Annotated in this window: 55 protein-coding genes and 1 other RNA gene (2 of these 56 only partly in view); 27 read left to right on the forward strand and 29 right to left on the reverse strand. The window is 53.6% G+C overall.

The genetic code is table 11. The features are described from left to right. The 4 genes in view from MUA00_RS07815 to MUA00_RS07830 are tightly spaced (at most 19 nt apart) and all read left to right on the forward strand, a layout consistent with a single transcriptional unit that may run on beyond the window. On the forward strand, positions 1–113 hold the final stretch of the coding sequence (locus tag MUA00_RS07815; protein WP_271122534.1) for an isopenicillin N synthase family dioxygenase. Its footprint begins 925 nt before the window's first position; the window shows 113 of its 1,038 coding nt (coding positions 926–1,038); its start codon lies beyond the left edge, outside the window; it ends in the stop codon at positions 111–113. 19 nt (positions 114–132) lie between these two features. Then, positions 133–942: a MetQ/NlpA family ABC transporter substrate-binding protein gene (locus MUA00_RS07820; RefSeq protein ID WP_271122535.1), complete on the forward strand. Its 810-nt coding sequence runs from the start codon at positions 133–135 to the stop codon at positions 940–942. Next, complete coding sequence (locus MUA00_RS07825) at positions 939–1,730, forward strand: methionine ABC transporter ATP-binding protein (RefSeq protein ID WP_271122536.1); 792 nt, start codon at positions 939–941, stop codon at positions 1,728–1,730. The genes MUA00_RS07820 and MUA00_RS07825 overlap by 4 nt, the downstream gene beginning before the upstream one ends. After that, positions 1,715–2,386 (forward strand): methionine ABC transporter permease, encoded by a 672-nt coding sequence (locus MUA00_RS07830; protein ID WP_271122537.1) that lies wholly within the window; start codon positions 1,715–1,717, stop codon positions 2,384–2,386. Before MUA00_RS07825 ends, MUA00_RS07830 begins: the two co-directional genes overlap by 16 nt. A gap of 1 nt (position 2,387) precedes the next feature. Here the strand turns inward: MUA00_RS07830 and MUA00_RS07835 are convergent, their stop codons facing one another. Continuing rightward, positions 2,388–3,308, reverse strand: coding sequence for an aminoimidazole riboside kinase (locus MUA00_RS07835; RefSeq protein ID WP_271122538.1), 921 nt, complete (start codon positions 3,306–3,308; stop codon positions 2,388–2,390). A gap of 198 nt (positions 3,309–3,506) precedes the next feature. Here MUA00_RS07835 and MUA00_RS07840 point away from each other — a divergent pair, with 198 nt between their 5' ends. Beyond that, entirely contained in the window at positions 3,507–4,757 is a 1,251-nt protein-coding gene (locus tag MUA00_RS07840; RefSeq protein ID WP_271122539.1) for an MFS transporter, read from the forward strand. Between the two features lie 5 nt (positions 4,758–4,762). Beyond that, complete coding sequence (locus MUA00_RS07845) at positions 4,763–6,202, forward strand: glycoside hydrolase family 32 protein (protein ID WP_271122540.1); 1,440 nt, start codon at positions 4,763–4,765, stop codon at positions 6,200–6,202. Position 6,203: 1 nt separating this feature from the next. Here the strand turns inward: MUA00_RS07845 and MUA00_RS07850 are convergent, their stop codons facing one another. The 3 genes from MUA00_RS07850 to MUA00_RS07860 form a co-directional block, all read right to left on the reverse strand. Then, positions 6,204–7,199, reverse strand: a complete 996-nt coding sequence (locus MUA00_RS07850; protein WP_271122541.1) for a LacI family DNA-binding transcriptional regulator — start codon at positions 7,197–7,199, stop codon at positions 6,204–6,206. 72 nt (positions 7,200–7,271) lie between these two features. Then, positions 7,272–8,642, reverse strand: coding sequence for a PTS transporter subunit EIIC (locus MUA00_RS07855; RefSeq protein WP_271122542.1), 1,371 nt, complete (start codon positions 8,640–8,642; stop codon positions 7,272–7,274). Then, a complete protein-coding gene (locus MUA00_RS07860) occupies positions 8,629–8,814 on the reverse strand; it encodes a hypothetical protein (protein WP_271122543.1) in 186 nt (61 codons plus the stop codon). The genes MUA00_RS07855 and MUA00_RS07860 overlap by 14 nt, the downstream gene beginning before the upstream one ends. Before the next feature lie 133 nt (positions 8,815–8,947). Here MUA00_RS07860 and MUA00_RS07865 point away from each other — a divergent pair, with 133 nt between their 5' ends. Further along, positions 8,948–10,147, forward strand: coding sequence for an enolase C-terminal domain-like protein (locus MUA00_RS07865; RefSeq protein WP_271122544.1), 1,200 nt, complete (start codon positions 8,948–8,950; stop codon positions 10,145–10,147). Here MUA00_RS07865 and MUA00_RS07870 read toward each other — a convergent pair. Then, complete coding sequence (locus tag MUA00_RS07870) at positions 10,135–10,857, reverse strand: GntR family transcriptional regulator (protein WP_271122545.1); 723 nt, start codon at positions 10,855–10,857, stop codon at positions 10,135–10,137. The two genes, MUA00_RS07865 and MUA00_RS07870, sit on opposite strands and share 13 nt — an antisense overlap. 133 nt (positions 10,858–10,990) lie before the next feature. On the opposite strand from MUA00_RS07870, the gene MUA00_RS07875 reads away from it, so the two are divergent. Next, positions 10,991–12,550 carry an EAL domain-containing protein gene (locus MUA00_RS07875; RefSeq protein WP_271122546.1) on the forward strand — a complete coding sequence of 520 codons (1,560 nt, stop codon included), beginning with the start codon at positions 10,991–10,993 and terminating at the stop codon, positions 12,548–12,550. Here the strand turns inward: MUA00_RS07875 and MUA00_RS07880 are convergent, their stop codons facing one another. Beyond that, positions 12,551–13,024: a 2TM domain-containing protein gene (locus tag MUA00_RS07880; protein ID WP_271122547.1), complete on the reverse strand. Its 474-nt coding sequence runs from the start codon at positions 13,022–13,024 to the stop codon at positions 12,551–12,553. 175 nt (positions 13,025–13,199) lie between these two features. Between MUA00_RS07880 and MUA00_RS07885 the strand changes: the two genes are divergently transcribed. Beyond that, positions 13,200–13,748: a flavin reductase family protein gene (locus tag MUA00_RS07885; RefSeq protein WP_271122548.1), complete on the forward strand. Its 549-nt coding sequence runs from the start codon at positions 13,200–13,202 to the stop codon at positions 13,746–13,748. Positions 13,749–13,752: 4 nt separating this feature from the next. Here the strand turns inward: MUA00_RS07885 and norR are convergent, their stop codons facing one another. Beyond that, a complete protein-coding gene (gene norR, locus MUA00_RS07890; RefSeq protein WP_271122549.1) occupies positions 13,753–15,267 on the reverse strand; it encodes a nitric oxide reductase transcriptional regulator NorR in 1,515 nt (504 codons plus the stop codon). A gap of 221 nt (positions 15,268–15,488) precedes the next feature. Between norR and norV the strand changes: the two genes are divergently transcribed. Together norV and norW are read left to right on the forward strand one after the other, a co-directional pair. Next, complete coding sequence (gene norV / locus MUA00_RS07895; protein WP_271122550.1) at positions 15,489–16,934, forward strand: anaerobic nitric oxide reductase flavorubredoxin; 1,446 nt, start codon at positions 15,489–15,491, stop codon at positions 16,932–16,934. Continuing rightward, positions 16,931–18,064, forward strand: coding sequence for an NADH:flavorubredoxin reductase NorW (gene norW / locus MUA00_RS07900; RefSeq protein ID WP_271122551.1), 1,134 nt, complete (start codon positions 16,931–16,933; stop codon positions 18,062–18,064). The genes norV and norW overlap by 4 nt, the downstream gene beginning before the upstream one ends. 132 nt (positions 18,065–18,196) lie before the next feature. Here norW and MUA00_RS07905 read toward each other — a convergent pair whose 3' ends face one another. From MUA00_RS07905 to yczE, 3 genes are all read right to left on the reverse strand, one after another. Next, positions 18,197–18,550 carry a DUF1428 domain-containing protein gene (locus tag MUA00_RS07905; RefSeq protein ID WP_271122552.1) on the reverse strand — a complete coding sequence of 118 codons (354 nt, stop codon included), beginning with the start codon at positions 18,548–18,550 and terminating at the stop codon, positions 18,197–18,199. A gap of 95 nt (positions 18,551–18,645) precedes the next feature. Continuing rightward, positions 18,646–19,467 carry a GNAT family N-acetyltransferase gene (locus MUA00_RS07910; RefSeq protein ID WP_271122553.1) on the reverse strand — a complete coding sequence of 274 codons (822 nt, stop codon included), beginning with the start codon at positions 19,465–19,467 and terminating at the stop codon, positions 18,646–18,648. Positions 19,468–19,539: 72 nt separating this feature from the next. Further along, positions 19,540–20,154 (reverse strand): membrane protein YczE, encoded by a 615-nt coding sequence (gene yczE / locus MUA00_RS07915; RefSeq protein ID WP_271122554.1) that lies wholly within the window; start codon positions 20,152–20,154, stop codon positions 19,540–19,542. 88 nt (positions 20,155–20,242) lie between these two features. On the opposite strand from yczE, the gene yczR reads away from it, so the two are divergent. Continuing rightward, positions 20,243–21,673, forward strand: a complete 1,431-nt coding sequence (gene yczR, locus MUA00_RS07920) for a MocR-like transcription factor YczR (protein ID WP_271122555.1) — start codon at positions 20,243–20,245, stop codon at positions 21,671–21,673. A 55-nt stretch (positions 21,674–21,728) separates the two neighbouring features. Here yczR and MUA00_RS07925 read toward each other — a convergent pair whose 3' ends face one another. Both MUA00_RS07925 and MUA00_RS07930 read right to left on the reverse strand, forming a co-directional pair. After that, complete coding sequence (locus tag MUA00_RS07925; RefSeq protein WP_271122556.1) at positions 21,729–21,872, reverse strand: hypothetical protein; 144 nt, start codon at positions 21,870–21,872, stop codon at positions 21,729–21,731. Between the two features lie 111 nt (positions 21,873–21,983). Then, positions 21,984–22,127: a hypothetical protein gene (locus MUA00_RS07930; protein ID WP_271122557.1), complete on the reverse strand. Its 144-nt coding sequence runs from the start codon at positions 22,125–22,127 to the stop codon at positions 21,984–21,986. A 65-nt stretch (positions 22,128–22,192) separates the two neighbouring features. Between MUA00_RS07930 and MUA00_RS07935 the strand changes: the two genes are divergently transcribed. From MUA00_RS07935 to MUA00_RS07945, 3 genes are all read left to right on the forward strand, one after another. Continuing rightward, a complete protein-coding gene (locus tag MUA00_RS07935; protein ID WP_271130463.1) occupies positions 22,193–22,429 on the forward strand; it encodes a hypothetical protein in 237 nt (78 codons plus the stop codon). Between the two features lie 431 nt (positions 22,430–22,860). Then, positions 22,861–24,840: an alkyl/aryl-sulfatase gene (locus MUA00_RS07940; RefSeq protein WP_271122558.1), complete on the forward strand. Its 1,980-nt coding sequence runs from the start codon at positions 22,861–22,863 to the stop codon at positions 24,838–24,840. Positions 24,841–24,890: 50 nt separating this feature from the next. Next, positions 24,891–25,682 (forward strand): hypothetical protein, encoded by a 792-nt coding sequence (locus MUA00_RS07945; RefSeq protein WP_271122559.1) that lies wholly within the window; start codon positions 24,891–24,893, stop codon positions 25,680–25,682. Positions 25,683–25,815: 133 nt separating this feature from the next. Here MUA00_RS07945 and ffs read toward each other — a convergent pair. Then, an RNA gene (gene ffs, locus MUA00_RS07950) (signal recognition particle sRNA small type) lies at positions 25,816–25,912 on the reverse strand. Between the two features lie 171 nt (positions 25,913–26,083). On the opposite strand from ffs, the gene MUA00_RS07955 reads away from it, so the two are divergent. Continuing rightward, positions 26,084–26,395: an MGMT family protein gene (locus MUA00_RS07955; protein WP_271122560.1), complete on the forward strand. Its 312-nt coding sequence runs from the start codon at positions 26,084–26,086 to the stop codon at positions 26,393–26,395. Positions 26,396–26,572: 177 nt separating this feature from the next. On the opposite strand, the gene MUA00_RS07960 is transcribed toward MUA00_RS07955, so the two are convergent. After that, positions 26,573–27,142, reverse strand: coding sequence for a YbaY family lipoprotein (locus MUA00_RS07960; protein WP_271122561.1), 570 nt, complete (start codon positions 27,140–27,142; stop codon positions 26,573–26,575). Positions 27,143–27,359: 217 nt separating this feature from the next. On the opposite strand from MUA00_RS07960, the gene tesB reads away from it, so the two are divergent. Further along, complete coding sequence (gene tesB / locus MUA00_RS07965; protein ID WP_271122562.1) at positions 27,360–28,220, forward strand: acyl-CoA thioesterase II; 861 nt, start codon at positions 27,360–27,362, stop codon at positions 28,218–28,220. Positions 28,221–28,303: 83 nt separating this feature from the next. On the opposite strand, the gene amtB is transcribed toward tesB, so the two are convergent. The 5 genes from amtB to MUA00_RS07990 all read right to left on the reverse strand — a co-directional run bounded on the left by amtB (position 28,304) and on the right by MUA00_RS07990 (position 34,309). Beyond that, on the reverse strand, positions 28,304–29,590 hold the full coding sequence (gene amtB / locus MUA00_RS07970) for an ammonium transporter AmtB (RefSeq protein WP_271122563.1): 1,287 nt from the start codon (positions 29,588–29,590) through the stop codon (positions 28,304–28,306). Between the two features lie 30 nt (positions 29,591–29,620). Then, on the reverse strand, positions 29,621–29,959 hold the full coding sequence (glnK, locus tag MUA00_RS07975) for a P-II family nitrogen regulator (protein ID WP_002891893.1): 339 nt from the start codon (positions 29,957–29,959) through the stop codon (positions 29,621–29,623). 266 nt (positions 29,960–30,225) lie between these two features. Continuing rightward, complete coding sequence (locus MUA00_RS07980) at positions 30,226–32,004, reverse strand: SmdB family multidrug efflux ABC transporter permease/ATP-binding protein (RefSeq protein WP_271122564.1); 1,779 nt, start codon at positions 32,002–32,004, stop codon at positions 30,226–30,228. After that, positions 31,997–33,772, reverse strand: coding sequence for a SmdA family multidrug ABC transporter permease/ATP-binding protein (locus MUA00_RS07985; protein ID WP_271122565.1), 1,776 nt, complete (start codon positions 33,770–33,772; stop codon positions 31,997–31,999). Before MUA00_RS07985 ends, MUA00_RS07980 begins: the two co-directional genes overlap by 8 nt. A 75-nt stretch (positions 33,773–33,847) precedes the next feature. After that, entirely contained in the window at positions 33,848–34,309 is a 462-nt protein-coding gene (locus MUA00_RS07990; RefSeq protein ID WP_271122566.1) for an Lrp/AsnC family transcriptional regulator, read from the reverse strand. A gap of 115 nt (positions 34,310–34,424) precedes the next feature. Here MUA00_RS07990 and MUA00_RS07995 point away from each other — a divergent pair, with 115 nt between their 5' ends. Next, positions 34,425–35,471, forward strand: coding sequence for a PLP-dependent cysteine synthase family protein (locus MUA00_RS07995; RefSeq protein WP_271122567.1), 1,047 nt, complete (start codon positions 34,425–34,427; stop codon positions 35,469–35,471). Positions 35,472–35,514: 43 nt separating this feature from the next. Here MUA00_RS07995 and cof read toward each other — a convergent pair whose 3' ends face one another. Continuing rightward, positions 35,515–36,336, reverse strand: a complete 822-nt coding sequence (cof, locus tag MUA00_RS08000) for an HMP-PP phosphatase (protein ID WP_271122568.1) — start codon at positions 36,334–36,336, stop codon at positions 35,515–35,517. Between the two features lie 101 nt (positions 36,337–36,437). Between cof and MUA00_RS08005 the strand changes: the two genes are divergently transcribed. Together MUA00_RS08005 and queC are read left to right on the forward strand one after the other, a co-directional pair. After that, positions 36,438–38,141, forward strand: a complete 1,704-nt coding sequence (locus tag MUA00_RS08005) for an SgrR family transcriptional regulator (RefSeq protein ID WP_271122569.1) — start codon at positions 36,438–36,440, stop codon at positions 38,139–38,141. Positions 38,142–38,214: 73 nt separating this feature from the next. Beyond that, positions 38,215–38,910, forward strand: coding sequence for a 7-cyano-7-deazaguanine synthase QueC (queC, locus tag MUA00_RS08010; RefSeq protein ID WP_271122570.1), 696 nt, complete (start codon positions 38,215–38,217; stop codon positions 38,908–38,910). 38 nt (positions 38,911–38,948) lie between these two features. Here the strand turns inward: queC and MUA00_RS08015 are convergent, their stop codons facing one another. The 9 genes from MUA00_RS08015 to bolA form a co-directional block, all read right to left on the reverse strand. Further along, entirely contained in the window at positions 38,949–39,347 is a 399-nt protein-coding gene (locus tag MUA00_RS08015) for a YbgC/FadM family acyl-CoA thioesterase (RefSeq protein ID WP_271122571.1), read from the reverse strand. 119 nt (positions 39,348–39,466) lie between these two features. Then, complete coding sequence (locus MUA00_RS08020; protein ID WP_271122572.1) at positions 39,467–39,853, reverse strand: ComEA family DNA-binding protein; 387 nt, start codon at positions 39,851–39,853, stop codon at positions 39,467–39,469. 150 nt (positions 39,854–40,003) lie between these two features. Further along, the gene (gene ppiD / locus MUA00_RS08025; RefSeq protein ID WP_271122573.1) at positions 40,004–41,878 is read right to left on the reverse strand and encodes a peptidylprolyl isomerase; all 1,875 of its coding nucleotides are present in this window, start codon (positions 41,876–41,878) and stop codon (positions 40,004–40,006) included. A gap of 355 nt (positions 41,879–42,233) precedes the next feature. After that, positions 42,234–42,506, reverse strand: a complete 273-nt coding sequence (gene hupB / locus MUA00_RS08030) for a nucleoid-associated protein HU-beta (RefSeq protein ID WP_008454620.1) — start codon at positions 42,504–42,506, stop codon at positions 42,234–42,236. 208 nt (positions 42,507–42,714) lie between these two features. Next, positions 42,715–45,069 carry an endopeptidase La gene (gene lon / locus MUA00_RS08035; RefSeq protein ID WP_271122574.1) on the reverse strand — a complete coding sequence of 785 codons (2,355 nt, stop codon included), beginning with the start codon at positions 45,067–45,069 and terminating at the stop codon, positions 42,715–42,717. Positions 45,070–45,311: 242 nt separating this feature from the next. After that, positions 45,312–46,586, reverse strand: coding sequence for an ATP-dependent protease ATP-binding subunit ClpX (clpX, locus tag MUA00_RS08040; RefSeq protein WP_167612151.1), 1,275 nt, complete (start codon positions 46,584–46,586; stop codon positions 45,312–45,314). Between the two features lie 133 nt (positions 46,587–46,719). Further along, positions 46,720–47,343 (reverse strand): ATP-dependent Clp endopeptidase proteolytic subunit ClpP, encoded by a 624-nt coding sequence (gene clpP / locus MUA00_RS08045; RefSeq protein ID WP_271122575.1) that lies wholly within the window; start codon positions 47,341–47,343, stop codon positions 46,720–46,722. Between the two features lie 317 nt (positions 47,344–47,660). Then, on the reverse strand, positions 47,661–48,959 hold the full coding sequence (tig, locus tag MUA00_RS08050) for a trigger factor (RefSeq protein ID WP_271122576.1): 1,299 nt from the start codon (positions 48,957–48,959) through the stop codon (positions 47,661–47,663). A 358-nt stretch (positions 48,960–49,317) separates the two neighbouring features. Next, positions 49,318–49,635: a transcriptional regulator BolA gene (gene bolA, locus MUA00_RS08055; protein ID WP_271122577.1), complete on the reverse strand. Its 318-nt coding sequence runs from the start codon at positions 49,633–49,635 to the stop codon at positions 49,318–49,320. A 304-nt stretch (positions 49,636–49,939) separates the two neighbouring features. Between bolA and MUA00_RS08060 the strand changes: the two genes are divergently transcribed. From MUA00_RS08060 to cyoE, 7 genes are all read left to right on the forward strand, one after another. Next, positions 49,940–50,518, forward strand: coding sequence for a lipoprotein (locus MUA00_RS08060; protein WP_271122578.1), 579 nt, complete (start codon positions 49,940–49,942; stop codon positions 50,516–50,518). Positions 50,519–50,566: 48 nt separating this feature from the next. Further along, complete coding sequence (gene ampG / locus MUA00_RS08065) at positions 50,567–52,042, forward strand: muropeptide MFS transporter AmpG (RefSeq protein ID WP_271122579.1); 1,476 nt, start codon at positions 50,567–50,569, stop codon at positions 52,040–52,042. 477 nt (positions 52,043–52,519) lie between these two features. Further along, the gene (gene cyoA / locus MUA00_RS08070; RefSeq protein ID WP_271122580.1) at positions 52,520–53,467 is read left to right on the forward strand and encodes a cytochrome o ubiquinol oxidase subunit II; all 948 of its coding nucleotides are present in this window, start codon (positions 52,520–52,522) and stop codon (positions 53,465–53,467) included. Between the two features lie 17 nt (positions 53,468–53,484). Next, a complete protein-coding gene (gene cyoB / locus MUA00_RS08075) occupies positions 53,485–55,476 on the forward strand; it encodes a cytochrome o ubiquinol oxidase subunit I (RefSeq protein WP_271122581.1) in 1,992 nt (663 codons plus the stop codon). Continuing rightward, complete coding sequence (locus MUA00_RS08080) at positions 55,466–56,080, forward strand: cytochrome o ubiquinol oxidase subunit III (RefSeq protein ID WP_271122582.1); 615 nt, start codon at positions 55,466–55,468, stop codon at positions 56,078–56,080. Before cyoB ends, MUA00_RS08080 begins: the two co-directional genes overlap by 11 nt. Further along, entirely contained in the window at positions 56,080–56,409 is a 330-nt protein-coding gene (locus MUA00_RS08085) for a cytochrome o ubiquinol oxidase subunit IV (RefSeq protein ID WP_271122583.1), read from the forward strand. Before MUA00_RS08080 ends, MUA00_RS08085 begins: the two co-directional genes overlap by 1 nt. A 10-nt stretch (positions 56,410–56,419) precedes the next feature. Then, positions 56,420–57,077 carry the 5' portion of a heme o synthase gene (gene cyoE, locus MUA00_RS08090; RefSeq protein WP_167612120.1) on the forward strand. 230 nt of this gene lie beyond the right edge of the window, so the window shows 658 of its 888 coding nt (coding positions 1–658); its start codon is at positions 56,420–56,422; its stop codon lies off the right edge, out of view.

The following is a 57,077-nucleotide window of genomic DNA, read 5'->3' on the forward strand; positions in this document are numbered from 1 at the left end:
TGCTGCGCGATGTGGGCTGGAACTACCTGAAAGGCCGCCTGCGCTCCCATCCGGACGTGGCGGAACGTTATTACCCGGACGTGCTGCGTAACAGCGCAGAATTAATCGCTTAATACTAATAAGGAAAAATCCATGAAACATGCCTCTTTTAAACTGGCAGGTATTGCGCTGTCTTTGACTCTGGCTTTCAGCGCACACGCAGCGGAAACATTGCGCATCGCCGCCGATCCGGTGCCGCACGCCGAGATCCTCGCCTTTGTGCAGAAACTCGATCCCAATCTGAAACTAAAAATCGTCGAACTCAGCAACGGCGTTAACGCTAACGAACTGCTGGCGAACGGCGACGTAGACGCCAACTATTTCCAGCACGTGCCTTATTTACGCGATCAGGAAAAAGCGTTGGGTAAAAGCTTCAGCGTCGCCGCGACGGTGCATATCGAACCGCTGGGTATTTACTCTCATAAATATAAAGATCTGAAATCGGTGCCGGAAAACGCCACCATCGCGCTGCCTAATAACGTCACCAATCTTAGCCGCGCGCTTTATCTGTTGCAGGACAAAGGGCTGATTACGCTCAAGCCGGAATTTAAAGACGCCTCGCAAAATCAGGCCACGCCGAAGGACATCGCCAGCAATCCGAAGAATCTGAAGATTATTGAGATTGAAGCGCCACAGTTGCCGCGTTCACTGGACGATGTGGATCTGGCCGTGATTAACGGCAACTACGCGCTGGAAGCCGGATTAACGCCTGCTAAAGATTCCCTGGGGCTGGAAAGCGCTACGCATAACCCTTACGCCAATATCCTCGTTACGAATCCGGATCTTGCTAACGATCCGCGCATCAAAGAGCTGGCGAAAGATTTAGAGTCTCCGCAGGTGGCCGCGTTTATCCGTAAGCAGTTCAACGGTTCGGTGATCCCGGTGGCAGCGCCTCAGTCATGATTACCCTTGAGCGGCTGAGCAAAGTGTATGCCGGAGAAGGCCAACCGGCGCTGGATAACATCTCCCTGAGCGTGCCCGATGGCGCAATCTACGGCATTCTCGGGCGCAGCGGCGCCGGGAAAAGCACCTTGATTCGCTGTCTCAACTTACTGGAGCGGCCAACGGAGGGCCGCATCATCATGGACGGTAAAGAAATCACTACGCTCACCCAGCGCGAACTGCGTCGGCATCGTCAGCGCACCGGGATGGTCTTTCAGCATTTCAACCTCATTCACGCCCGCAACGTGGCGGATAACATCGCCGTGCCGCTGGAAATCGCCGGACAACCCCGCGCGGCACGTGAACGGCGCGTCGCGGAACTGCTGGAACTGGTTGGCTTATCCGACAAAGCCCACGCCTTCCCTTCCCAGCTTTCGGGCGGGCAAAAACAGCGCGTGGGGATTGCCCGCGCGCTTGCCGCACATCCCAGTATTCTGCTTTGCGATGAAGCCACCAGCGCATTAGATCCGGAAACCACCGCCTCGGTGCTGGCGCTGCTGGCGGACATCAACCGCAAGCTCGGTTTAACCATCGTGCTGATTACCCACCAGTTGGAAGTGGTGAAAGCCATTTGCGATCACGCCGCCCTGCTGGAAAAAGGCAGGCTTATTGAAAGCGGCCCGCTGGCAGATTTGCTGGTTAATCCCGGCTCGCGCCTGCGCCGCGCATTGCTGCCGGATCGCGAAGCGGAACAGGCATTTTTACGTCGTCACGGAGTGGAAGGAATGAAATTATGCGAAGTCGCTTAGCCTGGGAAGACCTGTGGCCGCTGCTGCTCGACGGCACGCTCGACACGCTTTATATGGTGGGCCTGGCGGCACTGTTTACCGTGCTTATCGGCCTGCCCCTCGGCGTGCTGCTGTTTGTCACACGCCGCGACGGCGTTCTGCCCGCGCCGCGTACTAATCAGATTCTTGGCAGCATCGTGAACGTTGGCCGCTCGCTGCCGTTTATCGTGCTGCTGATTGCCCTGATCCCTTTCACAAGAATTATTATTGGCACCACGCTTGGCAGCACCGCTGCTGTCGTGCCCATTACCATTGGCGCATTTCCGTTTTTCGCCCGCGTGGTGGAAAGCGCCCTTGATGAAGTGGATAAAGGCCGCATCGAGGCCATTCTTTCAATGGGCGGCAACGCCTGGCATGTAATAGGCAAAGTGTTGCTGCCGGAAGCGCTACCCGCGTTGCTCGCGGGCATCACGCTCACGGTGGTTATGCTGATTGGCTTTTCATCGATGGCGGGCGTCATCGGCGGCGGCGGGCTGGGGGATTTAGCTATCCGCTACGGCTATCAGCGCTTCAATAACCAGGTCATGATCGGCACCGTGGTGATTCTGATTGTCATGGTGCAACTGGTACAAAGCGTGGGCGACAGGCTGGTCAGACGCCTGGCGCACCGACGATAATTCACTGCCTCGCGATAAACGACGCCAGCATCGCTGCATCGGGAGCCGCGGCAACCGCACCTTTATGCGTGGTCGCCAGCGCTCCGCATGCGGAGGCCTGAGTCAGTAAGCTGGCAAGTTCGCGTGGCGTTGAAGGCATGCCCAGCCGGGCAATTCCGGCCAGCAAACCCGCCATAAACGCATCCCCCGCCCCGGTGGTATCAATGCTGTCCACCACAAAACCGGCATAGGCGTAACGTTTATCCTGCCAGATAGCTACGCCGCCCTTTTCTCCCTGCGTCACAAGCTTAAGGGCCGCCGGATAAGCGCGTAACGCCTCCAGCGCTTCGTTAACCGTCGCGGTTTGCGTAAGCCATAGCGCTTCTTCTTCGGAGAGTTTCAGCACGTCGGCCTGCCGGGCAAAAGCGTCCACGGCATCAAACATAACCTGCGGATCGGCCCACTGCTGAGCACGCAGATTCACATCAAAACTCACCAGCCCGTCCGCCTGATGCAGGCGTGTAATCGCCTCGCTGACGGTGTGGCGACATTGTTCCGCCACCAGAGCCAGCGAGCAGTAATGAAGCAAATCCGCGCCAAACTCCGGCAAAGCAGCGGGACTCAGAAACTGATCCGCAGAAGGATTCACCAGAAATGTAAATTCTCGTTCGCCTTTCTCCGCAAGGGTTACCACCACAGTACTGGTGCGATAGCGCTCATCGACTTCCATATGCCGGGTATCAACGCCGAACTGCAGCAAAGTACGGCGCATAAACTTACCAAAGGGGTCGTCTCCCACGCGGCCGATAAAACCGCTTTCAAGCCCCAGGCGCGAAGCCCCCACCGCCACATTGACCGGCGCGCCGCCGGCACAGGCCTCGAACCGCATTCCTTCCAGCGGCAGCAGATCCACCACCGCATCACCCAGCGACCAGATTTTCATTGTCTCTCCTGTCATCAATGCCATTCCGCGTAGCAAACTCTGCTTTTGCCGTTTTTCTAAGTATGCCATTTCGATCACAAACTTTAATTGTTAACGTTAACAAATGGAATTAACATCACATTTTTGCATTTACAGCTCTTTTCATGTCACAAAGTTAACGTTAACAATTTAGCCAGATTCTTCTAAGAGACGGCACACATGGCATTCATCACACGCAAACAACATCATTATCTGGTTCTGAGCGGACTGCTGTTCACGTTCTTCTGGACCTGGTCTTCGGCCTTTTCTCTGATCTCGCTGTGGCTGAACCAAAAAATCGGGCTGAGAGGCGCTGAAACCGGGATTATTTTTTCAATAGTCGCCTTTACCGCCCTTTGCGCGCAGCCGCTGTACGGCTTTTTGCAGGACAAACTCGGGCTGCGTAAAAATCTGCTCTGGCTGATTGGCGGTTTACTCCTCGCCAGCGGGCCGTTCTTCGTTTTCGTGTGCACGCCGTTACTGCGTTTCCATATCCTGCCGGGTGCGGTAAGCGTCGGCCTGTATGTGGGCGCCACGTTCTTTGCTGGCATCGGCGCGCTGGAGTCTTATACCGAACGCGTCAGCCGCATCGTCGGGTTTGAATATGGCAAATCCCGCATGTGGGGTTCGCTGGGCTGGGCGGGCGCGACGTTTATTGCCGGCATGCTGTTTAACCTCGATCCCAATCTGAATTTCTGGATGGGCAGCGTTTCCGCCTGTCTGTTCCTGGGGCTGCTGTGGTGGATGCGCGAAGTGCAGCCCAACGCCCTGAACGAGCTCGAATTCGGCAAAAGCAACGCGCTTACCATTAGCGATGCGTTTGGTTTGTTAAAGCTGCCAAACTTCTGGGCGCTGGTGGTCTTTGTCTGCGGCGTCAGCGTCTATAACGTTTACGACCAGCAGTTCCCGGTCTATTTTGCCTCGCTGTTCCACAACGTGCAGCGCGGCAACGAAATGTTCGGCTTCCTCAACTCTTTCCAGGTCTTTCTGGAGGCGGGCGGTATGTTCCTGGCCCCGCTGCTGGTCAACAAAATCGGCGCCAAACGCGGCCTGCTGCTGAGCGGACTTATCATGGCGTTGCGCATTTTTGGCTCCGGCATGGCAAGCGACACGCTGACCATTTCGTTGATGAAACTGCTTCACGCGGTCGAACTGCCCATCCTGCTTATCGCGATGTTCAAGTACATCACCACCCAGTTCGATCAGCGCCTGTCCGCCACGCTCTATCTGGTCGGTTTCCAGTTCATCACCTCAATCTGCGCCACCGTGCTTTCACCGCTTGCCGGTCGCGGCTATGACCAGATGGGCTTTGCCGACACCTACATGATCATGGCGGCGCTGGTGCTATCGCTGACCCTGATATCAAGCATGTTATTGCGGGGAGATAAACCGCAAAACGACCTGCCTTCTTTAAATCTGACAACCAGGTAATCAACATGACACAACATCTTGCCCGGGCGATGCACGCCCTGGAAGCCAACCAGGCCAGTCGTGGCAGCCACTTTTACCCGCGCTTTCATCTCGCGCCGCCGGCTGGCTGGATGAACGATCCCAACGGCTTGATTTTCCATAACAACCTTTATCACGCTTTCTACCAGCACCATCCGTTTGATGAAAGCTGGGGGCCGATGCACTGGGGCCACGCTACCAGCCCGGACATGGTGCGCTGGCAGCATCAACCCATTGTGCTGGCCCCGGGCGATGAATGGGACCGCGACGGCTGTTTCTCAGGCAGCGCGGTGGATGATAACGGCGTGCTGTCGCTGATTTATACCGGGCATATCTGGCTTAACGGCCAGGGAGACGACAGCGCCATCCGCCAGGTACAGTGTCTCGCCACCAGCCAGGACGGCATCCATTTTGAAAAACAGGGCGTGGTATTAACGCCGCCGGAAGGCTTTATGCATTTCCGCGATCCGAAAGTCTGGCAGGAGGATGGAAGCTGGTGGATGGTCATCGGCGCCCGGGACGACAGCGATCGAGGCCAGGTGCTGCTTTATCGCGGCGCTTCGCTGCGCGACTGGCAACTGGATCGCATTCTTGCGAAAGCCGAACCGGGCATGGGCTACATGTGGGAATGCCCGGACTTTTTCGCAGTCGGCAACGCGCATTACCTCCTCTTTTCTCCCCAGGGGATCCAGGCCTGCGGCTATCACAACCGCAACCTTTTCCAGAGCGGTTATCTGCGCGGATGCTGGCGGCCGGGCCAGGATTTTATTCAGAATGGAGACTTCATCGAGATGGACTGCGGGCACGATTTTTATGCTCCGCAGTCATTTCTTGCGGGCGACGGGCGCAGAATCGTGATGGGCTGGATGGACATGTGGGAATCCCCTATGCCGTCCAAACGCGAAGGCTGGGCGGGTTGCCTGACGCTGCCCAGAGAAATTACGGCGGATGCTCAGGGGCGGTTACGCCAGACGCCGATTCACGAACTGATGTCCCTGCGAGGAACGGAACATCCCGTTCTGCCCTGCATACTGGAAAACCAGCGCCAGAGCCTGCTGGACTGCGCGCAGGCAATGGAGCTTGAGCTAAACTGGGACTGCTGCGAAAGCCACGCGGAACGCTACGGGCTACGCCTGGGAGCCGGGTGCGAACTGTTTGTTGACAGCCAGTCCCGCCGCCTGGTGCTGGCCCGCCGTTATCCCGATGAACAGCTCAACGGCGACCGCAGCGTGCCGCTGCCGGAAAGGGGCGATCTCCGCCTGCGAATTTTTATCGACCGTTCATCCATTGAGGTATTTGTTAACGAAGGAGAATACTGCCTGAGCAGCCGGATTTATCCGCAGCAGGATAGACAGTTACAGTTGTTTGCCGACCACGGCCGCGCGCTTTGTCGCGGCGGCTCGTTGTGGATGCTTAACGACATCTGACCTAAAGCGATACGCGCTTTAACAAAGGACAGGCAAGCTGCTGCACGCCGACGTGCGTGCGGCCCTCAATCAAATGCAACGCCGCCTGACGACCAATCTCGTGATGCGGCAGTTGCACCGTCGTCAACGGCGGCAGGAAGAGTTCCCCTACGCCTACCAGATTATCGTACCCCAGCACCGCCACCTGCTGCGGGATAGAAATGCCTCGCGCCAGCAGCGTTTGATAAGCAACAAACGCAATCCGGTCATTGCCGCAGACCAGCACATCAAAATCCGCCGCGCCCTCGGTACAGTGCCTGTCCAAAAGCGTGACTAAATCCGTGTAATGTTCATCGCCCATCGCCATGTGGTATTGCTGCACCTCATCCAGGGAAAGCCCCGCCTCCTGCCAGGCCTGAATAAAACCAGCACGGCGAGGCTTGCTGGCCAGCGCCATTTCCGGCAGCCAGAAGCAAAGCGGACGGCGGTAGCCTTTAGCAATGAGATGCTGTGTAGCCTGGTACTGTCCGGCAAAATCATCCGGGATGTAGCACGGCAGAGTTTCATCGTCCGTTACGCAGTTGGCCAGCACGACCTGCTTGCCCGCCAGCGCTTCCGGCAGAATAACGTGACGCAAACCCATGGTCGTGAAAATGATGCCGTCAGGGCGCTGCGCCAGTAGGTGACGCACGGCGCGTTCGGCATCTTCAGAGGAAAGAATATTAATAAGAAAGCTGTTCCAGCTCCGCTCGCGCGCCGTCTGTTCTATAGCCAGCAGCATTTCAACCGAGAACGGCGTAGTGGCGGTATCCAGAGCGAGAATAGCAATCGTGGAGGTTTTCGCCCCCTGGCTGCGAATTTTACGCGCCGAATAATCCGGCACGTAGTTAAGCGCTTCGATTGCTTTTTGCACCCGCTCTCGGGTTGTCGGGCTGACATGTTCGGCATGGTTGATAACCCGGGAAACGGTCATCAGGGATACGCCAGCCATGTTTGCTACATCTTTCAAAGAGGCCATGTGGGTGCCGGGAACGTGGGAAAGCCCTGATAATATATGGTTTTCAGCGCTTTTTCCCGCCGGGCATCACATTCAGGCCTTCTCGCGTACCAGCAGCGTAGTCAGCGTGAACGATAAGACTAGCGCCAGCGCCACGCCCATCAGCGCGAACACAAGAAAAGGTCCGATATAAGCTGGCAGACTGAAGATGCTCGACAAAATGTAGCCGTACAGGCGTACGCCAAAGAAAGCGATAAACGCAGATGCGACGGAGCTTGCAATGGTCGCGGCGATAAAAGCTTTTTTGTAGCGAGTCAGCACGCCAAACAGCGCAGGTTCGGTGATGCCGAGCAGCGCGGAAATTGCCCCCGAGAGTACAACCGAGCGATCGGCCCGCGACTTGCTTTGCCGCCAGATAGCAAAAGTGGAGCCGGCAATCGCCATATTGGCCATAAACATCATCGGCATCAGCATGTCGTAGCCGCGGTCGGTGAAGTTTTGCAGCGCGATGGGCGTCATGGCGTGATGCATGCCGGTAAGAATCGCCACCGGACGAATCGCGCCCACCACCAGCCCGGCAAAGCTCGCCGAGACGCCAAACAGTCCTTCGATAAACCACGCCAGTCCTTTACCGAGATAAATCCCCAGCGGGCCGATAACCACCAGCGCGACAAGGGCTGCCAGAAATAGCGTCAGCGTTGGGGTAAAGACCGTTTTCAGCACGTCCGGCATAATGCTGTCGACCCAGCGATGGATATAGCTCAGGGCTAAAACCGAGAAGATGACCGGGATAACGCTTGAAGCGTAGTTAAAAACGGAAACCGGGATCGCGTTGAGAAAATAGAACGCCTCAACGGCATCGGGCGTATGCCCCGCCAGCGCTTTTGCCGCCTCGATAAGCGACGGATACATAAAGCAGGCGGCAACCGCGGCGGCCAGATACTCGTTGGTTTTGAACATGCGCGCCGCCGAGATCGCAAGGAAGAACGGCAGGAAATAGAATACGCCGCTTGCGATTAAATCAATGACGATCACCGTGTCGCTTTTCGCGGAGATGACTTTTAGCGCGATCAAACCCGCCAGCAAACCTTTGATCATCCCCGCGCCGGCAATAGCAGGCACGATTGGCCCAAAGACGCCGGAAACCGTATCCATAAACAAAGAGATAGGGCTCTTACGCTCTTTTTTCTGCTCGCCTGCGGCATTGTGCGCGGCAGACGAACCCAGCGCGGAAGACAATTGTTCATACCAGCGGTTCACCTGCGGGCCGATGATAATCTGAAACTGATCGCTTTGAATTTGCGCCCCTAAAATACCCGGCAGCTTTTTAATTTCTGGCTGATCGATTTTGCTTTCATCAACAACATCAAAACGCAGGCGCGTCATGCAGTGCCAGACTTTATTAATATTATCGGCCCCGCCGACCAGGCGGATAATATTATTGATGGCCTCAACTGTCCCCATTAATGGCTCCGAATAATGTGTTTATAGTTATATGCAGCATGGCCTGAAAGAGTAGAGAAAGGCGAACAACAAAACAAACCAATGAAACTTGATGCGCATCACAATCACCCATTACAAAAGCGCAAAAACCCGCCAGTAATGCAAATTGGTCCGGTTTATTACGGGTATCCATCGTATTTCCTGACCAATAAAAATTATTAAAAAAAGCGGTTTACCTGCGCCTTTAAATAGGGCGATAGTAAATAAAGAAATCCTTTTTATGATGAACAGCCGGCCTTCATTCTTACGGCTTGTGGAGTTATCTCGTGCTACCGACTCTTATTGAAAATATCGAATGCTTTATCACTAAGCCCGATCGCCATAACCTCGTCACCGTTCGCGTGACTACCAATAAAGGCGTTACCGGGCTTGGCTGCGCCACGTTCCAGCAGCGTCCGCTGGCGGTGAAAACCATGGTCGATGAATACCTCAAACCGCTGCTTACCGGGCGGGATGCCAATAATATTGAAGACCTGTGGCAAATGATGACCGTCAACGCCTACTGGCGCAACGGCCCGGTGATAAACAACGCTATCGCCGGCGTGGATATGGCGCTGTGGGATATCAAAGGCCAGTTGGCGGATATGCCGCTGTATCAGCTATTTGGCGGCAAGTCGAAAGACGCGATCGCGGTATACAGCCACGCGGCAAGCGAAACGCTGGAAGGGCTATATCTGGAAGTCGATAAGCTGCTGGAACAGGGCTATCGCTATATTCGTTGCCAGCTCGGCTTTTACGGCGGCACGCCGCAAAGCCTGCACGCCACTAAAAACCCAACGCCCGGCGCGTATTACGATCAGGATGAATACATGGCCAATACCGTCGCCATGTTTAAGGCCCTGCGTGAGAAATACGGCAATCGGTTCCACATTTTGCACGATGTGCATGAGCGTCTCTTTCCGCAGCAGGCCATACAACTGGCAAAGCAGCTTGAACCCTGGCAGCCCTGGTTTCTGGAAGATATTCTCCCGCCGCAGCAAAGCGCATGGCTTGAGCAGGTTCGCGCTCACTCCTCGGTTCCGCTCGCTATGGGCGAGCTGTTTAACAACCCTGCCGAATGGCACGATCTGATTGTGAATCGCCGTATCGATTTCATTCGCTGCCACGTCTCGCAGATAGGCGGGATTACACCCGCGCTGAAGCTGGCGATTCTGTGCCAGGCCTTTGGCGTGCGCCTGGCATGGCACGGGCCGCCGGATATGACGCCCGTCGGCGTGGCGGTGAATACCCATCTGAATATTCATCTGCACAACGCGGCGATTCAGGAATTTATTCCGAACAGGCCGAACACCGAAGCGGTATTTCCTGGCGCTCCGGCGGCAGAACAGGGTTATATGTACCCGTCAGAAAAAGCGGGCATCGGCGTAGGTTTCGATCAGCAGAAAGCCGAAAGCTTCCCGGTGGAATACCGCCCCCATGAATGGACGCAAAGTCGTTTACCCAGCGGCGCGATTCACACGCCCTGATTGCCTTTGCGAAACGCCAGGTTATCGTGGTTAAAGGGGATAACGTAGGTACATGAATAATTGATATCAACGATTTCGCTTATCTCATACACCCGCCCGCCTTCAAGAATGCCCCGGTTGATAATGTGCATCGCCGGGCTTCCTTTTTTACATTCCAGCAGCGCCGCCTGCTCTTTATTGATGCTGACGGCCTGATAGCTGGTCAGCAGATGTGAAATGCGATAGCCCTTGCCCAGCACGTACTGCTGAATGGATTTCTCGATGACGAGCTGGTTGAGGTCGGGAAAATCCTTGACCGGCATTCTTGAAATCTCAATCTGCACCTTTTGATTATCCACATAGCGCAGGCGGCAAAACTGCCAGATAAACTCATCTTCGCCGAGACCAAATACCTGCTGTTCTTCGCGATCGGGCAATTTTTTATGCAGATTAACCATGCGAAAAGCAATCTGATCGAAGCGCTTTTCGGTGATGGAGTTGTACACCAGCGGATTATTGCGCGCCTGCGGTTTAATCCAGATGCCCGAGCCCTGCACAATGTCAACCACGCCAATGCTCACCAGCTTTTCCAGCGCCTGGCGGATAGTAAATCGGGAGACGCCATATTCTTCGGCAAGCTGCCGTTCCGGAGGAAGCTTGCGCAATGCCGATCCGCTGCGCTGGTAGATTTTGCTGAGCAAATCCTGAGTGACGAACTCTTTTTTCTTCATGCCGCATCCAAATTTTTTTGCCGGGCTTTTCGTTTGCGTTGAAACATATCATCCACCGGAGGCCTGAGCTAGAATTGGCTTAAGCACCGAAAATGATTAAAAAAACGAAGGCTTCCTGGGCGAGTTAAAAACGATGGCGAACAGAAAAGTAGTGGGCCTGGTCAACGGCGTGCTGATAGTCGCGGTGTTAATCCCGATCCTGCTGAGTATTTACCTCGCGCACCGCAAGGCTGAACAGGCTTTTCATGATGAGCTTTCGCAGTTTGCCTCACGGGCAATCATACGTTCCGATCGGGTGATAGAACATGCCACCCGCGCCATCGATGAAATAAATCAGTTAAGCGACGGTTCTTGCTCCTATGCTCATCGGCAGGCAATGCGGCGTGTCGGTCTGAATCATCGTTACGTGCAGGAAATATTATTCCAGCGTGACGGACATATTCTTTGCTCCTCGCTTGAAGAATTCAGCCGTGGGGTAAACATAGGCCGCCCTGACCGCACAGGTAAAGAAGGCTACAGCGCCTGGTACTCGTTTACCACGGAGCTGGGTTTTAAACGCTCAATGATCTATATCGGTAAAGCGTCCCACATTGCGGCTATCGATCCTTTATCCTTTATTGATGTGATCCCGGTAAGCGGCCACCCTATTAATATCGCCATGATCGGTCTGAATAGCGGATTAACGATTGCTACAAACAGCCCGCAGAATGGTGATGCCTGGAAAGATCCCTTAGCAAACGGGGTGAATGAATTTCAGTATCAGGATTCCGCATACGTCATTCGTCGGGAAAACAATTTAGGGCTTGCGATGATTGCCTGGGCGCCGCTGGCGCCGCTCAATAAAGTCTGGTATCAGCAATTGCTTATCTGGCTGCCTATTGGCATCGGCGCCAGCCTCGCCGCCGGGTTTTATATCACGCGTTTATTACGGCGTTTACAGTCGCCCCGCTCGCGCCTTGCTGACGCCATTAAAAACGATGACTTTACCGTTATGTACCAGCCAATCGTGGATTTACAAAGCGGCAAAAGCGTCGGCGCGGAAATCCTGCTGCGCTGGGCGCAGCCGGACGGCACCTACTTAAGTCCGGATATTTTTGTGCCGCTGGCCGAAGAAACCGGGCTTATCACGCCAATTACCGAACAGGTGATCGGCAAGCTTTTTACCGAACTTGGCGACTGGCTGCACAAGCATCCTGACCAACATATTTCCATTAATCTGGCCCCTCGCGACGTGCGCAACCTTCATATTCTCAACGTTATTCGCCCCTGGCTGGTGCGCTATTTCATCAAGCCCGAACAGATAGCCTTTGAAATTACCGAGCGGGGATTCGCCGATCCGAAAATCACCGCGCCGGTTATCGAACGGTTTCGCAAGGCGGGGCATCCTGTTTATATCGATGATTTCGGCACCGGCTATTCCAGCCTCAGCTATCTGCACAATCTGCACGTTGACGTGTTGAAAATCGACAAATCCTTTGTCGAAGCGCTGGAGTACAAAAAAGTCACGCCATACATTATTAAAATGGCGAAAACGCTGAATATCGCGATGGTGGCGGAAGGCGTTGAGACGGCAGGCCAGGCTGCATGGCTACGCAAGCATGGCGTGCAGTACGGGCAAGGCTGGCTTTACAGCAAGGCGCTGCCGAAACAGGAACTTATCGAATGGATTGCCCGTAACAATGCGCAGCGCTAATTACTTACGTAATAACTTCTGCAGCCGCTGCTGCTGCCGGCGCTCCAGCCAGCCGTGCAAAACAAACAGCTTAATGCCGCGCACCGCCAGCAGGGCCCCCCAAATCGCCGTCGGCCAGATAAACCAGTATTGCTCATGGGCGGTAAAGAGATTTATTGCCGCCAGCCCGGCGCAAATAACGGCCCAGGTCATTACGGCGCGATAAAAACCGTACTCCTTATCCAGGCGTTTTTTCGCCTGTTCAATCTTCTGGTTTAACGCCTCGTCCTGAGTAGCTTCTGGCGCCATTTCCGCATTCAAATCGGCGACGTTTAAATCGAACGCCGCCGCAATTGCGCTCAGGGTTTCAAGGCTTGCCTGGCCGCCGTTTTCAATACGCTGAACGGTACGCACGCTTAAAGACGAAAGCTCGGCCAGTTGCTCCTGGGACCAGGCTCTTGATAAGCGCAGCGCTTTAATAGTTGAGTGTTTCATAGCTGGTTTCTCCGCATTTATAAACCGGCCTTCACTTTGCGCCGGGCGTATTTAGCGCGCCACGACAGCAACACGACACCGACCTGACAGCAGCACGACAGCGGTTGTCAGGCTACGCTAATCCGTTTTTTCATCTACGCTCAACAACACAGTAAGTCGTTAAACGGAGGAAACCATGACCAAAAAGTACGCCTTTCCTGTTGAGCAGATTCGCCGCTATCTGGAACCGGGGCCGGTTGTTTTGCTCTCCTCTCTTCATCGCAAAGAGAGCAATATTATGACCCTCGGCTGGCATACCATCCTGGAATTCTCGCCCTCGCTTGTCGGCTGCATGATTTCAGCGGGCAACCATAGCTTCAGTATGATCCGTGAAAGCGGCGAATGCGTGATTAATCTGCCCACCCGTGAACTGGCGGATACGGTTGCCAGAATAGGCAACTGCTCAGGAAACGAAACGGATAAATTCGCCGAGTTTTCGCTGACGCCGGTAAAATCCAAAAAGGTTGCCGCCCCCGCTATCGACGAATGCTATGCCCATTTTGAATGCCGTCTGCATGATGATGTGCTGGTGGAAAGCTACAACTTCTTTATCTTTGAAGTTGTCTACGCCCGCGTGCAACACGAACCGCTTTGGCCTGAAACGCTACATTATACCGGCGACGGTCTGTTCCGGACCGACGGCGAGTTTATCGACCGTCACCCGTTATTCACTAAAGTTTCTTAGGCGCTTATTTCACACCCAGCCGCTTTGCCAGCCGGTGCAGGTTTGCTACGTCGAGCTGTAATTGCCGCGCTGTGGCGGCCCAGTTCCCTTCATTGGCATCAAGCGCCTGAACAATGACCTGGCGCTGAAAATCGTCGGTTGCCGCGCGTAAATTATCCACCGGCGGAAGTTTTTTAGCGGTCACGGGCTCGCTCTTTTGCTCTGTGTTCGCTAACTGGAAATGCTGCGGCTGGAGCAACAGTTCGCCTTGCGGATGCCCGGCGCGCGCCAGAACGATAGCGCGATAGATAGCGTGTTCGAGTTCACGAATATTTCCCGGCCAGTCATAGCGGCGCAGCAGTTCGCGCGCGCCATCGCTCAGCACCACCTGTTTCAGCCCCATTTTTACGCGGCTTTGTTCGCAGAAAAAACCGGCTAACAGCGTGATGTCATCCCCCCGTTCCCGAAGCGGCGGAACGTGCAGCGGGAAAACGCTTAAGCGGTGAAAAAGGTCGGAACGAAAATGCCCGGCCAGCACCTGCTGTTTCAGATCCCGGTTCGTCGCCGCCAGCACCCGCACGTTGACGCGCTGGCTGCTGTCATCCCCTACTCGCTGGATATCCCCGTACTGCAAAACGCGCAGCAGTTTGGCCTGAAGCGTCAGCGGCAGCTCACCGATTTCATCCAGAAACAGCGTGCCGTTATCCGCCATCTCAAACTTCCCGGTTCGGTGGTGAATCGCGCCGGTAAATGCACCTTTGACGTGACCAAATAGCTCGCTTTCCGCCACGCTTTCCGGCAAAGCCGCGCAGTTAAGATAAACAAGCGGGTTTGCCGCACGTGCCGATCCTGCGTGAATCGCCCTCGCCACCAGTTCTTTGCCTACGCCGGTTTCGCCGGTGATCAGCACGTTCAGATCCGATCCCGCGACGATTTCGATCTCTTTTTTAAGCTGCTCAATGCCCGTGGACAGCCCCACCATTTCAGCGCTACCCGTTTTCGCCGTGACCGGCACCGTCGACGCCGCTGGCGTTTGGTTTTCCAGTTGTTCCATCAGCAAAGCGTTATTTAGCGCGCCGGCTGCCAGCACGCTGATAAGCCGGAGCTCCTCATCACTGAAATGGTCGAACTGCGCCGGGTCCATGCCGTCAACGGTCAACGCGCCAATCAGGTTCTGGTCGGCAAACAGCGGCAAGCCAAGACAAGCATGCACTTTCAAATCGCTGTGATGGGGAATCAGCCCGTCGTACGGATCGGGAAGCTCGCTTTCAGCCGGGAAGCGCACCACGTCGCCCGCACGCGCAATGGCCTCCAGGCGCGGGTGGGCATCCAGCGCAAACCGCCGTCCGAGCACATCTTCCGCCAGCCCGTCAATGGCCAGCGGGCGGAACTGGCGCGCTTCGTAGCGCAGCAATGCCGTGGCATCGCCGCCCAAAAGCTGGCGCAGCGTGCGGATCAGGCGGGCAAAGCGGTCCTGATGAGTGATGCCGCTTTGCAGGTCGATGGCGATATTGGCAAGGGAGGTAATAGACAGGCTCATAAATAGCTCCTTTGTAGGCATGGGTTAAGCCTACGCGCCGCTGGTCAAAATGACAATCAGAATGTCATAAAGACATTACCGACGCTTGTCATTATGACTATCGAGATATCCAGAAAATTAAATAAATCAATACTTATCAATGAATTAAAAAGTTGGCACGGCAACTGCAATATGACCAGCATCTGCATCATTTATTTCATTGATTATTGAGGTACTGACGAATGGCTATTCAGGTTAAAAACAACATTAAGTGGGTTGGACAACGTGACTGGGAAGTGCGCGATTTTCACGGGACTGAATACAAAACGCTGCGCGGCAGCAGCTATAACAGCTATCTCATTTGTGAAGAGAAAAACGTTCTCATCGATACGGTCGATCATAAGTTCAGCCGTGAATTCGTGCAGAACCTGCGCGCCGAAATCGATCTTGCGGATATCGATTACATCATCATTAACCACGCGGAAGAAGATCACGCAGGCGCGCTCACCGAGCTGATGTCCTGCATTCCGGACACGCCGATTTACTGCACCGCGAACGCCATTGACTCAATAACCGGTCACCACCACCATCCGGAATGGAACTTCAACGTGGTGAAAACCGGCGACAGCCTGGATATCGGTAACGGCAAGCAGTTAATCTTCGTTGAAACCCCGATGCTGCACTGGCCGGACAGCATGATGACCTACATGACCGGCGACGCGGTGCTGTTCAGCAACGACGCCTTCGGCCAGCACTACTGCGACGAACACCTGTTTAACGACGAAGTGGACCAGGGCGAGCTCTTCGAGCAGTGCCAGCGCTATTATGCCAACATCCTTACGCCGTTCAGCCGCCTGGTGACGCCGAAAATTACCGAAATCCTCGGCTTCAATCTGCCGGTAGATATGATTGCCACTTCCCACGGCGTGGTGTGGCGCGACAACCCAACGCAGATCGTCGAGCTGTATCTGAAATGGGCCGCTGATTATCAGGAAGACCGCATCACAATCTTCTACGACACCATGTCCAACAACACCCGCATGATGGCCGACGCCATTGCGCAGGGCATTACCGAAGTGGACCCACGCGTCGCGGTGAAAATCTTCAACGTCGCCCGCAGTGACAAAAACGAAATTCTGACCAACGTTTTCCGCTCTAAGGGCGTGCTGGTGGGCACATCCACCATGAACAACGTGATGATGCCGAAAATTGCCGGCCTGGTAGAAGAGATGACCGGCCTGCGTTTTCGCAACAAACGCGCCAGCGCCTTTGGCTCCCACGGCTGGAGCGGCGGCGCGGTAGACCGTCTTTCCACTCGCCTGCAGGATGCCGGTTTTGAAATGTCGCTGAGCCTGAAAGCCAAATGGCGCCCGGACGGCGACGCGCTGGAACTCTGCCGCGCGCACGGCCGTGAAATCGCTCGCCAGTGGGCGACAACGCCGCTGCCCGCCGCAGCCGTGAACGCGCCGCAGGAAATCGTTGCTGAAGCCGAAGTCAAAACCTGCGCCGACCTCGGCCCGAGCATGCAGTGCAGCGTTTGCCAGTGGATTTACGATCCGGCAACCGGCGAACCAATGCAGGACGTAGCGCCGGGCACCGCCTGGAGCGACGTGCCTGATACCTTCCTGTGCCCCGAATGTTCACTGGGTAAAGATGTGTTCGACGTGCTGGCGACGGAGGCAAAATGAGCGCAGGCATCGTTATTATCGGCTCGGGCTTTGCCGCCCGCCAACTGGTAAAAAACATCCGTAAACACGACGGCCAGGTGCCCATTCGCCTGATTGCCGCCGACAGCATGGATGAATACAACAAGCCCGATCTTAGCCACGTTATCAGCCTGAATCAGCGGGCCGATGACATGACCCGGCAACGCGCCGGGGAGTTTGCCGAGCAGTACAATCTGACGCTGCACGCCAACACCTGGGTGTCTGATATCGATCCCAACAAGCGTCTGGTGCACTGCGGCGAACAGCAGTGGCAATATGACAAACTGGTGCTGGCGACAGGTTCAAGCGCGGTGCTGCCGCCGGTTCCCGGCCGCGAGTTAATGCTGACGCTCAACAGTCAGCAGGAATACCTCGCCTGTGAAACGGCGCTGCGCGATGCGCGTCGGGTGATGATTTTAGGCGGTGGGCTGATTGGCAGCGAACTGGCGATGGATTTTTGCCGCGCCGGTAAGCAGGTCATTGTGGTGGATAGCGCAGCCAGCCTGCTCGCTTCGCTGATGCCTGCCGAGGTGAGCAGCCGCCTGCAGCATCGTCTGAATCAGATGGGCGTCGAGCTGTTATTCAATCAGCGTCTTGAATCACTGAGCAAAACTGCGCAGGGGATTGATGCGACACTGAGCAATGGGCGAATTGTCGGGGTTGATGCCGTCGTTGCCGCAATCGGCCTGCGTCCTAACGTTGGGCTGGCGCAGAACGCCGGGCTTGAGATTAATCGCGGCATTAAGGTTAACCGCCAGTTGCAAACCTCTGATGAAAATATTTACGCCCTGGGCGACTGCGCGGAAATAGACGGCAAAGTGCTGCCGTTCCTGCAACCGATTCAGTTCAGCGCCATGACGCTTGCTAAAAATCTGCTGGGCGCGGCCGATGGCCTGTCTCTGCCTGCGATGCTGGTGAAGGTGAAAACGCCGGAGCTGCCGCTGCACCTGGCCGGTGAAACCCAGCGGGCTGATTTGCACTGGCAGATCACCGCCGAGCCGCAGGGGCTGATTGCTAAAGGTTACGACGAAGCGCTGCAGCTAAGAGCGTTTATCGTCAGCGAAGCGCATATGAAAATGGCGTTTGGGCTGCTGCGGGAACTGGTGTTGTAAGTCGTATTCGGTGGATGGCGCTAACGCTTATCCACCCTACAAATATATTGTAGGGCCAGTAAGCGACGCGCCACCCGCCTCATCAAATGCGTTGTAGGGCGGGTAAGCGTTAGCGCCACCCGCCTGCTGGATTTACTCGTCCAGCAGCGGTATAAATCCGCCATAGATCATTCGCTTGCCGTCAAACGGCATCGAGTCGCCAAATTCCTTCATGCGTGGGTCGGACATCAGCTTTGTATTGGCCTCGTCGCGGACTTCTTTAGAAGGATATTCAATCCAGCTAAAGACCACCTCTTCGTTCTCTTCGGCTTTGACGGCCATACGAAAATCGGTGAGCTTGCCTTCGGGCACATCTTCAGCCCAACATTCCACAATGCGCAGCGCGCCAAACTCCTTAAACAGCGGCGCCGCTTTGGCAGCCATCTGTCTGTACGCCTCCTTATTAGCGGCGGGAACCGCCACCACAAAACCATCGACATAATGCATTGTTGCCTCCACGAGGTGAGGATAACGGGCGGGTAGTTTCCACCCGTGATGATTACGTCAGATAAGTGTAGCGGCTAAGAATGGATGCTGCCCGCTCAGAATTTAAGCAGCATTTCATATTGCGTAACGAGGTCCTGGCGGTAGCCGCAGCTCAGATACAGCGGTGCAACCTGCTCGGGAATGGAGCCTGCGGTCGAAAGCCCGGGAAAGCGCTCATGCAGCAGCGTCAGCAGCTTTTTCGCATACCCTTTCCCCCGCGCGGCGGTATCGACATACAGCATGCGCAGTTTGGGCTGCCGGGCGTCTGGAATAACCATTGCGTACGCGACATCGTCAAGCACATAGGCCTTGCCGGGCAATTTATAGAGCGTTTCGGGCGCGCTCAGCCAGGGTAATCTCAGGCGACCGTCGGTCATCATTTTTTTCGCCATCAGCAGCGGGTCGATTTCCAGAAGCTCGCCGGTCGGGCGAAACAGCGTAGAACCGGTAGCATGGAAGCCCACCAGCGTTTGCTGGCAGACAAATCCCATGCGTTTATAAAGCGCCAGACCGCCGTCGTTGCCGACTATCACCTCCAGCCACATTTGCCGATCGCCCCGTTCGCGCGCCTCGTCAATCAACTGCTGGATAAACTGTTTGCCATACCCCTGCCCGCGCAGATCCGGGCGAATCGCAAAGGCTCCAAGACGGCTGGTCTGCCCGCGACGAGTTATTATCGCCATTGCTTTAGGTTCACCGTCCCGCAGCCAGATTTTGCTGTCGTTCAGGCTGATATCCTCAGCGCTAAAGCGGGTCGCGAAGGCGTCGCCGTCAATGTTGAACGGTACCAGATATCCTTCAAAACAGTGGCAAAGGATCTGTGCCAACTGATGGCTGTTCCAGTTTGCTGCCGCCTGGCTGCTAAGCATGTTGCGCATTGTTTTCTCTTCTGATTTCGGTTCGTTCCCCTGTTTGCAGAAACCATAGCAGCCCGAGGATAACAATGCGACTTACGGCGCTACCCTTGGCTCGACCAGGGGCTTTTCATGGCGAGCGCTAATTCGAAACCACGGCAGGCATAGCTGGATCAACGGGCCAATTGCGAGGGCATAAAGCACCGTGCCCACGCCTAATGTGCCGCCCATCATCCAGCCTGCAAAAAGCACCGTCAGCTCGATTGCCGTTCGCACGCTGCGTACTGACCAGCCGGTGCGGGCGTTAATCCCCGTCATTAAGCCGTCTCGCGGGCCAGAACCAAAGCCTGCGCCGATGTACATTCCTGTGGCAATAGCATTCACCATTACGGCGCAAACGAGCAGAATGCTACGCGCCGCCAGCGATTCCAGCGGCGGCATTATCGCCAGCGCCGCATCCGCCGCCAGCCCAAGCACGATGACATTGCTGACGGTTCCGAGGCCCGGTCGCTGACGAAGCGGGATCCACAGCAGCAGCACCAGCGCGCCGACCAGGATCATCACCAGACCAATGTTGAGAGAAAAGATCCTGGCCACGCCAAGGTGAAAAACGTTCCACGGATCGGCTCCCAGATCGGCACGCACAAACATGGCTGTGGAGACGCCATAAAGCACCAGACCGATATAAAGCTGTAGTAATCGACGCGCCATAATTTTCACCTTTTCCTGTTCGTTGTGGCTATACTTTCCGGCAAAATGGACTGAATATTAAGGTCCAGTTATCACAAAGTGGACTGCTATGACACAGCGCAGAACGGGGACTTCCTCGCTTATCAAACTTCTCGGACACTGGTATCAGGACGCATCCCGAACGCCGGTTTATCGCCAGCTTGCGGACGGGCTACGTTTGTTGATTCTTGACGGCAGGCTGCCGCTGGAAAGCCGTTTGCCCGGCGAGCGCGAGCTTGCCGCCGCGCTTGGCGTAAGCAGAACCACCGTTGCCGCAGCGCTGGGGCAACTGCGCGAAGAGGGCTATTTACTCAGCCGTCACGGCTCAGGATCTACAACGATTCTTCCGCAAGGCGGGCTTTGCGCCTCGCCGGTGCCGGGCGTCGCGCCGGTTCTGGATCTTTCAACTGCCGCGCTGTCCGCAGGACCGGAGATTCATCAGGCTTATACCAGCGCGCTAATGGCGCTGCCTGAGCATCTTGGTTCTACGGGTTACGATCAGCATGGCTTGCCGGAACTTCGCGAGGTAATTGCCCGTCGCTATGCGGCTCGCGGCTTGCCGACCACGGCGGATCAGATAATGGTGGTGAACGGCGCGGTAAGCGGTTTTGGTTTGATTCTGCGACTGCTCACCGGCCCCGGCGACAGGGTCGTCATCGATCATCCGACCTATCCGATGGCGTTATCCGCCATTAAAGGCGCGTCCTGCCGTCCGGTTTCGGTCAGCCTGCCGGAACAGGGCTGGGATACGGACGGACTGGCGGCCACTTTTGCCCAGACTTCTCCTCGCCTGGCCTATTTGATACCTGATTTTCATAACCCAACCGGGCGCTGCATGGATGCCGCAACCCGTGCCGCCGTCGCAGATATTGCCGCGCGAACTCGCACAACCATTGTGGTGGACGAAACCATGGTGGATTTGTGGTTTGACGCGCCTCCCCCGCCGCCTCTCGCCGCTTATGGCGATTCAGACGCTGTCATCACGCTCGGCTCCGCCGGGAAAAGCTTTTGGGGCGGCCTGCGTCTGGGATGGGTACGCGCCTCTTCCCGTACCGTCGCCTCTTTAATTCAGGTGCGAAGTTCGCTGGATTTAGGTTCCCCGCTGCTTGAGCAACTGGCGGCAATTAACCTGTTCAATACGGCCGATAATTTTCTGCCGCAGCGCAGAAAAACGTTGCGGGAACAAAGGGATTCTTGCTCTGCGGCCGTAAAAGAATTGTTTCCGGACTGGCGAATTACCGCCGCGCCGGAGGGCGGCCTGTCTTTGTGGATTGAGCTGCCGAAATCGCTGGCGAGCGTATTCGCCGCCAGCGCCGAATCCATCGGCATTCGCATCGGCGCAGGCCCGCGTTTTGGTACCGAAGGCGCGTTTGAGCGTTACTTACGTTTACCTTTTACGCTCGAACCCGCACAGATGCGCATCGCGCTTGAGCGTCTTCAGCCCGTCTGGAAACAGGTGACGCAAAATCGGGGATATGTGGAACGCACGTTAACGGTTTAGCTGTACAAAAAACGGGTGGTCCTAGCCACCCGCTGTATTGATGCTTTCCGGATAACTACTGGATCTGATTCGCCTTCTGCAGCGGTAGAACCAGGTTCATATCATTTTTAATCTTCGTATCAAGCGTGCCAGTAATCTGTTTGAGTATTTCACGGTCGCCATCAACTTTCGCTTTGCCATTGGTGATTAAGTCATCCATTTTCTCTTTGCCGGTAACGTCAATGACGCCCTTAATATCGCCATTATTAATTAATGGCGCGATAAACCCTTTATCTGTGTTTTCAAAATCAGTTTTGCTTGCAAAATCAAGCTACTTATAAACGGCTTCGTTTTTATTTTTTGTCGTATCCGTAGCTGGTTTGTTTTCTGCAGTAAATTGATATTCGGCTGAAAAGGCAGTGACTGAAGCTAAAATTGCAGCACAAAGCAGCGCTACCGTGGTTTTCTTAAACATATACTCTTCCCCAGATGATTGAACCCGCTGAATATGTTGCTTTTCATTTACCTGATAAATAGCGCATGAACAACGGAACTCCAAAAAAGATAGCTCACAGAGGAATTTTAGAAAGGCTAAATTTGTTTAAAAATGGATTTGTTAAAACTGTGCCGTTAATTAATTTATGGCCTAAACTTTCCTCCAAACTCAGTAACCATGATGTTTTTAAAGAAAAAAATCCTCATAAAACAATAATCTTTGTAGTTGAAGATGTGAAAAAAACAAAACGGCTAAAATGTTATTTTTGTCATGGAAGGTGATTACAAAAAATGCCGTGAAAGCATATGCCCCGGATACCTCGCAGGAGAATAACTCGCCCGCTAATATAATCGCATTTAACATACAGAATTATTACATGGGTGATATCTGCAGCCTGTCTGATGGCGCCAGCCGCAATCAAAAGCGCTTCCTGCCGTCCGGTTTCGCTCAGCCTGCCGGAGCAATTCTCGCTTCGTCAGGCGCCAGGACCTTCCCCTGCCATTTTTCACCAAAAATATAGAGAATGAACGCATGAGCAAATTCCTTAACGTAAATAATCATGTTGGAAAATGGAAAAAATTAACGCTTTGGTTATATTTTAAAAACGACAAACAGTAATGATAAAAATTGTCATTTTGTTAATGAATTATTTTACATAGTTATCATTCGTATAAGCCGAGCAATCACCGCGTTAATAATAAGAGAATCAGAAATGCAACTTAAACTATTAGTCAAAAGTCTTGCGCTTGCCGGGCTGCTTTCATCCACCGCCCTTACGCCGCTCTTTGCGCAAGAAATGACAAAAGAGGCCACGGCTTCAACAAAAAGCGCCAACGACGCCCTCTATAATCAGCTTCCCTTCTCTGATAACACCGATTTCACCAACGCCCATAAAGGATTTATTGCGGCTCTCCCAACGGATGTGATCAAAGGTGAGCAAGGCAATGTAATTTGGGACCCGCAGAAATATAACTTTATTAAAGAAGGAGATAAATCTCCTGACAGCGTTAATCCCAGCCTGTGGCGCCAGTCTCAGTTAATTAATATCAGTGGACTTTTCGAAGTGACCGACGGCGTTTACCAGATTCGAAATCTCGATCTGTCTAATATGACAATTATCGAAGGTAAAGAAGGGATTACGGTCGTCGATCCGTTAGTTTCGGCAGAAACAGCAAAAGTAGGTATGGATCTGTACTATCAAAACCGTGGTCAAAAACCTGTCGTGGCGGTGATTTATACCCACAGTCACGTTGACCATTATGGCGGTGTGCGCAGCGTCGTCGATGAGGCGGATGTAAAATCGGGCAAAGTAAAAATTTACGCCCCCGCCGGTTTTATGGATGAAGCGGTATCCGAGAATATTATGGCGGGTAACGTGATGAGTCGCCGCGCAAGTTATATGTACGGCAACCTGTTAAAACCGGATGCTAAAGGACAGGTTGGCGCGGGTCTCGGAACTACCACCTCAGCAGGCACGGTAACCTTAATCGCGCCAACGAATTACATTACGCAAACCGGGCAAAAAGAGACCATCGACGGCCTGACCTATGATTTTATGATGGCGCCAGGTTCTGAAGCGCCGTCTGAAATGCTGTGGTTTATCGAAGAGAAAAAACTTATCGAAGCAGCGGAAGATATTACCCATACCCTGCATAACACTTACTCGCTGCGCGGGGCGAAAATTCGCGATCCGCTGGCCTGGTCGAAATATATAAACGATGCCATTAACCGCTGGGGCGATAAGACGGAAATCATTATGGCTCAGCACCACTGGCCGACGTGGGGTAAAGATAATGTCGTCAGCTTGATGAAAAGCCAGCGCGATCTTTATCGCTATATCAACGACCAGACCTTACGTATGGCAAATACCGGCCTGACGCGGGATGAAATTGCGGCGAACTTTAAATTGCCGGATGGTCTTGCTAAAACCTGGGCAAACCGGGGCTACTACGGTTCAGTGAGCCATGACGTCAAAGCGACCTACGTCCTTTACCTTGGCTGGTTCGATGGCAACCCGGCAACCCTTGATGAACTGCCGCCGGAAGAAGCGGCGAAGAAATTCGTTGAATACATGGGCGGCGCCGACAACATACTGCAAAAAGCCAAAACCGATTTCGATCAGGGTAATTACCGCTGGGTTGCGCAGGTCGTCAGCAAAGTTGTCTTTGCCGATCCGAGCAACCAGGCTGCGCGTAATCTGGAAGCGGACGCGCTGGAACAGCTTGGCTATCAGGCTGAATCGGGTCCATGGCGCAACTTCTACCTGACAGGCGCACAGGAACTGCGTAACGGCGTACAGCAACTGCCGACCCCGAATACGGCAAGCCCGGATACGGTGAAAGCGATGTCGCCGGAAATGTTCTTTGATTATCTCGGCGTGCATATCAACGGTGAGAAAGCAGCCAATGCCAAAGCGGTGTTTAACATTGATTTGGGCAACGACGGCGGCAAGTACAAGCTGGAACTGGAAAACGGCGTTCTGAACCATACGGCCAATGCCGAAGCGCAAGACGCTGACGCCACCATTACGCTGAACCGCGACACGTTAAATAAAATCATCCTGAAAGAAGAAACGCTCAAACAGGCTGAAGATAAAGGCGATGTGAAGGTAACCGGCAACGGTGCGAAGCTGGATGAGATGTTGGGCTATATGGACAAGTTCGAGTTCTGGTTCAATATCGTAACCCCATAAATAATCCCCCCGCGGCATCGGTGCCCGGGGGAATTTTTTAAGGACGTCATATGCACCTGAAATATTCATTTTTACCGTCTCTTTTTTGCCTGGCCTCGACCTACGCTTTTGCCGCTGAACAGTCAGCCCCGTCGGCAGCCCAGGCGAATAACCCGCTGGCGAATATGACTGCGTTCAATATGCAAAACTATTACATCGGCGATATCAGCGGCACGGACGAAGACGCCAACCAGTTCTGGTTTCGTTATGCGCAGCCGTTTTCTTTAGGCGAGAGCAACTGGTTATTGCGCGGCTCGCTGCCGATTAATACCTACCCCGCACCGCCAACCGGCGGGCATAAAACCGGTTTAGGCGATCTGAATCTTTTCGCTTCATGGTTGATTGATACGGGCAACCCTGCGGTGAGTTTCGGCTTTGGGCCGCAAATTACCGCACCGACGGCAACGGATGATGCTTTAGGCACGGAGAAATGGTCGGCGGGTCTGGTCAACGTGCTGTTTAATGCCAGCTCACCAAAGTTTCAGTACGGCTATCTTGCGTCCTGGCAGCATAGTTTTGCCGGAGAAGACAATCGCAGCGATGTGAATCTCGGGACATTTCAGCCATTTTTATTCTACCAGCTAGGCGGAGGCACTTATCTGCGTGCGGCGCCTATCTGGGTTTATAACTTCCAGAACGACAGCTACAGCGTGCCGCTGGGAGTAGGCGTGGGCCAGGTTATCAAGCAGGGAAATACGGTCTACAACTTCTTTGTTGAGCCTCAGGGCTCCGTTGCGGATCACGGCCCCGGCCAGCCGCGCTGGCAGATTTTTGCCGGTTTGAATCTGCAATTTATGAATTAAGGTTGGGATACGGGATAATATTCAACGTCCGGACGGGCGTTTTGGCACCGATCTTTTTGAAATATTTACAGGAAATCTGGAGAAAAGGAGTTTGCAGGGGGAAGGATATGCGCTTGCCAGAATTGGGTGGGGGCCCTGCCAGCTACATCCCGGCACACACGTCACCTGCTGCGGCTGCTTCCTTCCGGATCTGACCGAGTTCACAAGTTAGTGTTGCGGGAGAACCAACAGAGCCCCCATTGAGAGCGCCAGTTCCCTGACGCGCTGGCGCATTATCCATGTTGCCCCCGGCAATTGCAAGCCGCTGGCGGTCAGGTGTTGGTTTCTTGCGCAGCCAGCGTTTTGCTTTGCTCAGAACCCAGCAATGATTATGCTTAGCAATGCCGTTTAAGGAGCTGCTCATGGATAATCAAGATTCTTTCCCGCAACGGGTTTACCAGATTATTGCCGCTATTCCCCAGGGCCATGTCACCACCTATGGGGATATCGCTTTGCTTGCGGGTTCGCCGCGGGCAGCGCGTCAGGTCGGCGGCGTGCTCAAGCGCCTGCCGGAAGGCAGCAAGCTTCCCTGGCATCGCGTGGTTAACCGTCACGGAGCAATTTCGCTGACAGGCCCGGATTTACAACGTCAGCGGGAAGCGCTGCTGGCAGAAGGGATTATGGTTTCCGGAGACGGGCATATCGATATGCAGCGCTACCGCTGGAACTACTAAAAAGCGCCTCCAAAGAGGCGCTCCAGATTAATGGCAAACACCCGAAAAACGTGGCTTTCGGATGTTTGGGATAAGTCAGAAGATATAATCCTTTGTTTTTATTAGCCCGGATTAACTTACTTTTAAGCGTAAGATCTTTGTCTATGGTCCCAAGCGCCTCCAAAGAGGCGCTTAATATCAGAACGTAGTTGGAGCAGGAACCGCCGAGGAAGGGTTCACCTGCGTCGGCGAAGTCGAAGGCACGGTTGTTACCGCTCCACCGCCCGGCTGTACCGGTACCGCAGTTTGCTGAACCGGAACCAGCGTCAGATCCGCTTTTGTACCGCCCTGATTGATTACCGGTTTGACGGTATCGGTAATAAACATCAATTTATCATTCACCGTGATCGCAGCACTCAGGATAATACGTGCGTTAGGCTGGATATCTGCCGGATTGAACGGCAACACAAAGCTGAACGGTGACTGCTTACCTTCGGTACGGGCCACTTTTTGCGCCAGAACCCTGGAAGGCGCATCGGCAAGCGAGGCATCAGACAAGGTTACGGTCAACACCGCGTCCGGAGGCAGCGCAATACGCTGGCGAATCCACGCCGTACCGGTTACAGATGGCTGTGCAATTGCCGGTTGAGCCGTAGCCCCCGACGTAGACGCGGCTGGCGCCGGCGTTGGGATGTCTGCAGATTTCTGCGCGCATCCCGCAAGCGTTACCGCGACGGCTAAACCACTTAACATGTGCACAAGTTTCATTGATTTGTTCTCCTTATTATCAATGCACCAGTGGGGCGCTGTGTCCCACAAGTAATGTGTGGTTAAAACATGCTTATCACGCTAAGTGTGGCACATATCACTGAAATTTGCCTGGAACGGCATTTGTTATCAGGTCGGGCCAGTACTCGATTGATGTTGATAGCATGTTATAATCAGGCGAATTACGCGCGGGTTATCACTTTATCGAGGATGTTCTATGAGTCAGGCGCTCAGCAATTTATTGGCATTGCTCAATCTGGAAAAGATTGAAGAAGGTTTGTTTCGTGGCCAGAGCGAGGACTTAGGTTTACGCCAGGTATTTGGTGGACAAGTGGTCGGCCAGGCGCTTTATGCAGCCAAAGAGACTGTCCCGACGGAGCGGCTGGTGCATTCATTCCACAGCTATTTCTTGCGCCCGGGCGATAGCCAGAAACCTATCGTTTATGACGTTGAAACGCTGCGCGACGGCAACAGTTTTAGCGCTCGCCGCGTTGCCGCCGTGCAGAACGGCAAACCAATCTTCTATATGACCGCCTCTTTCCAGGCGCCCGAACCGGGTTTTGAACATCAAAAAACCATGCCGCAGGCGCCTTCGCCGGATGGGCTGATTTCCGAAACGGATATTGCGCGCTCTGTCGAAAAATTCCTCCCGCCGCAGGTAAAAGAAAAATTCCTTTGCGAGAAACCGCTGGAGATTCGCCCGGTTGAGTTTCACAACCCGCTCAAAGGCCATCAGGCAGAACCAACCCGCCAGGTCTGGCTGCGCGCCAACGGCAAAATGCCGGACGATTTGCGTGTTCATCAATATTTGCTGGGTTACGCTTCAGATTTTAATTTCCTGCCAACCGCCCTGCAGCCGCACGGCATCGGCTTCCTGGAGCCAGGCATGCAGGTGGCGACAATCGATCATTCCATGTGGTTCCACCGTCCGTTCGACATGAACGAATGGCTGCTTTACAGCGTTGAGAGCACATCAGCATCAAGCGCGCGCGGTTTTGTTCGCGGTGAATTTTATACGCAGGATGGTGTGCTGGTGGCTTCAACGGTGCAGGAAGGGGTAATGCGTAAGCGTAGCTAAAAATATATCGGGTGGCGCTGACGCTTACCCAACCTACGAAATGTTAGCTGTAGGGTGGATAAGCGTCAGTTCAGCATCCATGATTATGCGTTGTAAGCGTTCTCGCCGTGGCTGTTCACATCCAGGCCTTCGCGCTCCTGCTCTTCCGGAACACGCAGCCCAACGGTCAGGTCAGCGATTTTGAAGCCGATAAAGGCTACTACGCCAGACCACACGATAGTCAGACCGATGCTTTCCAGTTGCACCAGAACCTGATGGCCCATGGTCACGCCTTCTGCGTAGCCAACGCCGCCCAGTGAAGTCGCAGCAAAGATGCCGGTCATAATGCAGCCTACGATGCCGCAAACGCCGTGCACGCCGAACACGTCGCATGGGTCATCAACGCGCAGCCATTTCTTCAGCAGCGTAACGCCCCACAAACCGGCCAGGCCCGCAGCCACACCGACGATCAGCGCGCCGCCGACGCCAACATAACCGCACGCCGGGGTGATCCCTACAAGGCCCGCAATCGCACCGGAACAAGCGCCCAGCAGAGAAGGTTTGCCGCGCAGCGTCCACTCGCCGAAGATCCAGCCAAGTACCGCAGCCGCCGTTGCGACAACCGTATTCACGAAGGCCAGCGCGGCGATTTCGTTAGCGGAGCTTGCAGAGCCGGCGTTGAAGCCAAACCAGCCAAAGTACAGGATTGCTGTGCCCATAAAGACCATCGGCAGGTTATGCGGTTTGAACGCTTCTTTACCGTAACCCACGCGTTTGCCTACCAGGTAAGCTCCCACCAGGCCTGCGACAGCGGCGTTAATATGCACAACTGTTCCGCCTGCGAAGTCCATAGCGCCATGGGTGCCCAGTAGGCCGCCGCCCCAAACCATGTGCGCTATCGGCACGTAGGAAAGCGTCAGCCAGACCAGAACAAAAATCAGCACGGCGGCGAATTTAATACGTTCAGCCAGCGCCCCTACAATCAGCCCTACGGTGATGCAGGCGAAGGAGCCCTGGAACGCAACGTGAATATACTGATAGAAGGAGCCCATCAGCGCGGTTAACTGGATATTCTTAAGCATCACCCAGTCGAAGTCACCAAAGAAGCTGCCGCCTGTACCAAAGGCCAGCGTATAGCCATAAACCACCCACAGCACGCAAACCAGAGAGAAGGTCACCGCTATCTGCGTCAGCATTGAAAGCACGTTTTTGGAGCGGATCAGACCGCCGTAAAACAACGCCAGCCCAGGGATAGTCATAAACAGCACCAACGCGGTGCAAATCATCATAAAGGCGTTATCTGCTTTATCAACAACAGCCGGAGCGGCCTGAGCCAGCGAGGGCGCAAGTGCCAAGGCTAAAACGCCTGATACAGAGGCTAATTTCTTCATTTTTTCTGTCCCTTTCACGATTGGGGAGGCTTACAGTGCAGCTTCGTCGGCTTCGCCGGTACGAATACGAATGACACGTTGCAGTTCGGCAACGAAAATTTTGCCGTCACCGATTTTGCCGGTGTAGGCAGCTTTGCTAATGACATCAATCACTTCATCGAGCTGATCATCGGCAATGGCGACATCAATTTTCACTTTTGGCAGGAAATTGACGCTATATTCCGCCCCGCGGTACAACTCTGCATGACCTTTCTGGCGACCAAAGCCTTTCACTTCGGTCACGGTCAGCCCTTGAATGCCGATTGAAGACAACGCTTCACGAACGTCTTCAAGCTTGAACGGTTTGATTACCACGGTAACCAGCTTCATAGATTCCCCTCCGGTAAGACAATGGGTGATTGCACAGCTTCACGATGGAGATAAAGCAAGCCCCGTGCCAGGTATGAAATACGGGCTTTTTTCAGCGCGTTAATCAGTCGTGTTGCGGTGTTCTTCGCAAGCGAAAAAGTGTGACGGAGGTTAAGATTGTTCCTGGAAAGAAAAAACGCACCATGCCAGTGCAGGGTGCGTTTCAATTTTGCACCAATGGAGATCTCCACTGGTTTTGCGGGGGGTTACTGCATGATGCTGGTGCATCAGGCGATAAGCGATTCCTCGCGCGTGGCGGCGGCCAGCTCTTCACCAGCTAACTGAAGCTGATACATCTGCCAGTAACGGCCTTCCGCAGCCAGCAGTTCGCTGTGCGTGCCTCGCTCAACCGCCTGGCCGCGATGCAGCACCAGAATGGTATCCGCATCGGTAATGGTCGATAAGCGGTGGGCGATCACCACAAGCGTTGTGTGTTCGCGAATCGCTGCCAGCGCCTGCTGAATAGCCTGCTCGGTGCCGGAGTCAATGTTCGCGGTCGCTTCATCCAGAATGAGGATCTGCGGCGCATCGACCAGCACGCGCGCCAGCGCCAGAAGCTGCTTTTGCCCAACGGATAAATTGTTGCCCTGCTCGCCCAGGCGAGTATGAATACCGTCGACCATGGTGCGGGCGAGATCCGCCAGTTGCACAGTTTCCAGCGCCTGCCATACGGCCTCTTCGCTAATCTCGCGCCCAAGGGTTACGTTGGCAAAGAACGAGTCCGCCAGCACCACCGGGTCCTGTTGCACCATGGCGACGCCCCGGCGCAGGGTGTCATGGCTGAGCGAATCTAACGGACGGCCATCAAGCCGAATTTCGCCGCTGGCGAGCGGGTAATAGCCCATCAACAGATTAGCCAGCGTGCTTTTCCCGCTGCCCGTATGCCCCACCAGCGCCACAAAACTGCGCGACGGGACGTCCAGATTAATGTCCTGCAGCACCAGGCGGTCGCCACGGTAGGCGAATGAAACGTTATCCACGCTGATATTGCCGCTTTCCAGCGGATGAGTATCGTTGCCGTAGTCCTGGCGTTTACCGTCCATCAGCTCAAACACGCGCTCGCCGGCAACCACCGCCTGCTGCAGCATCGACTGCTGGGTGGTGAGTTCGATTAGCGGTTCGTTGAGCCGCCCCAGGTAATTAATGAAGGCATACAGCACGCCCACCTCAATCGTGCCGACAGAAGTGAATCCGAACAGCATCAGCAAACCGCAAAGCACCAGCGCGGAGAACAGGCTAAGCAAAGGTCGCAGCAGAAAACCGTCCAGACGCAGAGTTTGCATACGCGCCAGATAGTGCGAACGGCTCGCCTCCCCCATGCGTTCGCCAAACCGCGCCTGCTGGCGGAACTGCTGGATGACGCTCATCCCGTTGATGATTTCGTTGAAGCCATCGTTAATGTCCGCCAGATAGCTACGCACCCGGCGCACAATCGGCGTGCTGTAGCGCTGATAGATAACCATCACGATAAGCACCGCCGGGAAGATAGTGACGGCGACCAGCGCCATACGCCAGTCGAGGCTGAACATCGCCACCAGCATTGCGCCGATTAACGCAGCGCTGCGCAAAACGGTAGCGACGACGGTCACGTAGAGATCGCGAATCACCTCCGTATCGTTGGTGACGCGGGAAATTAACTGCCCCACGGGCTGCGTATCGAATGCGCTCAACGGCTGGCGAAGCGCCGCATCCATCACGTCGGTACGAAGTTTTTGCACTACGCCAACGGCTGCCTGGTTAAACAGCAACGCCTGCCAGTAATGCAGCCCCGCAGCCGTCACGGAAAGCAGCAGATAAGCCGTGGCAAGCCCGGCCACCAGCGCAACGGGCAGACGCTTTTGCGACACCATATTATCGATGAAATAACTCACCAGAACCGGGCCGGTGACTTCCGCCGCCGCCGCAATCCACAGCATCACCACGGCGCCCGCCAGCGGTTTGCGCCATGGCGAACCGTAGGCCAGGAGGCGTTTTATCGTCGGCCATTGCTTTTGCAACTTACGCATTGGCTTCCTCCGTATCGACAGCTTCCGGCACATCGTCCAGCGCCGCTTCCAGTTGCTGATAGCGATACATATCGCGATACCAGCCCGGCTGGGAAACCAGCGCATCATGATTGCCTCGCTGGGCTACGTGCCCGTGCTGCATCACCAGAATTTCGCTCGCTTCGGTCAGGGCCGACAGGCGGTGCGCGCTGATAATCACCGTGCGGTTCTCGCCCCACTGGCGCAGGTTGTGAAGAATTTGATGTTCAGTGCGGCCGTCCACCGCCGAAAGCGCATCGTCGAGAATAAGAATTTCAGCATCCAGCAAAAGCGCGCGGGCAATGGAAATACGCTGTTTTTGCCCGCCGGACAACATCACGCCGCGTTCGCCCACTTCCGTTTCGTAACCCTGCGGCAGGCGCAAAATATCTTCATGAACGCTGGCAAGACGGGCGACATGTTCTATTTCCTGCTGCGTAGCGTTCGGTTTACCCAGCGCGATGTTGTTCGCCACGGTGTCGGAGAACAAAAACGGCGTCTGGTTCACGACCGCCAGGCGGCTGCGCCAGGCATCGAGCTGCATTTGCACCAGCGGAATATTGTGGAAACGGATGTCGCCCTGGTCGATGTCAAAATGGCGCTGAAGCAGCGATAAAATCGTGCTTTTCCCCGCGCCCGTCGGCCCGCATAGCCCAAGCATGCCGCCGGGTTTGAGGGTGAATGAAACGTTCTCAAGCGTTGGCTGCACCGTTTGCGGATAGTGGAATGCGCGAATATTGGCCTGCACGATGCCGCGCCCTTCTGGCGCCACTTTCTCGCCGTCGACCACCGACGGCGCCTCCTCCAGCATACTGCGAATACGGCTGTAGGCTGCGCTGCCGCGCTCGACGATATTGAACATCCACGCCAGCGCCAGCATCGGCCAAATCATCAGGCCGAGATACATCACGAAGCTTGTGAGCTGGCCGAGCGTGAGCGTGCCCTGCATCACCATCCAGCTCCCGCCGCCTACGGCCAGCAGGTTTGCCGTGCCGATGGCGATGTAAATCGTTGGATCGAAACGGGCATCCACTCGCGCCACTCGCATGTTCTTCGCCCCGGCGTCCTGCGCTTCTGAGGCAAACAACGCGGACTGACGATCCTCCAGACCAAAGGCTTTGATCATGCGGATACTGGTTAAACTTTCCTGGGTACGATCGTTAAGCGTTGAGAACGCGGCCTGCGCGAGCTTGAAACGCTGGTGTAGCTGGTCGCCGTAGCGCTTGATAACCAGAGCCATCACTGGCATAGGCAGCAGAGCCAGCAGCGTTAATTGCCAGCTAATCTGAGTCGACATGACAATCAGCACCGCGCAGCCCATCACCAGCGAATCCACAAGCGTCAGGACGCCTTCGCCCGCCGCAAATACCACGCGGTCTACGTCATTTGTGGCGCGCGCCATTAGATCGCCGGTGCGGTGGCGAAGATAAAATTCGGGATGCTGTCGGCTTAGCTGGCGGTAATAATCTTCGCGCAGTTCGACCGCAAGCTGGTAAGACGCGCCGAACAACAGCACGCGCCACACATAGCGCAACGCATAAACCACAACGGCTATCACCACCATCACGCCAAGCCACATCAGCACTTCCTGCCCGGAGAGACGCTGCCCGGTGACGCCATCTACAATCACGCCGACCAGTTTAGGCGGCACGAGTTGCAAAATAGCAATGATGATAAGCAAGGCCACCGCCCCGAGATAGCGTCGCCATTCTCGGGTGAAGTACCAGCTTAATTGAGCAAATAATCGCACGCGGTTTTATTCCTGATTTGCAGTCTGCCGACGAGGGCTTTTAAGAAGTGCCGAATGGCGCTAAATACAGAGCTTTTAGCTGCTTATCGGCAAAGCTGTTGTGTATTTTATCTGTTCCATGGCGAAACTCGAAGTCACATCGGTTAAACCAGGAATGCCGTTGACCAGCCGCTTGTAAAAATCATCGTAACGTTTCATGTCCGCTACCTGTACACGCATCAGGTAATCGTACTCCCCCGCCATGCGCCAGAACCCCAGCACTTCCGGCATGTCTTCGACCACGGAGACAAATTTGCCGTACCACTCGCTGCTGTGCTGCTGGGTTTTTATCAGCACAAAAGCCGTGAGGCCCAGACCCAGTTTTTCGGGGTCCAGCAAAGCGACTTTCGCCCGCACGATGCCGTCGTCTTCCAGTTTTTTCAGGCGCTTCCAGCAGGGCGTGGTGGTCAGATTAACGGCATCCGCCAGCGCCTGCAAAGAGAGGGTGCAGTCTTTCTGCAACAAGGAGAGCAGCTTACGGTCAATTTTATCTAGCATGATGGCTTTTGGGAGAATTATTTTCTCTAATGAAAGCCTCAGCAAGGCTAAATAGCAACTTTTTTATCCCTCTTTTGCATTACGCTAGGCACAAATAGACAAACGGATCTCAACCATGACCAGCACCTGGGTAAACCACGCTATTAGCGAAATCAATGCCGATTATCAACGTTCGGCAGACACGCATCTTATCCGACTCGCCTTACCTGGTTTTCCCGGTATTCAACTGTATCTGAAGGATGAAAGCACACATCCTACCGGCAGCCTGAAGCACCGGCTGGCGCGCTCGCTTTTTCTCTACGGTTTGTGCAACGGCTGGATTAAAGAAGGCACGACGATTATCGAGGCCTCGTCTGGTTCCACGGCCGTCTCTGAGGCGTATTTTGCCCGCCTGCTGGGTTTGCCGTTTATTGCCGTCATGCCAGGCTGCACCGCAAAACGTAAAATCGAGCAGATCGAGTTTTATGGCGGCCGCTGTCACTTTGTAGACAGCGCCTGCGAAATCTACGCCGCTTCCGAGATGCTGGCCCGCGAGCTGAACGGCCACTATATGGATCAGTTTACCTACGCAGAGCGCGCTACCGACTGGCGAGGTAATAACAATATCGCCGACAGCATCTTCCGCCAGATGGAACACGAGCCGCATCCGGTGCCGGACTATATCGTCATGAGCGCCGGTACGGGCGGCACCTCCGCAACCATTGGCCGCTACCTGCGCTACCAGGGACATCCGACCAGGCTACTGGTGGTCGATCCGCAGAATTCTGTTTTTCTCGATTACTGGCATCAGCGTGATTGCAGTCTGAGCAGCAAAACAGGCAGTAAAATCGAAGGCATTGGTCGTCCGCGCTGCGAGCCGTCGTTTATCCCGGATGTGATTGATGAAATGATGCGGGTGCCGGATGCGGCAAGCGTCGCCACCATGCAGTGGCTGGAATCAATGCTGGGTCGCAAAGTCGGCGCATCAACCGGGACAAATATGTGGGGCGCGCTACAGATGGCGGCGCGTATGCGCACCGAAGGGCGCAAAGGCTCAATTGTGACGCTGCTTTGCGACAGCGGCGAACGCTATCTGGAAACCTATTACAACGCGGAGTGGGTGAAGGCGAATATCGGCGATTTGCAGCCCTGGCGAGCAGAAATTCAGGATTTGATTAAATAAAAAAGAGGCCGGGTTTAGCGCCCGGCCTGCTGAAAATGCCTTGTCATTCGGGGGAATAAGTAAGGTTTGGTGTATCCAGCCAATGCGTTAAATAGTGTGAAACCGCCTGGTTACTGCAGTGACCAATAACCGGTAGATGAGGTAAATCCGCTTTCAACTGGGCCATCGCGTTGCCCATAATCAAACCGTGACCGACGGACGAGAGCATTTCCCGGTCATTCATCGCGTCGCCAAACGCCATGCAATCCTTCATCGTCAGACCAAGGTGCTGGCTCAAAATGCCCAGCGCAGAACCTTTGTTACATCCCACCGGCAAGACTTCCAGGCAATCTAGCGCAGAGAAACACAGAAAGGCGCTATCGCCCAGGGCTTCGCCAAGCTGAATTTTAAGACGGCTGAGATCGTCATGATCGCCACAGAAGCAAATTTTGGTGACTTCGTTTTTTGGCAGACTCTTCAAATCGGTCAGACGATATTTGAAGCCGCTATAGACGTGGGCATGAAGCAGTTCAGGAATTTCGTGTTGCGTCAGCCAGCCCGTGTCATTGAATACGTGCATGCTGGCCTGGGTGTCCCACCGGCCAAGAATAACTTTTTCCGCCGCGGCTGGGGCGAGATCCTGCCGATGCAGTAGCTCTCCTTCCATACTGTGAATGCGGGTTCCGTTGCCGGTAATAAGAAAAGCATCCAGATCAAGCGTGCCTAAAACATGGCGCATTTCGAGTACGTGACGACCGGTAGCAAAAGCAAGAATGATCTGACGCTCTTCACGCAGGCGTTTAAGCGTCCGCAAAGTCACCTCGCCAAGGTGGTGATTAGGCAACAGCAGAGTGCCATCCATATCAAATGCAGCCAGACGTGCCATGAAAACTCCCGGTTGTGACCTCACGAACATGGCCTGCAGTATTGCCTGGCATATACGGAACTAATAGTGAATACTTCAGAAAAATTGTTCCGGGTTTAATTATGCGTTTGTTAAATCGGCTTAATCAATACCAGAGATTGTGGCAGCCCTCGGCGGGCGAACCCGTTCAGGCAACCGTGGCTGAACTTGCCGCCCGGTGCTTTTGCAGCGAGCGCCATGTTCGTACCCTGCTGAACCAGTTGGAAGACGCAGGCTGGTTAACGTGGCGCGCGCAGTCGGGACGTGGCAAACGCGGCGAGCTGACTTTTTTAGTCACCCCGGACAGCGTGCGCTCAGGAATGATGGAAGAAGTTTTGCACAAAGGGCAGCATCAGAACGCGCTGGAACTGGCACAAATCGCCCCCGAACAGCTTCGCCATCTGTTGCAGCCTTTCCTTGGCGGGCAATGGCAAAACGATACGCCGACCCTGCGCATTCCCTACTATCGACCACTTGAACCGCTGCAGCCGGGCTTCCTGCCGGGGCGGGCCGAACAGCATCTTGCCGGACAAATTTTTTCCGGGCTGACGCGTTTTGTGACCAACAGTGGGCTGCCGCAGCCTGATCTGGCTCACCACTGGCAGGTTTCAGATGATGGGCTGAGCTGGCACTTTTTTATCCGTTCAACGCTGCACTGGCATAACGGCGAGGCGGTGGAAACCGCGCAGCTACAGCAGCGTCTGCTGATGCTGCTTGCTCTCCCCGCCATGCGCCGTCTGTTTGTCAGCGTAAAATCTGTCGAACAGCCTCATGCCCAATGCCTGCGCTTTGTATTGCATCGCCCGGATTACTGGCTGCCCTGGCGCCTGGCAAGCTATTGCAGCCGGCTTGCTCACCCGGAAGATACGCAGCTTGGCTGCGGGGCATTTCGTATCGTAAGCTTTAAAGAGAACCTGGTGCGTATTGAAAGCCACGAAAGTTATCACCTGAACCATTCGTTGCTGAAAGCCGTCGAGTACTGGATAACCCCTCAGCTTTTCGAAGCGACGTTAGGCACCAGTTGCCGTCACCCGGTGCAAATCGCCATCGGGCAACAGGACGAGCTTGTGCACCTGCGACCGGTGAGAAACAGTATCAGCCTCGGTTTCTGCTATCTGGCCGTTAAGCAAAACGGCAATCTGACGCGCGATCAGGCCAGAACGCTGATGCAGATCGTGCGGCATCATGAAGTGATCGATACGCTGCCGGTAGAAGAATCTTTAATTACGCCAAGCACAGAAATGATCCCTGGCTGGACTATGCCGCAGTGGGAAAATCAGGATGCGGTGAAACTGCCCCGCCGGTTGACGCTGATTTACCATCTGCCGGTAGAACTTCATGCGATGGCTCAACAGCTTAAGCAATATCTGGCAGCGCTCGGCTGTGAGCTGATGCTGATATTTCATGACGCAAAAAACTGGGCCGGCTGCGAACGACTGGCCGACGCGGATATTGTGATGGGTGACAGGCTGATTGGCGAAGCGCCGGAATATACGCTCGAACAGTGGTTGCGCAGCGATCTGCTCTGGCCGCATGTATTAACCGCTAGCCAGTATGCGCATCTGCAGGCCACCCTTGACGCTGTGCAGGCTCATCCCGCTGATACCGATCGCTATGCTGGTTTACAGGCGGTGTTTAGCTCGTTGATGCAGGATGCCATCGTCACGCCATTGTTTAACTACCGCTATCAGATCAGCGCCCCGCCGGGCATTAACGGCATTGAACTTAACGCCTGGGGCTGGTTCGATTTTACCCAGGCCTGGCTGCCGCCGCCGTCAATAATGTGAAGAAACTGGGCAGCCATTCGCGGGGGCGTTACCATATGGCCCGTAAAATTACTTTCGAATGACAGGATTATTCATGAAACGTGCAGTCGTCGTCTTCAGCGGTGGGCAAGATTCTACAACCTGCCTGATTCAGGCTTTACAGCAGTATGATGAAGTTCACTGTGTAACGTTTGATTATGGTCAACGCCATCGCGCTGAGATCGACGTTGCGCGTGAACTCGCACTGAAACTGGGCGCCCGCGCCCACAAGGTGTTGGATGTCACCTTGCTTAACGAACTGGCCGTCAGCAGCCTGACCCGCGACAGCATTCCGGTGCCGAATTACGATCCGCAGGAAAACGGCATCCCCAGCACTTTTGTACCGGGCCGTAACATTCTGTTCCTGACCCTGACGGCTATTTATGCTTATCAGGTTGAAGCCGAAGCCGTTATTACCGGCGTTTGTGAAACTGATTTTTCGGGCTATCCAGATTGCCGCGACGAATTCGTTAAAGCGCTCAACCATGCGGTAAGCCTGGGTATGGCTCGCGATATCCGCTTTGAAACGCCGCTGATGTGGCTTGATAAAGCGCAAACATGGGCGCTGGCCGATTACTGGCAACAGCTTGACCTTGTGCGCCATGAAACGCTCACCTGCTATAACGGTATTCGGGGCGATGGTTGCGGCGAGTGCGCGGCATGTCATTTACGTGCTAATGGCCTGCATCGCTACCTGGCTGATAAGCCAATGGTGATGGCCGCCATGAAGCAGAAAACCGGTCTTAAGTAGCCCTGATTCCGGGCGTGAAGGTTGCCACGCCCTGTGCCTCACTCCATCATCTGTTCGAGCTTTTCGCGCAATTCACCTTCAATGGGCACTGATTTTTGGGTCTTCAGATCTATACAGACAAAAGTCAGTAATGCATCTGCCACCGCCTGCCCTTCTGGCTCAAGCGTAACGACCTGGCTTAATACGCCGCTCTTACCGTTTAGCTGCTGCAGGCTACTGGTGATGCGCAGCACATCGCCAAGCACTGCAGGACGACGATAGCTGATGTTGATGTTCACCACGATAAAAGCGATGTTGTGCTCCGTCATCCACTGAAAGCCGGTGGTCTTTTCCAGCCCTTCCCAGCGGGCTTCTTCAAGAAATTCCAGATAGCGGGCGTTATTCACATGCTGGTAAACGTCCATGTGGTAGCCGCGAACTTTAATTTGAGTCTGCATATCGCAATGGCCTTTTAATTGTAATGAGCAGGTAAAATGAACAGGTCGCGCCAACTGGTACGACCTGTCATTTAGCGTAGCAAAATTTTCTGACTACGCGAGCCGATGCGCACTATCCATCAAAGTTTAAGATGCGCGCGGTTACGTTCCACCAGCGCACTGCCAATCCCTGGCACTTCCTGCAGTTGATCCAGTTCTTTAAACGGACCGTATTCTTCACGGTAGCTCACGATGGACTGGGCTTTTTTAAGCCCAACGCCATTAATGACCCGAGCCAGCTCTTCGGCGTTGGCGGTGTTAATACTCACCACGCCATCGTTTACATCCACAGTTTTTGGGTCAGCAGCCTTGAGCGCAGGAGCTTTTGCTGCGCCATTTTCCGCCGGAGTGGAAAGTTGTGCTGTAGCCTCGTTTTTCGCGGTTGCAGGAACCGCGTAAGCCGGTGAACAGGCGCTTACGCCGATAAGCGTTAAGGCTAGATAAAAAGATTTCATACCTGACTTCATGCTGTTTCCTCCTTGTGTGTTTAGCAGCCAGGCCACCTTACCGGGCGGAAAAAACGTGAACAAATGCCAAAGTGAAAATGTGGAAAAGGCCGCGAAAGCGGCCTTTAGTTGTTGCATTACGTTGCAACGAAATGCGAGTAACGCTGAGGATTACTGCTGCTGGTCGACAACGTCGCCCATTTTGATCTTCGCTTCTTTACGCAGATTCGTCATCAGCGCTTCAAAGGAGATCTGAGCGTTGTTCTGGGTGATCCCCTGAACCATCGCTTTTTTCTGTTCCGCAGGCATGGTACCGGCTTTCACTTCGTCCAGCGCTAACAGCACCACGTTGCCCTGCATATCGTTAGCCACGCCGTAGACCGGCTTGTCTTTAGCAGGTAGAGGCAATGTGAAAGCGGCCTGACTGATAGGATCCTGGCCTGTGCGGGTCAGCGTTTTGGCAGCGCTGAAGCTCAAACCAGCGGCTTTCATCGCTGCATCGCCTTTACCAAGCTTCAGTTCGTTAAGCAGCTTGTCTGCGTCCAGCTTCGCCTGCTGTTCGGCTTTCTGATGCTTCACCTGAGCGATAACCTGCTCGCGCACTTCAGCCAGAGGCTTAACGGCTTCCGCTTTGTGCTCGGTGACGCGCAGAACGAACGCGCGGTCGCCGTCAACGGTGATGATGTCAGAGTTACTGCCCGGCGTACCGTTTTCACCCACCAGACCGCCGTTAAAGATAGCGTCTGAGACCGGCTTGAAGTTCAGCTCCGCTGGCAGATTGTCATGACTAAACCAGCCTGTTTCCACCGCTTTAACGCCCGCAACCTGTTCGGCGCCCGCCAGAGATTCGTTGTCGTTGCTCGCAGCGTCGCTTACCTTCTGCTGCAGCGCGTAGTAAGCATCAACCGCTTTCTCTTGCTTCACTTTATCAGCAATCGCGTCATGAACTTCTGACAGCGGCTTGGTTTGCGCAGGCTGAATATCATCCAGGCGAACCACAAGGAAACCAACGGAAGATTTGATAACGCCGGAAAGCTGGCCTTTATCTTTCAGACCGGCATTTTTCAGTTCTTCAGGCGTCGTACCTGGCTCCAGCCAGCCCATATCGCCGCCGTTACGGGCAGAGATGATGTCGGCTGATTTCTCTTTGGCCAACGCCGCGAAGTCGCCGCCTTTGTTCAGTTCATCTAAAACAGCTTTCGCTTCCGCTTCAGTTTTAGTCTGAATCACGCTGTAGCGGCTGCGCTGCGGCTGGGTGAATTCATCCTGATGCTGATCGTAGTAAGACTGGATGTCTGTTTCCGATGCGGTTTGCTGCATTGAGGCAGCGTCCAGTTTGATATAGCTGACTTTGAACTGCTCAGGCGCGATGTAATTGTTTTTGTTTTGCTCGTAGCTGCTGGTGATTTCCTGCTCGGAAACTTCCTGCTTCGCTGCCAGCGCATTCACATCAATGGTGGCTTCGCGCACCAGACGTTCCTGGGCTACCAGGGCGGCCAGCTCATCGGTTTCGCCGGTCAACATGAAATCTGTGCCTACAACAGCGCTAACGAGCTGCTGCGTAGTCAGTTGATTGCGCAGCGCCTGCGCGTACTGATCCGCTGACATGCCCATATTGCTGATGATGGCGTTGTAACGGGCGTTGTCGAATTTGCCGTTGTTCTGGAAAGCCGGTTCTTTAAAAATGGCCTGTTTAATTTGTTCGTCGCTGATGCCCAGGCCGAGGTGTTTGGCATACTGGTCCATCAGGGCTTCGTCAATCATGCGGGACAGTACCTGCTGGCGCATTTGCTTCATGTAGCCTTCGCTGGAAGCAAGCGCGGAGAACTGTTCACCTAATTGCTGCTGCTGGCGATTACGTTCACTGGCTACCGCATTTTCGAACTGCCCGCGACCAATTTCCTGGCCGTTAACTTTTGCGGCGTAATTGGCGCTACCGCCACCCAGGTAACCACCCACGCCAGTCAAAATGAATGACACGATAATGATACCGAAGATTATCTTGAGTACGACGTGATTGGCCGCCGTACGTAAATTGTCCATCATGGTGTAACAACACTCCACTGTAGTGTGAATGGTAAACCCTGCGCAGTCGCTAAATGGCATCCCTGATAACGCGTACTGCTGTACCGCTGCGCGCAAGAGGGTATTGTGACAAGAAACCCGTCTCAAATCATCAAGCAAGAGTAAAATTAGGATGCCAAAAACAAAAAAGGCACATCTGATGATGCGCCCTGACAAAGCTTTACGGTTATACCCGCCATCTTTCAAGTTACAGGGGGGGTTGGCTGCACTCTTCCACCCCAGTCACTTACCTTGGTAAGCTCCTGGGGATTCACTCCCAGGCAACCTGCCTGTAACCCGAAATCTAACGGCTAAATATTTATAACTGTACGAAAACTCAGTTAACCGCGTCTTTCAGCGCTTTACCCGCACGGAAACCCGGGACTTTTGCGGCAGCGATGGTGATCTCTTTACCGGTTTGAGGGTTACGGCCTGTACGGGCAGCACGCTCTTTAACAGCAAAAGTACCAAAGCCAACCAGTGCTACGTCTTCCCCGGACTGCAGAGATTCAGTAACAGAAGCGATAACAGCATCTAACGCACGTCCAGCCGCAGCTTTAGAAATATCAGCACCTGCGGCAATTTTGTCTATCAGTTGAGATTTATTCACTCTTCTCTTCCTCTCGTTATTATTTATATCGTACCCGTATCCTTCAAAGTACGACCGCGCAGCAGTTATATCAGGCCTGTCATGGCCACACAACACCCGTTGTTGGTGACATACCAACCGCTGTCTAACTTAGCGATACAAAAAAAAGCTGGCAAGTGACAATTCACCTACCAGCTCTGATTTTATTGACTGTATTTGCGTCAGGTCACTATTTTGCGGTCACAACCTGCATTCCGTAGGGCTCATTCTGCAAAGCAAGGGCCAGAACTTCCTCAATGCGTTTAACCGGGTGGATATCCAAATCGGCAATAACGTTGTCCGGAATTTCTTCCAGATCGCGTTTATTTTCGTCCGGAATCAGCACGGTTTTAATGCCGCCGCGGTGAGCTGCAAGCAGTTTTTCTTTCAGCCCGCCGATTGGCAGGACCTGGCCACGCAGAGTGATTTCACCCGTCATTGCCACGTCCGCACGTACCGGGTTACCTGTCAGACAGGAAACCAGCGCCGTACACATTGCGATACCCGCGCTTGGGCCATCTTTCGGTGTCGCGCCTTCCGGAACGTGAACGTGGATATCACGTTTTTCGTAGAAGTCGCCGTTGATGCCCAATTTTTCCGCACGCGCACGTACAACGGTTAGCGCTGCCTGGATAGATTCCTGCATAACTTCGCCGAGAGAACCTGTATAGGTCAGCTTGCCTTTGCCCGGCACGCACGCGGTTTCGATAGTCAGCAGATCGCCGCCGACTTCTGTCCACGCCAGACCCGTTACCTGCCCTACGCGGTTTTCGCTGTCTGCACGTCCATAATCAAAGCGCTGAACCCCAAGGAAATCCTTCAGGTTGTCGCCGTTGATGGTGATGTGCTTGAGCGTTTTATCCAGCAGCAACTGTTTCACCGCTTTACGGCACAGTTTGGAGATTTCACGCTCCAGGCTACGCACGCCGGCTTCACGAGTGTAGTAACGAATAATGCCGGTGATGGCGCTATCTTCTACAGTCAGTTCGCCTTTTTTCAGGGCGTTGCGTTCAATCTGCTTCGGCAGCAGGTGTTGTTTGGCGATATTAAGCTTCTCGTCTTCGGTATAACCGGACAGACGAATAACTTCCATACGATCCAGCAGCGGTGCCGGAATGTTCATGGAGTTAGAAGTCGCAACAAACATCACGTCGCTGAGATCGTAATCGACTTCCAGGTAGTGATCGTTAAAGGCAACGTTCTGTTCTGGATCAAGCACTTCCAGCAGAGCGGATGCCGGATCGCCACGCATGTCCGAAGACATTTTGTCGATCTCATCAAGCAGGAACAGCGGGTTTTTAACGCCCACTTTCGCCATTTTTTGAATCAGCTTGCCTGGCATCGACCCAATATAGGTGCGACGGTGACCGCGAATTTCAGCCTCATCACGCACGCCGCCCAGCGCCATACGAATATATTTGCGCCCCGTTGCTCTCGCAATGGACTGACCCAGAGAGGTTTTACCCACGCCTGGAGGCCCAACCAGGCACAGGATTGGCCCTTTGAGCTTGTTTACGCGGCTTTGCACTGCGAGGTATTCCAGGATGCGGTCTTTCACGCGTTCCAGACCGTAGTGGTCCGTATCCAGAACTTCCTGAGCCTGACGCAGATCTTTTTTCACCTTGCTGCGCGCATTCCACGGCACCTGCACCATCCAGTCGATATAGCCACGCACCACGGTTGCTTCCGCAGACATCGGCGACATCATTTTCAGTTTTTGCAGTTCCGCTTCGGTTTTTTCACGCGCTTCTTTCGGCATTTTCGCCGCGTCGATTTTGCGTTTCAGCGCTTCGTTTTCGTCCGGCGCGTCGTCCATTTCGCCCAGTTCTTTCTGAATCGCTTTCATTTGCTCATTCAGATAGTACTCGCGCTGGCTTTTTTCCATCTGCTTTTTAACGCGGTTGCGAATGCGTTTCTCAACCTGCAGCAGATCGATTTCTGATTCCATCATCGCCATCAGATATTCAAGACGTTCGTTAATATCGGACATCTCAAGCACAGACTGTTTATCCGTTAATTTCAACGGCATATGTGCGGCGATAGTGTCTGCCAGACGTGCGGGATCGTCAATGCTGTTAAGCGATGTCAGCACCTCTGGCGGGATTTTTTTGTTCAGCTTGATGTAGCCTTCAAACTGATTAATGGCTGTGCGTACCAGAACTTCCTGCTCGCGCTCTTCAATAACCGGCGAGTCGAGGTATTCGGCCTGGGCTGCGAAATGATCGCCATTGTCAGAAAGCGTGGTAATACGCGCGCGCTGTAGACCTTCCACCAGCACTTTAACCGTGCCATCCGGCAGTTTCAGCATTTGCAAAATAGATGCAACGGTGCCCACCGAGAACAGGTCATTCACACCCGGCTCATCCGTTGAAGCCTCTTTTTGCGCCACCAACATGATTTTTTTATCGTGGTCCATGGCCGCTTCCAGGCAGCGAATGGATTTTTCACGCCCGACAAACAATGGAATAACCATGTGCGGATAAACCACCACATCGCGCAATGGCAATACGGGGATTTCAATGCGTTCAGAACGCTCAGGATTCATAGAGCTCTCTCTTAGTTTAATTTCCGCCAGGTGATGGGGCGATGTCCTCTGTTTATACCTTAAATCGTTCCGGGTGCAGCCGATACGCTGCCGCCTGAAGGATGACGGGCATCATGGCATCACCAACAAGTAAGTCAGTATATGGGGATGTTTCCCGAGCATTCAATGCCGGAAATGCAGGAAAAATAAAAGGGGGATAAAAATCCCCCTTTTCACACTAACTGACTGGTTATTTTGGCGAATTATTCACCGGATGCTTGCTGGGCTTCCGGCTTACCGTAAATTAATAGCGGTTTAGTCTGCCCGTCGATCACGGCCTCATCGATAACCACTTTTTCGACGTCTTCCATGGAAGGAAGATCGTACATGGTATCAAGCAGCGCGCCTTCAACGATAGAACGCAGACCACGAGCGCCGGTTTTACGCGCCATCGCTTTCTTGGCGATAGCATCCAGCGCTTCGTCGCGGAATTCCAGCTCCACGCCTTCCAGATTGAACAACGCCTGGTACTGCTTGGTCAGGGCGTTTTTCGGCTCCTTCAGAATCTGGATCAGGGCTTCTTCGCTCAGTTCGCTCAAGGTTGCAACAACCGGCAGACGACCGATGAACTCAGGGATCAGACCAAACTTGATCAGATCTTCTGGCTCAACCTGGCCGAGCAGTTGGCCTTCGCTCGCTTTTTCTGATTTGCCTTTTACCGTCGCGCCAAAGCCAATGCCTGAACCGGTTTCAACACGGTTGGCAATCACTTTGTCGAGACCTGCAAACGCACCGCCGCAGATAAACAGAATCTTGGAGGTATCAACCTGCAGGAACTCTTGCTGCGGATGTTTGCGTCCGCCCTGCGGCGGAACCGCAGCCACGGTACCTTCAATCAGTTTCAACAACGCCTGCTGCACGCCTTCACCGGATACGTCGCGGGTGATGGACGGGTTGTCAGATTTGCGGGAGATTTTGTCAATCTCATCGATATAAACGATACCGCGCTGTGCTTTTTGCACATCGTAGTCGCATTTCTGCAGCAGCTTCTGGATGATGTTTTCCACATCTTCACCCACGTAACCCGCTTCGGTAAGCGTGGTGGCGTCAGCCATGGTGAAAGGTACATCCAGCAAACGCGCCAGGGTTTCAGCCAGCAGGGTTTTCCCGCTACCGGTCGGCCCGATGAGCAGAATGTTGCTTTTGCCCAGTTCGATGCCGTTGGTGCTGTCGCCGTTGCGCAGGCGCTTGTAGTGGTTATAAACCGCCACCGCCAGAACCTTTTTCGCCTGTTCCTGACCGATGACATAGTCATCCAGATGGTGACGAATTTCGTGTGGCGTCGGCAGCGCGCTACGCTCGCGGTGCGGAGCCACTTCTTTGATCTCTTCGCGAATGATGTCGTTACATAAGTCGACACACTCATCGCAGATATACACTGACGGCCCGGCAATCAGTTTGCGCACTTCATGCTGGCTTTTGCCGCAAAAAGAGCAGTACAGAAGTTTGCCTGAACCGTCTTTGCGCTTATCTGTCATAAAGTCAAAACCTCTTTTCTGTTTCTTTGCACCGTTCTGGACGACGCAAGTGCCATTATTGCGGCACAGCCAATCGTAAGCGCTCAATGAGCCATTACTTTTACTATAGTCTATGGCCCACTGTTTTCGGGCATTAGTTACGGTGAGTCAGGATCGAGTCAACTAAGCCATACTCTACCGCCTCGTGGGCTGCGAGGAAACGGTCACGCTCGGTGTCTCTTTCGATTTCTTCAAGAGATTTGCCGGTGTGTTGCGCCATAAGTTCATTCATACGGGCTTTAACTTTCAGAATTTCACGGGCATGGATTTCGATGTCCGTCGCTTGCCCCTGATAGCCGCCCAGCGGTTGGTGAATCATCACTCGCGAATTTGGCAGGCAGAAACGCTTGCCTTTCGCCCCGGCAGTCAGCAGGAAAGCCCCCATAGAACAAGCTTGTCCCATACAAATGGTGCTGACGTCCGGTTTAATAAATTGCATGGTATCGTAGATAGACATACCTGCCGTAATTACGCCACCTGGTGAGTTAATGTAGAGATAGATGTCTTTTTCCGGGTTTTCCGCTTCCAGAAACAGCATCTGCGCCACAATCAGGTTAGCCATATGATCTTCGACCTGTCCGGTCATGAAGATGACACGTTCCTTGAGCAGACGGGAATAAATATCGTATGAACGCTCACCACGTGATGTCTGTTCAACAACCATCGGCACCAGGGCCATATGGGGTGCTAATTGATCTCGTTCGCCACTGTATGACATTTCCGTCTCCTGGAGTAATTAAGCCTTCTAACCTACTGTACTGATTCTACTTGAGACGCGAAAAGAAGACTACGCTCCTTGCGTCCGTTGCCTTTAATGGACGGATTATCAGTCAGGGTCATATTTTGGAGCCATGCCCTACGTTATGGGGATAGCTTTGCCCTGTTTCAAGCATAACAACCTTTTCTTGTTACGCTAACCCTGAAAGTTCGGATTATTCGTCGCAAAGATGCCATGCAGCAGATAAAAAAAGCCCGCCACTTGTGGGTGACGGGCTTGATGCAGCAAAATTTTGGCGGTGATGCCGAAAATTATGCTTACGCTTGCTGGTTCATCAGTTCGCTAAAGGAAGTCGCTTTTTCTGAAACTTTCGCTTTCGCCAGCACCGCTTCCACCGCTTGTTCTTCCAGAGCAACGTTACGCATGTTGTCCATCAGTTCTTTGTTCTTGCTGTAGAATTCAACAACTTCTTTCGGATCTTCGTAGGCAGAAGCCATTTCTTCGATCAGAGCGTTAACGCGCGCTTCGTCAGCTTTCAGCTCATGGGTACGAATAACTTCGCCCAGCAGCAGGCCAACCACTACGCGACGCTTAGCTTGTTCTTCGAACAGCTCGCGTGGCAGTTCCAGAGCTTGCTGCTCATTGCCGCCGAAGCGCTGAGCTGCCTGGCGGCGCAGAACGTCGATTTCGCCGTCGATAAGCGCCGCTGGCACGTCGATGTTGTTCGCGTTAACCAGACCGTCGATTGCCTGAGACTTAATGCGGTTACGCACAGCGCCTTTCAGCTCACGATCCATGTTTTTACGCACTTCAGCACGCAGACCCGCTACAGAACCATCTTCAACGCCGAAACGCTTGATGAATTCTTCCGTAAATTCCGGCAGTTCACGCTCTTCAACTTTCTTCAGAACGATGTCGAATTTAGCCGCTTTACCTTTCAGGTTTTCAGCATGGTAATCTTCCGGGAAGGTCACTTCGATAGTGAACTCTTCGCCAGCTTTGTGACCGACTACACCGTCTTCGAAGCCTGGGATCATACGACCCTGGCCCATAGCCAGCACGAAGTCAGACGCTTTACCGCCTTCGAATACTTCGCCATCCACGGAACCGGTGAAGTCGATAGTTACGCGGTCTTCTGCGGTTGCAGCAGCGTCAGAGTCTTTCCAGGTTGCCTGCTGCTTACGCAGGGTATCCAACATGGTATCAACGTCTTCGTCAGTTACTTCAACAACCGGTTTTTCAACTTCGATTGCTTCCAGACCCTGCAGTTCAACTTCCGGGTATACTTCAAACTCGACGGAGTAAGTGAAATCTTCGCCCAGTTTGTATTCGCCCGGAACATAGTTCGGGCTGCCTGCTGGATTGATTTTTTCTTTGATGATCGCATCAATGAAGTTGCGGCTCATCAGTTCGCCCAGCACGTCCTGGCGAACAGAAGCGCCGTAACGTTGAGCGACAACGCTCATCGGTACTTTACCCTTGCGGAAGCCGTCAATACGGACTTTCTTTGCCACGTTGACCAGCTCGCTTTTTACAGCGTTTTCGATGCTGTCTGCAGCGATAGTAATCGTGAGACGGCGGCCAAGGCCCTGAGTGGTTTCAACTGAAACTTGCATCTTGTTACCTCAAAAAATCACAGTGCTCGGTCAACTCTGGAAGCCCTCAATATTGCTTCACAGAACCGGGATGCCTTCTGTATCAGAATCACATTCCCTGTCGTCAGAATCGTCCCGAAGACATTCCGAAAAATAAGACGCAGCATTATAGCGGCATCACTAAGGTGAGTCGAGAACGGCGACATAACGTCGCTGCGGCCTTTTTCACACTTTGTTGGAATTTATTGTCTAATCCCCGCAAAAAAGCCGGGCATTAAAGACAAAACAAAACGGCCCGCAGGCCGTTTTGAGAAACGCAGTTAACAGAGAGCAACATAAAGGAAAAGCTCCCCTGGTTGCAAACCCGAAAAGGTTATTTTCAGGCGATGGAGCCTGCTCCGCGACACGGCGGCGAGGCAAAAATGGTGTCCTGCAATCCTTCCCACTCTTTAATTGTGTAAGTATGCAAAGCCAGAGCATGAACGGTACTGGAAAGCTCTTCACTTAAGGTTCCATAGATCAGACGATGGCGATTCAAAAAACGTTCGCCCACAAAGCGATCGCTGACTAACACAACTTTAAAATGACTTTCTGAACCAGCCGGGACATTGTGACGATAGCTTTCATCCACGACTTCCAGGAACACAGGTTCGAACGCTGCCCTTAGTTTTGTTTCTATTTGCTCGCGTATCATCATGAACTTTCTCCTCAACTACGCCCGGATGCCACTCATCCCTTTAAATCTTAGCCGCTTTTAACCGTTTTAATAACGTAATTCCAACAATTATTTAGCTTTCGTCCGATTTCCTTTGCCAACCCTCTGTAGCTTAATGCTATTAAGGTATTATTCAGTGCGAAAACGGTCTGATAGCTTTGTTAACGCTCATTAAAAGCGCAACGCGATGAAATTCCGTGCGTTAAGCACTTCCACTGGGCAACCGCAGTGTTATGATGACGTGTTTTTTTCTGCCCGCCCCTTTGAGTACATTGAGATAGCGAACATGTTAAAAAAATTATTCTTCCCGCTGGTCGCCATTTTTATGCTGGCCAGCTGTGCAACGCCACCGACCACCATTGAAGTGTCACCAACCATCAATCTGCCACAGCAGGATCCAAGCCTGATGGGCGTGACCGTCAGCATCAACGGCGCCGATCAACGCGCCGATCAGGCGCTGGCTAAAGTTACACGTGATAACCAACTGGTTACCCTTACCCCATCCCGCGACCTGCGTTTCCTGCTGCAAGAAGTGTTGGAAAAACAGATGAGCGCGCGCGGCTATATGATTGGCCCAAGCAGCCCGGTTGCTTTACAGATAGTCGTCAACCAACTGTATGCGGACGTCTCCCAGGGTAACGTACGCTACAATATTGCGACCAAAGCGGATATCTCGATTATCGCAACCGCTCAGAACGGCAATAAGATGACGAAGAACTACCGTTCCAGCTATAACGTAGAAGGAGCGTTCCAGGCGACCAACAAGAATATCGCCAATGCGGTTAACTCCGTGCTGACCGATACCATTGCGGATATGGCCCAGGACACCAGCGTTCACGATTTTATTAAACAGAACGCACGTTAATTTATCCCCGTCAGCCCGCGTCAGGCGGGCTGATAGTCAGAGCTAAGCATGGCCAATCAGTATTTACGTATCTTCCAGCAGCCAAAATCAGCCATTCTTCTGATCCTTGGTTTTGCCTCCGGGCTTCCCCTTGCATTAACTTCCGGCACTCTGCAAGCCTGGATGACGGTCGAAAATATCGATCTAAAAACCATCGGCTTTTTCTCGCTCGTTGGTCAGGCTTACGTCTTTAAGTTCCTCTGGTCGCCGGTGATGGACAGATATACGCCGCCGCTGTTGGGGCGTCGCCGTGGCTGGCTGCTGATCACGCAAGTTCTGCTTTTAATTGCGATTGCCGCTATGGGCTTTCTGGAGCCGGGCACCCAGCTTCGCTGGATGGCCGCGCTTGCGGTCATTATCGCTTTTTGCTCCGCCTCGCAGGACATCGTATTCGACGCCTGGAAAACAGATGTGCTTTCAGCCGAAGAACGCGGCACCGGCGCGGCAATCAGCGTGCTTGGCTATCGTCTGGCAATGTTGGTTTCCGGCGGGCTCGCACTCTGGCTTGCTGACCGTTACCTCGGCTGGCAGGCGACCTACTGGCTGATGGCGGCGTTGCTGGTACCCTGTATCATCGCAACCCTTCTGGCCCCGGAGCCGACCGATGCCATCCCTGTTCCACGCAGCCTTGAACAGGCGGTAGTCGCCCCGCTACGAGATTTTTTCGGACGTAATAACGCGTGGCTGATCCTGTTGCTGATCGTGATGTACAAACTTGGCGATGCTTTCGCCATGAGCTTGACCACCACGTTCCTGATTCGCGGCGTCGGTTTTGATGCTGGTGAAGTAGGCGTAGTGAATAAAACGCTTGGGCTATTCGCAACTATCCTCGGCGCGCTTTACGGCGGCGTGCTTATGCAACGTCTGACGCTATTTCGGGCGTTACTTATTTTTGGCATTCTGCAGGGCGTTTCCAATGCCGGTTACTGGCTCCTTTCCATCACCGATAAGCAAATGTTCAGCATGGCGGCTGCGGTTTTCTTTGAAAACCTCTGCGGCGGGATGGGCACGGCAGCTTTTGTCGCATTGTTGATGACGCTGTGCAACAAGTCGTTTTCTGCTACCCAATTTGCTCTGCTTTCAGCGCTATCCGCCGTAGGCCGTGTTTACGTCGGACCTATTGCTGGCTGGTTTGTTGAAGCTCACGGCTGGCCGACCTTCTATCTGTTCTCCGTGTTTGCCGCAGTGCCGGGCATACTTTTGCTTTTAGTGTGTAAATCCACGCTGGAATACACTCAACAAACGGAAAGCTTTATGCCGCGCAGCGAATTTACTTCGGCCTACCGCTTTGCGCTCCGGGCACTAACCTTAGGCTGTGCGCTTCTTGCCATCTGGCTGGTGATATTGATAACCAACTCAACGGGTCTGACAAACTGGGCGTTTAATCTGCAGATTCTGGAATGGGGTGCGGTGTTTGCTATCGGCGGAGTGGTATTTGGCGGCCTGCTGGACTATCTGGCTCTTCGCAAAACGGCATTGCTCTGAGCGATGGAGGAAAAATAACCACGCCTTATTTATTTAGTATCGTGATTATTACGGCTAAATAAACATCAAAATATATCGTCTACAATTATTAACTCGCAGTGAACACTGTTTTTTAAAAATATTACCAGGGCGGGAATCGCACGTTTTGCCTTTAACGATTCAGCCCGGTGCGAAATTAATTTGAAATTTTTTCGTATCCTAATTGATACCAAATTGTTAATTTAGTGTTTATTAAAATGATTGGTTATACCAATTGACCTTGTCATTAACCTCCGGCATAGGTTTTTGTTATAACTCGCTGGAGAAGGCGTCGGATGCCCGATTTTACAGTTTGTTGCATTTCGTGTGACATTGGCGGCAGAACCCGGTAACACCCCACTGACACTACGCCATTCATGTTTACAGTAATGTAACCTTCCCGTAAAATGCCGGCACACTTTAAACGACAATAGAGCTCCCTGGAATTGAGGTCGTTAAATGAGACTCAGGAAATACAATAAAAGTTTGGGATGGTTGTCATTAATCACAAGCGCTTTTCTACTCAGTGGCTGTGATTCTGCACTTCTTGACCCCAAAGGACAGATTGGACTGGAACAACGTTCGTTGATACTGACAGCTCTCGGGCTAATGTTGATTGTCGTTATCCCAGCTATCGCGATGGCTATCGGTTTTGCCTGGAAATATCGGGCTTCAAACAAAGACGCCAAATACAGCCCCAACTGGTCACACTCCAACAAAGTTGAAGCTGTAGTCTGGACGATTCCCATCCTCATCATCATTTTCCTCGCGGTACTGACCTGGAAAACTACCCATGCCCTTGAGCCAAGCAAACCGCTGACTCACGAAGCAAAACCGGTGACCATCGAAGTTATCGCCATGGACTGGAAATGGTTCTTCATCTATCCAGAGCAGGGTATTGCTACGGTTAATGAAATCGCCTTCCCGGCCAACACTCCGGTGGAATTCAAAATCACCTCTAACTCGGTGATGAACTCCTTCTTTATTCCGCGCCTGGGTAGCCAAATCTATGCAATGGCAGGCATGCAGACCAAACTGCACCTGATTGCAGACGAAGCGGGCACCTACGACGGTATTTCGTCTAACTACAGCGGTAAAGGTTTCTCTGGCATGAAGTTCAAAGCAATAGCTACGCCAGACATGGATACCTTTAACCAATGGGTTGCCAAAGCGAAACAATCTCCAAACGTCATGAGCGATATGGCGACATACGAGAAGCTGGCAGCACCGAGCGAATACAACAAAGTCGAATACTTCTCCGCTGTTAAACCTGATTTGTTTAAAGATGTTATCGACAAATTCATGGGACACGGGAAGAGCATGGACATGACCCAACCGGAAGGTGAGCAAGCCTCTCATGAAGGTATGGAAGGCATGGACATGAGTCACGCGGAAACCTCTCACTAAGGGGCCGAGGAATAAAAATGTTCGGAAAACTTACACTGGATGCAGTCCCATACCATGAACCCATTATCATGGTTACGGTGGCGGCAATTATCGTCGGGGGACTGGCGCTAGTTGCAGCTATCACTTACTTCGGTAAGTGGGAATATTTATGGAAAGAGTGGCTCACTTCTGTTGACCACAAACGCCTTGGCGTAATGTACGTTATCGTCGCCATCGTCATGCTGCTGCGTGGCTTTGCCGATGCCATCATGATGCGTAGCCAGCAGGCTTTGGCTTCCGCCGGTGAAGCGGGCTTCCTGCCGCCTCATCACTACGATCAGGTCTTTACCGCCCACGGCGTAATCATGATCTTCTTCGTGGCGATGCCTTTTGTTATCGGCCTGATGAACATTGTCGTGCCGTTGCAGATTGGCGCCCGTGACGTCGCCTTCCCATTCCTGAACAACCTGAGCTTCTGGTTCACCGTTGTCGGCGTGGTGCTGGTTAACCTTTCTCTTGGGGTGGGCGAATTCGCTCAGACCGGTTGGGTTGCCTATCCGCCGCTGTCGGGAATTGAGTACAGTCCGGGGGTCGGGGTCGACTACTGGATCTGGGCGCTGCAGCTCTCCGGTATTGGTACGACGCTAACGGGTATTAACTTCTTCGTTACTATCCTGAATATGCGTACCCCTGGCATGACGATGTTCAAAATGCCGGTGTTTACCTGGGCTTCGCTGTGTACTAACGTACTGATTATCGCTGCGTTCCCAATCTTCACCGTGACCGTCGCGCTGTTAACCCTTGACCGCTACCTTGGCACCCATTTCTTTACCAATGATATGGGTGGCAACATGATGATGTATATCAACCTCATCTGGGCATGGGGCCACCCGGAAGTGTATATCCTGGTGCTGCCGGTGTTTGGTGTGTTCTCAGAAGTGGTTGCAACGTTCTCTAAAAAACGTCTGTTCGGTTACACCTCTCTGGTGTGGGCGACTATCGCCATTACCGTACTGTCGTTCATCGTCTGGCTGCACCACTTCTTCACCATGGGCAGCGGCGCGAACGTGAACGCCTTCTTCGGTATCGCCACGATGATTATCGCCATCCCAACAGGGGTGAAGATCTTCAACTGGCTGTTCACCATGTATCAAGGCCGTATCGAGTTCAACTCTGCGATGCTGTGGACCATTGGCTTCATCGTCACCTTCTCTATTGGTGGGATGACCGGTGTTCTGCTGGCGGTGCCAGGCGCTGACTTCGTGCTGCACAACAGCCTGTTCCTGATTGCTCACTTCCATAACGTTATTATCGGTGGTGTGGTATTCGGCTGCTTCGCTGGCCTGACCTACTGGTGGCCGAAAGCGTTTGGCTTCACCCTGAACGAAACCTGGGGCAAACGCGCCTTCTGGTTCTGGATTATCGGCTTCTTCGTAGCGTTTATGCCGCTGTACGTGCTTGGCTTCATGGGGATGACTCGTCGCCTGAGCCAGCAAATCGACCCCCAGTTCCATAGCCTTCTGCTTGTTGCAGCAGGCGGCGCGGCGCTGATTGCGTGCGGTATTCTCTGCCAGCTAATTCAGTTCTACGTTTCCATCCGCGACCGCGAACAAAACCGCGATCTGACCGGTGACCCATGGGGCGGCCGTACGCTGGAGTGGTCTACTTCCTCTCCGCCTCCGTTCTACAACTTCGCTCATCTGCCACTCGTCAACGAGCGTGACGCGTTCTGGGTGATGAAAGAAAAAGGCGAAGCGTACAAGCAGCCGACGCATTACGAAGAAATTCATATGCCGCGTAACAGCGCTGCGGGCATCGTTATTGCCGCATTCGCGACGGTATTTGGTTTCGCGATGATCTGGCACATCTGGTGGCTTGCGATCGTTGGTTTTGCCGGCATGATAATCACCTGGATTGCGAAAAGCTTCGACGAAGATGTGGACTACTACGTTCCGGTTGCGGAAGTCGAAAAACTGGAAAACCAGCATTTCGATGAAATTACCAAAGCAGGGCTGAAAAATGTCAACTGAGACTCTCACTCACGCTAACGCCCACGCAGCAGAGCATGGGCATCACGATGCAGGAACCAATAAAGTATTTGGTTTCTGGATCTACCTGATGAGCGACTGCATTCTGTTCTGTTGCTTGTTTGCTACCTATGCCGTTCTGGTGAACGGCACGGCCGGAGGCCCGGCGGGGAAAGACATTTTCGAACTGCCGTTTGTGCTGGTTGAAACTGCCCTGCTGTTGTTCAGCTCCATCACCTACGGCATGGCGATTATCGCCATGAACAAAGGCAACAAAAGCCAGGTTATCTCCTGGCTGGCGCTGACCTTCCTGTTTGGTGCGGGCTTCGTTGGTATGGAAATCTATGAATTCCATCACCTGATTGCCGAAGGCTTCGGTCCGGATCGCAGCGGCTTCCTGTCAGGCTTCTTTGCGCTGGTAGGCACCCACGGTCTGCACGTAACTTCCGGTCTGGTCTGGATGGCGTTCATGATGATTCATGTGGCGCGTCGCGGCCTGACCGACACTAACCGCGCTCGTTTGATGTGCCTGAGCCTGTTCTGGCACTTCCTGGACGTCGTGTGGATCTGTGTATTCTCAGTCGTTTATCTGATGGGGGCGATGTAATGAGTCATTCAACTGAACACGCGGGCGCCCACCACGGTAGCGTAAAAACCTATATGACAGGTTTCATCCTGTCGATCATCCTGACGGCGATCCCGTTCTGGATGGTCATGGCAGGTACCGCCTCCCACGCCACGATCCTTGGCGTGGTGCTGGTTACCGCAGTAGTACAGATTCTGGTTCATCTTGTGTGCTTCCTGCATCTGAACACCTCATCGAGCGAGCGTTGGAACCTGGTGGCCTTTGCCTTTACGGTACTGATTATTGCCATTCTGGTGGTCGGCTCGATCTGGATTATGTGGAACCTCAACCAGAACATGATGGTTCACTAAGAGCGACGTTATGATTAAGCAATACCTGCAAGTAACGAAACCAGGAATTATTTTCGGTAATTTAATTTCTGTCATTGGGGGATTTTTACTGGCCTCGAAGGGCAGTATTGATTACCCCCTGTTTCTCTTCACCCTCGTAGGGGTGTCGCTGGTGGTGGCATCAGGTTGTGTTTATAACAACTTCATCGACCGCGATATCGACCGCAAAATGGAGAGAACCAGGAATCGGGTGCTGGTTAAAGGCCTGATTTCACCGAAAACCTCGCTGGTATACGCCACCTTGTTGGGTATTGCTGGTTTCATGCTGCTGTGGTTTGGTGCGAATCCATTAGCCATGTGGCTTGGTGTGATGGGCTTTGTGGTTTACGTTGGAGTTTATAGCCTCTACATGAAGCGCAAATCCGTTTACGGAACGCTGATCGGCAGCCTTTCCGGTGCGGCTCCTCCGGTCATTGGCTACTGCGCCGTGACCAACGAGTTCGATACCGGCGCCCTGATCCTGCTGGCTATCTTTAGCCTGTGGCAGATGCCGCACTCCTACGCGATTGCCATCTTCCGCTTTAAGGATTACCAGGCGGCCAACATTCCGGTTCTGCCGGTGGTGAAAGGGATTTCGGTCGCGAAAAATCACATCACGCTGTATATCATCGCTTTTGCTGTCGCAACGC

The organism is Dryocola boscaweniae, from assembly GCF_025215095.1.
Lineage (GTDB): Bacteria > Pseudomonadota > Gammaproteobacteria > Enterobacterales > Enterobacteriaceae > Dryocola > Dryocola boscaweniae.

Coding starts and splice junctions, on each gene's coding strand:
- MUA00_RS07820 (WP_271122535.1), top strand. CDS start 133: ATGAAACATGCCTCTTTTAAACTGGCAGGTATTGCGCTGTCTTTGACT.
- MUA00_RS07825 (WP_271122536.1), top strand. CDS start 939: ATGATTACCCTTGAGCGGCTGAGCAAAGTGTATGCCGGAGAAGGCCAA.
- MUA00_RS07830 (WP_271122537.1), top strand. CDS start 1,715: ATGCGAAGTCGCTTAGCCTGGGAAGACCTGTGGCCGCTGCTGCTCGAC.
- MUA00_RS07835 (WP_271122538.1), bottom strand. CDS start 3,308: ATGAAAATCTGGTCGCTGGGTGATGCGGTGGTGGATCTGCTGCCGCTG.
- MUA00_RS07840 (WP_271122539.1), top strand. CDS start 3,507: ATGGCATTCATCACACGCAAACAACATCATTATCTGGTTCTGAGCGGA.
- MUA00_RS07845 (WP_271122540.1), top strand. CDS start 4,763: ATGACACAACATCTTGCCCGGGCGATGCACGCCCTGGAAGCCAACCAG.
- MUA00_RS07850 (WP_271122541.1), bottom strand. CDS start 7,199: ATGGCCTCTTTGAAAGATGTAGCAAACATGGCTGGCGTATCCCTGATG.
- MUA00_RS07855 (WP_271122542.1), bottom strand. CDS start 8,642: ATGGGGACAGTTGAGGCCATCAATAATATTATCCGCCTGGTCGGCGGG.
- MUA00_RS07860 (WP_271122543.1), bottom strand. CDS start 8,814: ATGGATACCCGTAATAAACCGGACCAATTTGCATTACTGGCGGGTTTT.
- MUA00_RS07870 (WP_271122545.1), bottom strand. CDS start 10,857: ATGAAGAAAAAAGAGTTCGTCACTCAGGATTTGCTCAGCAAAATCTAC.
- MUA00_RS07875 (WP_271122546.1), top strand. CDS start 10,991: ATGGCGAACAGAAAAGTAGTGGGCCTGGTCAACGGCGTGCTGATAGTC.
- MUA00_RS07880 (WP_271122547.1), bottom strand. CDS start 13,024: ATGAAACACTCAACTATTAAAGCGCTGCGCTTATCAAGAGCCTGGTCC.
- MUA00_RS07885 (WP_271122548.1), top strand. CDS start 13,200: ATGACCAAAAAGTACGCCTTTCCTGTTGAGCAGATTCGCCGCTATCTG.
- norR (WP_271122549.1), bottom strand. CDS start 15,267: ATGAGCCTGTCTATTACCTCCCTTGCCAATATCGCCATCGACCTGCAA.
- norV (WP_271122550.1), top strand. CDS start 15,489: ATGGCTATTCAGGTTAAAAACAACATTAAGTGGGTTGGACAACGTGAC.
- norW (WP_271122551.1), top strand. CDS start 16,931: ATGAGCGCAGGCATCGTTATTATCGGCTCGGGCTTTGCCGCCCGCCAA.
- MUA00_RS07905 (WP_271122552.1), bottom strand. CDS start 18,550: ATGCATTATGTCGATGGTTTTGTGGTGGCGGTTCCCGCCGCTAATAAG.
- MUA00_RS07910 (WP_271122553.1), bottom strand. CDS start 19,467: ATGCGCAACATGCTTAGCAGCCAGGCGGCAGCAAACTGGAACAGCCAT.
- yczE (WP_271122554.1), bottom strand. CDS start 20,154: ATGGCGCGTCGATTACTACAGCTTTATATCGGTCTGGTGCTTTATGGC.
- yczR (WP_271122555.1), top strand. CDS start 20,243: ATGACACAGCGCAGAACGGGGACTTCCTCGCTTATCAAACTTCTCGGA.
- MUA00_RS07925 (WP_271122556.1), bottom strand. CDS start 21,872: ATGGATGACTTAATCACCAATGGCAAAGCGAAAGTTGATGGCGACCGT.
- MUA00_RS07930 (WP_271122557.1), bottom strand. CDS start 22,127: ATGTTTAAGAAAACCACGGTAGCGCTGCTTTGTGCTGCAATTTTAGCT.
- MUA00_RS07935 (WP_271130463.1), top strand. CDS start 22,193: ATGAACAACGGAACTCCAAAAAAGATAGCTCACAGAGGAATTTTAGAA.
- MUA00_RS07940 (WP_271122558.1), top strand. CDS start 22,861: ATGCAACTTAAACTATTAGTCAAAAGTCTTGCGCTTGCCGGGCTGCTT.
- MUA00_RS07945 (WP_271122559.1), top strand. CDS start 24,891: ATGCACCTGAAATATTCATTTTTACCGTCTCTTTTTTGCCTGGCCTCG.
- MUA00_RS07955 (WP_271122560.1), top strand. CDS start 26,084: ATGGATAATCAAGATTCTTTCCCGCAACGGGTTTACCAGATTATTGCC.
- MUA00_RS07960 (WP_271122561.1), bottom strand. CDS start 27,142: ATGAAACTTGTGCACATGTTAAGTGGTTTAGCCGTCGCGGTAACGCTT.
- tesB (WP_271122562.1), top strand. CDS start 27,360: ATGAGTCAGGCGCTCAGCAATTTATTGGCATTGCTCAATCTGGAAAAG.
- amtB (WP_271122563.1), bottom strand. CDS start 29,590: ATGAAGAAATTAGCCTCTGTATCAGGCGTTTTAGCCTTGGCACTTGCG.
- glnK (WP_002891893.1), bottom strand. CDS start 29,959: ATGAAGCTGGTTACCGTGGTAATCAAACCGTTCAAGCTTGAAGACGTT.
- MUA00_RS07980 (WP_271122564.1), bottom strand. CDS start 32,004: ATGCGTAAGTTGCAAAAGCAATGGCCGACGATAAAACGCCTCCTGGCC.
- MUA00_RS07990 (WP_271122566.1), bottom strand. CDS start 34,309: ATGCTAGATAAAATTGACCGTAAGCTGCTCTCCTTGTTGCAGAAAGAC.
- MUA00_RS07995 (WP_271122567.1), top strand. CDS start 34,425: ATGACCAGCACCTGGGTAAACCACGCTATTAGCGAAATCAATGCCGAT.
- cof (WP_271122568.1), bottom strand. CDS start 36,336: ATGGCACGTCTGGCTGCATTTGATATGGATGGCACTCTGCTGTTGCCT.
- MUA00_RS08005 (WP_271122569.1), top strand. CDS start 36,438: ATGCGTTTGTTAAATCGGCTTAATCAATACCAGAGATTGTGGCAGCCC.
- queC (WP_271122570.1), top strand. CDS start 38,215: ATGAAACGTGCAGTCGTCGTCTTCAGCGGTGGGCAAGATTCTACAACC.
- MUA00_RS08015 (WP_271122571.1), bottom strand. CDS start 39,347: ATGCAGACTCAAATTAAAGTTCGCGGCTACCACATGGACGTTTACCAG.
- MUA00_RS08020 (WP_271122572.1), bottom strand. CDS start 39,853: ATGAAGTCAGGTATGAAATCTTTTTATCTAGCCTTAACGCTTATCGGC.
- ppiD (WP_271122573.1), bottom strand. CDS start 41,878: ATGATGGACAATTTACGTACGGCGGCCAATCACGTCGTACTCAAGATA.
- lon (WP_271122574.1), bottom strand. CDS start 45,069: ATGAATCCTGAGCGTTCTGAACGCATTGAAATCCCCGTATTGCCATTG.
- clpX (WP_167612151.1), bottom strand. CDS start 46,586: ATGACAGATAAGCGCAAAGACGGTTCAGGCAAACTTCTGTACTGCTCT.
- clpP (WP_271122575.1), bottom strand. CDS start 47,343: ATGTCATACAGTGGCGAACGAGATCAATTAGCACCCCATATGGCCCTG.
- tig (WP_271122576.1), bottom strand. CDS start 48,959: ATGCAAGTTTCAGTTGAAACCACTCAGGGCCTTGGCCGCCGTCTCACG.
- bolA (WP_271122577.1), bottom strand. CDS start 49,635: ATGATGATACGCGAGCAAATAGAAACAAAACTAAGGGCAGCGTTCGAA.
- MUA00_RS08060 (WP_271122578.1), top strand. CDS start 49,940: ATGTTAAAAAAATTATTCTTCCCGCTGGTCGCCATTTTTATGCTGGCC.
- ampG (WP_271122579.1), top strand. CDS start 50,567: ATGGCCAATCAGTATTTACGTATCTTCCAGCAGCCAAAATCAGCCATT.
- cyoA (WP_271122580.1), top strand. CDS start 52,520: ATGAGACTCAGGAAATACAATAAAAGTTTGGGATGGTTGTCATTAATC.
- cyoB (WP_271122581.1), top strand. CDS start 53,485: ATGTTCGGAAAACTTACACTGGATGCAGTCCCATACCATGAACCCATT.
- MUA00_RS08080 (WP_271122582.1), top strand. CDS start 55,466: ATGTCAACTGAGACTCTCACTCACGCTAACGCCCACGCAGCAGAGCAT.
- MUA00_RS08085 (WP_271122583.1), top strand. CDS start 56,080: ATGAGTCATTCAACTGAACACGCGGGCGCCCACCACGGTAGCGTAAAA.